The organism is Amycolatopsis sp. A133 (assembly GCF_031082405.1).
In the GTDB taxonomy this organism is placed as follows: domain Bacteria; phylum Actinomycetota; class Actinomycetes; order Mycobacteriales; family Pseudonocardiaceae; genus Amycolatopsis.
The window spans coordinates 56,981-113,512 of the sequence record NZ_JAVHJU010000046.1; the positions used below are offsets into that span (position 1 = coordinate 56,981).

Annotated in this window: 54 protein-coding genes (2 of these 54 only partly in view); 28 read left to right on the forward strand and 26 right to left on the reverse strand. The window is 72.0% G+C overall.

From position 1 onward, the window contains the following. Nucleotides 1-982, forward strand: the 3' portion of a protein-coding gene (locus Q5425_RS28785) for an alpha/beta hydrolase (RefSeq protein ID WP_308675456.1). It extends 134 nt beyond the left edge of the window; only the last 982 of its 1,116 coding nucleotides appear in the window; the start codon falls outside the window, past its left edge; it ends in the stop codon at nt 980-982. A gap of 141 nt (nt 983-1,123) precedes the next feature. Next, nucleotides 1,124-2,575 (forward strand): family 43 glycosylhydrolase, encoded by a 1,452-nt coding sequence (locus Q5425_RS28790; RefSeq protein ID WP_308675457.1) that lies wholly within the window; start codon nt 1,124-1,126, stop codon nt 2,573-2,575. Nucleotides 2,576-2,620: 45 nt separating this feature from the next. Here Q5425_RS28790 and Q5425_RS28795 read toward each other — a convergent pair whose 3' ends face one another. Both Q5425_RS28795 and Q5425_RS28800 read right to left on the reverse strand, forming a co-directional pair. Continuing rightward, nucleotides 2,621-4,843, reverse strand: coding sequence for a beta-L-arabinofuranosidase domain-containing protein (locus Q5425_RS28795; protein ID WP_308675458.1), 2,223 nt, complete (start codon nt 4,841-4,843; stop codon nt 2,621-2,623). A gap of 55 nt (nt 4,844-4,898) precedes the next feature. Then, a complete protein-coding gene (locus Q5425_RS28800; protein ID WP_308675459.1) occupies nt 4,899-5,300 on the reverse strand; it encodes a RidA family protein in 402 nt (133 codons plus the stop codon). Nucleotides 5,301-5,367: 67 nt separating this feature from the next. Between Q5425_RS28800 and Q5425_RS28805 the strand changes: the two genes are divergently transcribed. Both Q5425_RS28805 and Q5425_RS28810 read left to right on the forward strand, forming a co-directional pair. Then, on the forward strand, nt 5,368-7,710 hold the full coding sequence (locus Q5425_RS28805) for a bifunctional salicylyl-CoA 5-hydroxylase/oxidoreductase (RefSeq protein WP_308675460.1): 2,343 nt from the start codon (nt 5,368-5,370) through the stop codon (nt 7,708-7,710). Continuing rightward, nucleotides 7,707-8,867, forward strand: coding sequence for an acyl-CoA dehydrogenase family protein (locus tag Q5425_RS28810; RefSeq protein ID WP_308675461.1), 1,161 nt, complete (start codon nt 7,707-7,709; stop codon nt 8,865-8,867). The genes Q5425_RS28805 and Q5425_RS28810 overlap by 4 nt, the downstream gene beginning before the upstream one ends. Here the strand turns inward: Q5425_RS28810 and Q5425_RS28815 are convergent. From Q5425_RS28815 to Q5425_RS28850, 8 genes are all read right to left on the reverse strand, one after another. Continuing rightward, nucleotides 8,818-9,438 carry a DUF2306 domain-containing protein gene (locus Q5425_RS28815; protein ID WP_308675515.1) on the reverse strand — a complete coding sequence of 207 codons (621 nt, stop codon included), beginning with the start codon at nt 9,436-9,438 and terminating at the stop codon, nt 8,818-8,820. The genes Q5425_RS28810 and Q5425_RS28815 overlap by 50 nt on opposite strands. A gap of 172 nt (nt 9,439-9,610) precedes the next feature. Next, nucleotides 9,611-11,014: a GH1 family beta-glucosidase gene (locus Q5425_RS28820; protein ID WP_308675462.1), complete on the reverse strand. Its 1,404-nt coding sequence runs from the start codon at nt 11,012-11,014 to the stop codon at nt 9,611-9,613. Nucleotides 11,015-11,052: 38 nt separating this feature from the next. Continuing rightward, nucleotides 11,053-12,042, reverse strand: coding sequence for an ABC transporter ATP-binding protein (locus tag Q5425_RS28825; RefSeq protein ID WP_308675463.1), 990 nt, complete (start codon nt 12,040-12,042; stop codon nt 11,053-11,055). Next, on the reverse strand, nt 12,039-13,022 hold the full coding sequence (locus Q5425_RS28830) for an ABC transporter permease (protein ID WP_308675464.1): 984 nt from the start codon (nt 13,020-13,022) through the stop codon (nt 12,039-12,041). The genes Q5425_RS28825 and Q5425_RS28830 overlap by 4 nt, the downstream gene beginning before the upstream one ends. A 1-nt stretch (nt 13,023) precedes the next feature. Then, complete coding sequence (locus Q5425_RS28835; protein WP_308675465.1) at nt 13,024-14,004, reverse strand: ABC transporter permease; 981 nt, start codon at nt 14,002-14,004, stop codon at nt 13,024-13,026. Further along, nucleotides 14,001-15,146 carry an ABC transporter ATP-binding protein gene (locus Q5425_RS28840; protein ID WP_308675466.1) on the reverse strand — a complete coding sequence of 382 codons (1,146 nt, stop codon included), beginning with the start codon at nt 15,144-15,146 and terminating at the stop codon, nt 14,001-14,003. The genes Q5425_RS28835 and Q5425_RS28840 overlap by 4 nt, the downstream gene beginning before the upstream one ends. A 17-nt stretch (nt 15,147-15,163) precedes the next feature. Further along, nucleotides 15,164-16,834, reverse strand: coding sequence for an ABC transporter substrate-binding protein (locus Q5425_RS28845; RefSeq protein WP_308675467.1), 1,671 nt, complete (start codon nt 16,832-16,834; stop codon nt 15,164-15,166). 205 nt (nt 16,835-17,039) lie between these two features. After that, on the reverse strand, nt 17,040-18,227 hold the full coding sequence (locus Q5425_RS28850) for an ROK family transcriptional regulator (protein ID WP_308675468.1): 1,188 nt from the start codon (nt 18,225-18,227) through the stop codon (nt 17,040-17,042). Nucleotides 18,228-18,358: 131 nt separating this feature from the next. Between Q5425_RS28850 and Q5425_RS28855 the strand changes: the two genes are divergently transcribed. From Q5425_RS28855 to Q5425_RS28865, 3 genes are all read left to right on the forward strand, one after another. After that, on the forward strand, nt 18,359-19,594 hold the full coding sequence (locus Q5425_RS28855) for an ROK family transcriptional regulator (RefSeq protein WP_308675469.1): 1,236 nt from the start codon (nt 18,359-18,361) through the stop codon (nt 19,592-19,594). Between the two features lie 321 nt (nt 19,595-19,915). Further along, nucleotides 19,916-21,127, forward strand: a complete 1,212-nt coding sequence (locus tag Q5425_RS28860; RefSeq protein WP_308675470.1) for a family 16 glycosylhydrolase — start codon at nt 19,916-19,918, stop codon at nt 21,125-21,127. A gap of 115 nt (nt 21,128-21,242) precedes the next feature. After that, nucleotides 21,243-22,265 (forward strand): oxidoreductase, encoded by a 1,023-nt coding sequence (locus Q5425_RS28865; RefSeq protein WP_308675471.1) that lies wholly within the window; start codon nt 21,243-21,245, stop codon nt 22,263-22,265. Here Q5425_RS28865 and Q5425_RS28870 read toward each other — a convergent pair. Together Q5425_RS28870 and Q5425_RS28875 are read right to left on the reverse strand one after the other, a co-directional pair. Then, nucleotides 22,262-22,960: an SDR family oxidoreductase gene (locus tag Q5425_RS28870; RefSeq protein WP_308675472.1), complete on the reverse strand. Its 699-nt coding sequence runs from the start codon at nt 22,958-22,960 to the stop codon at nt 22,262-22,264. The genes Q5425_RS28865 and Q5425_RS28870 overlap by 4 nt on opposite strands. Before the next feature lie 29 nt (nt 22,961-22,989). Then, complete coding sequence (locus Q5425_RS28875; RefSeq protein ID WP_308675473.1) at nt 22,990-23,913, reverse strand: NADP-dependent oxidoreductase; 924 nt, start codon at nt 23,911-23,913, stop codon at nt 22,990-22,992. 107 nt (nt 23,914-24,020) lie between these two features. Between Q5425_RS28875 and Q5425_RS28880 the strand changes: the two genes are divergently transcribed. The 7 genes from Q5425_RS28880 (at nt 24,021) to Q5425_RS28910 (ending at nt 28,947) form a co-directional block, all read left to right on the forward strand. Continuing rightward, the gene (locus tag Q5425_RS28880; protein ID WP_308675474.1) at nt 24,021-24,452 is read left to right on the forward strand and encodes a helix-turn-helix domain-containing protein; all 432 of its coding nucleotides are present in this window, start codon (nt 24,021-24,023) and stop codon (nt 24,450-24,452) included. Between the two features lie 10 nt (nt 24,453-24,462). After that, nucleotides 24,463-25,449 (forward strand): WYL domain-containing protein, encoded by a 987-nt coding sequence (locus tag Q5425_RS28885; RefSeq protein ID WP_308675475.1) that lies wholly within the window; start codon nt 24,463-24,465, stop codon nt 25,447-25,449. Continuing rightward, nucleotides 25,446-26,426 carry a WYL domain-containing protein gene (locus Q5425_RS28890; RefSeq protein ID WP_308675476.1) on the forward strand — a complete coding sequence of 327 codons (981 nt, stop codon included), beginning with the start codon at nt 25,446-25,448 and terminating at the stop codon, nt 26,424-26,426. The genes Q5425_RS28885 and Q5425_RS28890 overlap by 4 nt, the downstream gene beginning before the upstream one ends. A gap of 9 nt (nt 26,427-26,435) precedes the next feature. Continuing rightward, nucleotides 26,436-26,648: a bacteriophage holin gene (locus tag Q5425_RS28895; RefSeq protein WP_308675477.1), complete on the forward strand. Its 213-nt coding sequence runs from the start codon at nt 26,436-26,438 to the stop codon at nt 26,646-26,648. A 31-nt stretch (nt 26,649-26,679) separates the two neighbouring features. Beyond that, the gene (gene tatA / locus Q5425_RS28900; protein ID WP_308675478.1) at nt 26,680-27,006 is read left to right on the forward strand and encodes a Sec-independent protein translocase subunit TatA; all 327 of its coding nucleotides are present in this window, start codon (nt 26,680-26,682) and stop codon (nt 27,004-27,006) included. An 88-nt stretch (nt 27,007-27,094) separates the two neighbouring features. Continuing rightward, nucleotides 27,095-28,066, forward strand: coding sequence for a twin-arginine translocase subunit TatC (gene tatC, locus Q5425_RS28905; protein WP_308675479.1), 972 nt, complete (start codon nt 27,095-27,097; stop codon nt 28,064-28,066). Further along, nucleotides 28,066-28,947: a YegS/Rv2252/BmrU family lipid kinase gene (locus Q5425_RS28910; RefSeq protein ID WP_308675480.1), complete on the forward strand. Its 882-nt coding sequence runs from the start codon at nt 28,066-28,068 to the stop codon at nt 28,945-28,947. The genes tatC and Q5425_RS28910 overlap by 1 nt, the downstream gene beginning before the upstream one ends. Here Q5425_RS28910 and Q5425_RS28915 read toward each other — a convergent pair. Continuing rightward, nucleotides 28,944-29,519 (reverse strand): hypothetical protein, encoded by a 576-nt coding sequence (locus tag Q5425_RS28915; protein ID WP_308675481.1) that lies wholly within the window; start codon nt 29,517-29,519, stop codon nt 28,944-28,946. The genes Q5425_RS28910 and Q5425_RS28915 overlap by 4 nt on opposite strands. Before the next feature lie 136 nt (nt 29,520-29,655). Between Q5425_RS28915 and Q5425_RS28920 the strand changes: the two genes are divergently transcribed. The 4 genes from Q5425_RS28920 to Q5425_RS28935 all read left to right on the forward strand — a co-directional run bounded on the left by Q5425_RS28920 (nt 29,656) and on the right by Q5425_RS28935 (nt 35,898). Further along, entirely contained in the window at nt 29,656-32,433 is a 2,778-nt protein-coding gene (locus Q5425_RS28920) for a DEAD/DEAH box helicase (protein ID WP_308675482.1), read from the forward strand. A 159-nt stretch (nt 32,434-32,592) separates the two neighbouring features. Next, nucleotides 32,593-33,354 (forward strand): DUF4333 domain-containing protein, encoded by a 762-nt coding sequence (locus Q5425_RS28925; RefSeq protein WP_308675483.1) that lies wholly within the window; start codon nt 32,593-32,595, stop codon nt 33,352-33,354. Between the two features lie 68 nt (nt 33,355-33,422). Then, complete coding sequence (locus Q5425_RS28930) at nt 33,423-34,625, forward strand: GNAT family N-acetyltransferase (protein ID WP_308675484.1); 1,203 nt, start codon at nt 33,423-33,425, stop codon at nt 34,623-34,625. Nucleotides 34,626-34,680: 55 nt separating this feature from the next. Next, nucleotides 34,681-35,898, forward strand: a complete 1,218-nt coding sequence (locus Q5425_RS28935) for a GNAT family N-acetyltransferase (RefSeq protein ID WP_308675485.1) — start codon at nt 34,681-34,683, stop codon at nt 35,896-35,898. Here the strand turns inward: Q5425_RS28935 and Q5425_RS28940 are convergent. Further along, nucleotides 35,895-36,839, reverse strand: coding sequence for a 5'-3' exonuclease (locus Q5425_RS28940; RefSeq protein ID WP_308675486.1), 945 nt, complete (start codon nt 36,837-36,839; stop codon nt 35,895-35,897). The genes Q5425_RS28935 and Q5425_RS28940 overlap by 4 nt on opposite strands. A 666-nt stretch (nt 36,840-37,505) precedes the next feature. Here Q5425_RS28940 and Q5425_RS28945 point away from each other — a divergent pair. The 4 genes from Q5425_RS28945 to Q5425_RS28960 are packed head-to-tail and all read left to right on the forward strand — an operon-like array spanning nt 37,506 to nt 39,657. Beyond that, complete coding sequence (locus Q5425_RS28945) at nt 37,506-38,648, forward strand: Xaa-Pro peptidase family protein (protein WP_308675487.1); 1,143 nt, start codon at nt 37,506-37,508, stop codon at nt 38,646-38,648. Continuing rightward, the gene (locus Q5425_RS28950) at nt 38,645-39,100 is read left to right on the forward strand and encodes an Lrp/AsnC family transcriptional regulator (protein ID WP_043786019.1); all 456 of its coding nucleotides are present in this window, start codon (nt 38,645-38,647) and stop codon (nt 39,098-39,100) included. The genes Q5425_RS28945 and Q5425_RS28950 overlap by 4 nt, the downstream gene beginning before the upstream one ends. Before the next feature lie 46 nt (nt 39,101-39,146). Next, nucleotides 39,147-39,371, forward strand: a complete 225-nt coding sequence (locus Q5425_RS28955) for a hypothetical protein (RefSeq protein ID WP_308675488.1) — start codon at nt 39,147-39,149, stop codon at nt 39,369-39,371. Continuing rightward, nucleotides 39,358-39,657, forward strand: coding sequence for a hypothetical protein (locus Q5425_RS28960; RefSeq protein WP_003092405.1), 300 nt, complete (start codon nt 39,358-39,360; stop codon nt 39,655-39,657). The genes Q5425_RS28955 and Q5425_RS28960 overlap by 14 nt, the downstream gene beginning before the upstream one ends. Here Q5425_RS28960 and Q5425_RS28965 read toward each other — a convergent pair. Continuing rightward, the gene (locus tag Q5425_RS28965) at nt 39,548-40,783 is read right to left on the reverse strand and encodes an MFS transporter (RefSeq protein WP_308675489.1); all 1,236 of its coding nucleotides are present in this window, start codon (nt 40,781-40,783) and stop codon (nt 39,548-39,550) included. The genes Q5425_RS28960 and Q5425_RS28965 overlap by 110 nt on opposite strands. 47 nt (nt 40,784-40,830) lie before the next feature. On the opposite strand from Q5425_RS28965, the gene Q5425_RS28970 reads away from it, so the two are divergent. Next, nucleotides 40,831-41,298, forward strand: coding sequence for a helix-turn-helix domain-containing protein (locus Q5425_RS28970; protein WP_308675490.1), 468 nt, complete (start codon nt 40,831-40,833; stop codon nt 41,296-41,298). Nucleotides 41,299-41,344: 46 nt separating this feature from the next. Here the strand turns inward: Q5425_RS28970 and Q5425_RS28975 are convergent, their stop codons facing one another. Together Q5425_RS28975 and Q5425_RS28980 are read right to left on the reverse strand one after the other, a co-directional pair. Beyond that, nucleotides 41,345-42,424: a GDSL-type esterase/lipase family protein gene (locus tag Q5425_RS28975; RefSeq protein ID WP_308675491.1), complete on the reverse strand. Its 1,080-nt coding sequence runs from the start codon at nt 42,422-42,424 to the stop codon at nt 41,345-41,347. 52 nt (nt 42,425-42,476) lie between these two features. Then, nucleotides 42,477-43,109, reverse strand: a complete 633-nt coding sequence (locus Q5425_RS28980; RefSeq protein ID WP_308675492.1) for a helix-turn-helix domain-containing protein — start codon at nt 43,107-43,109, stop codon at nt 42,477-42,479. A 61-nt stretch (nt 43,110-43,170) separates the two neighbouring features. Between Q5425_RS28980 and Q5425_RS28985 the strand changes: the two genes are divergently transcribed. Both Q5425_RS28985 and Q5425_RS28990 read left to right on the forward strand, forming a co-directional pair. Continuing rightward, a complete protein-coding gene (locus tag Q5425_RS28985) occupies nt 43,171-43,800 on the forward strand; it encodes an NAD(P)H-dependent oxidoreductase (protein WP_308675493.1) in 630 nt (209 codons plus the stop codon). Between the two features lie 11 nt (nt 43,801-43,811). Next, nucleotides 43,812-44,147 (forward strand): rhodanese-like domain-containing protein, encoded by a 336-nt coding sequence (locus tag Q5425_RS28990; protein WP_308675494.1) that lies wholly within the window; start codon nt 43,812-43,814, stop codon nt 44,145-44,147. Here the strand turns inward: Q5425_RS28990 and Q5425_RS28995 are convergent. Then, entirely contained in the window at nt 44,135-45,037 is a 903-nt protein-coding gene (locus tag Q5425_RS28995) for a LysR family transcriptional regulator (protein ID WP_308675495.1), read from the reverse strand. The genes Q5425_RS28990 and Q5425_RS28995 overlap by 13 nt on opposite strands. Before the next feature lie 98 nt (nt 45,038-45,135). Here Q5425_RS28995 and Q5425_RS29000 point away from each other — a divergent pair, with 98 nt between their 5' ends. Then, the gene (locus Q5425_RS29000; RefSeq protein WP_308675496.1) at nt 45,136-45,975 is read left to right on the forward strand and encodes an oxidoreductase; all 840 of its coding nucleotides are present in this window, start codon (nt 45,136-45,138) and stop codon (nt 45,973-45,975) included. Here the strand turns inward: Q5425_RS29000 and Q5425_RS29005 are convergent. Genes Q5425_RS29005 through Q5425_RS29020 form a run of 4 tightly spaced genes read right to left on the reverse strand, consistent with a single transcriptional unit; the run spans nt 45,972 to nt 50,286 of the window. After that, complete coding sequence (locus Q5425_RS29005) at nt 45,972-46,337, reverse strand: VOC family protein (RefSeq protein ID WP_308675497.1); 366 nt, start codon at nt 46,335-46,337, stop codon at nt 45,972-45,974. The two genes, Q5425_RS29000 and Q5425_RS29005, sit on opposite strands and share 4 nt — an antisense overlap. Nucleotides 46,338-46,353: 16 nt before the next feature. Continuing rightward, nucleotides 46,354-47,022, reverse strand: coding sequence for an ATP-binding cassette domain-containing protein (locus tag Q5425_RS29010; protein WP_308675498.1), 669 nt, complete (start codon nt 47,020-47,022; stop codon nt 46,354-46,356). Further along, nucleotides 47,019-47,711, reverse strand: coding sequence for an ATP-binding cassette domain-containing protein (locus tag Q5425_RS29015; RefSeq protein WP_308675499.1), 693 nt, complete (start codon nt 47,709-47,711; stop codon nt 47,019-47,021). The genes Q5425_RS29010 and Q5425_RS29015 overlap by 4 nt, the downstream gene beginning before the upstream one ends. Further along, nucleotides 47,704-50,286, reverse strand: coding sequence for an FtsX-like permease family protein (locus Q5425_RS29020; RefSeq protein ID WP_308675500.1), 2,583 nt, complete (start codon nt 50,284-50,286; stop codon nt 47,704-47,706). Before Q5425_RS29020 ends, Q5425_RS29015 begins: the two co-directional genes overlap by 8 nt. A 286-nt stretch (nt 50,287-50,572) precedes the next feature. On the opposite strand from Q5425_RS29020, the gene Q5425_RS29025 reads away from it, so the two are divergent. Next, nucleotides 50,573-52,288 carry a glycosyl hydrolase family 18 protein gene (locus Q5425_RS29025; RefSeq protein ID WP_308675501.1) on the forward strand — a complete coding sequence of 572 codons (1,716 nt, stop codon included), beginning with the start codon at nt 50,573-50,575 and terminating at the stop codon, nt 52,286-52,288. A 103-nt stretch (nt 52,289-52,391) separates the two neighbouring features. Then, nucleotides 52,392-52,925: a carboxymuconolactone decarboxylase family protein gene (locus tag Q5425_RS29030; protein ID WP_308675502.1), complete on the forward strand. Its 534-nt coding sequence runs from the start codon at nt 52,392-52,394 to the stop codon at nt 52,923-52,925. Nucleotides 52,926-53,119: 194 nt separating this feature from the next. Here the strand turns inward: Q5425_RS29030 and Q5425_RS29035 are convergent, their stop codons facing one another. The 4 genes in view from Q5425_RS29035 to Q5425_RS29050 are tightly spaced (at most 5 nt apart) and all read right to left on the reverse strand, a layout consistent with a single transcriptional unit that may run on beyond the window. Continuing rightward, nucleotides 53,120-53,836 (reverse strand): hypothetical protein, encoded by a 717-nt coding sequence (locus Q5425_RS29035; RefSeq protein WP_308675503.1) that lies wholly within the window; start codon nt 53,834-53,836, stop codon nt 53,120-53,122. Then, nucleotides 53,823-55,256, reverse strand: a complete 1,434-nt coding sequence (locus Q5425_RS29040) for a VWA domain-containing protein (RefSeq protein WP_308675504.1) — start codon at nt 55,254-55,256, stop codon at nt 53,823-53,825. The genes Q5425_RS29035 and Q5425_RS29040 overlap by 14 nt, the downstream gene beginning before the upstream one ends. Next, nucleotides 55,250-56,071 carry a hypothetical protein gene (locus Q5425_RS29045; RefSeq protein WP_308675505.1) on the reverse strand — a complete coding sequence of 274 codons (822 nt, stop codon included), beginning with the start codon at nt 56,069-56,071 and terminating at the stop codon, nt 55,250-55,252. The genes Q5425_RS29040 and Q5425_RS29045 overlap by 7 nt, the downstream gene beginning before the upstream one ends. Before the next feature lie 5 nt (nt 56,072-56,076). Then, a protein-coding gene (locus tag Q5425_RS29050) for a hypothetical protein (RefSeq protein WP_308675506.1) crosses the window boundary here: on the reverse strand, nt 56,077-56,532 show its 3' portion. 27 nt of this gene lie beyond the right edge of the window; the window shows 456 of its 483 coding nt (coding positions 28-483); the start codon falls outside the window, past its right edge; its stop codon occupies nt 56,077-56,079.

Below are 56,532 nucleotides of genomic sequence, written 5' to 3' on the forward strand. Positions count from 1 at the left end.
CCTCGTCGACCACGCCCGGCCGGACCCCTGGGTCGCCGGGACGACCCGGGAACTCATGGTGACCGTGCGGTATCCCGCGCGTTCCGGCGGTGGCCCGAAGACGCCTTATCTGGCCCCGGGAGCCGCCGAGGTCATCGCCGGGGAAGATGCGCGGCAGCTCGGCATCACCGCCGACCGGCTCGGCTACACCTTCCCCACGCACGCCCGGGCCGGCGCTCCCGCGGCCGGTGGGCGACGGCCGGTCGTGCTCTATTCGCCCAGTGCCAAGTACCCGCGCTCGGTCGGGACCACGCAGCTGGAGCAGCTCGCGAGCGAGGGTTACGTGACGGTGGCGATCGACCACACGCACGAGCCGGCGGCGGTGGAGTTCCCCGGCGGCCGCGTCGAACGGCGGGTGCTGCCCTCGGGACCCGACGCCGGCCGCCGGCTGATCGCCACGCGCGTCGCGGACACCCGGTTCGTCCTCGACGCCCTGGAAACCCTGGCCTGCGGCGGCAATCCGGACGCCGAGCACCGCCCGCTCCCGGCCGGGCTGGTCCCGGACCTGTCCCGGATCGGCATGTTCGGCCACTCCGCGGGCGGGTTCACCACCGGCGAAACGATGGTGGTAGACGCCCGGCTCGCCGCGGGCGCCGACCTCGACGGCAGCATGGCGTACTCCCAGTCGGCCCGCGAGTTCGGCCGCGTCGCCGACGAAGGCCTCGACCAGCCCTTCCTGCTCCTGAGCGCCGGCGACCACAGCGCGGCCGCCGATCCGTCGTGGCAGGAGTTCCTCGCCCACCAGCGCGGCCCGGTCCAGGCGCAGCACCTGCCGGACGGCGAGCACTTCAGCTACACCGACTACCAGGCGCTCCTGCCCCGGCTCGACCTCGACCCGGCGTCGATCGCCCCGTTCGTCGGAACCGTGGACCCGGCCCGGAGCATCACCACGCAACGGGCGGCTCTCAGCGCGTTCTTCGACCGGTACCTGCAGCACCGGTAATCGTTTCCGGCCACCACGAACAGCCGTTTCCCGAAACCGGGAATCGGCTGTTCGTTTTGTTCTTTCACTGTCCGGACGGCCGTTTCCGGCGTAGCGTCGCAAGCTCCGGGTTTCTCTCCTTCTGGTCGATGTGAGGGTTCGATGCGGCGATTACCATGGCTGGCGGCGGCAATTCTGCTGACCGCGCTCTTCGTGGCGGCACCGGCGCGGGCGGCCGCGGCGTTCGGCAGCACGATGGTCAACCAGGGCAGCGGAAACTGCGCCGAGGTGCCCGACGCGTCGAGCGCGGTGCAGCTCGTGCAGCGCGGTTGTTCTTCGGCGGCGAACCAGACGTTCACCTTCACGCCGTTGCCGGGCAGCACCGACGTCTACACCATCGCGACGATGACCGCGGGCAGCTGCGTCGACATCTACGGCGCGTCCACCGCCGACAATGCCACCGTCATCCAGTACGCGTGCCATTCCGGCACGAACCAGCAATTCCGCCTGCAGGCCTTGGGCACGAACACGGTCACCCTGGTTTCGGCCGGGTCCGGGAAGTGCGTCGCCCCGGCGGCGGCCGGGACCGGGCTCGTGCAGCTGCCGTGCACGACGGCGGCGAGCGGGGTCTGGCGGATCGCCGCCGGGACGAGCGCGGCCACCTTCACCAACCCGCTGAGCCAGCACGGTCCCGACCCGTGGCTGCAGTACTACAACGGCTTCTACCACCTCGCCACGACGACGTGGAACTCGACGATCACCATGCGCAAGTCCCGCACGCTCGGCGGCCTGGCCTCGGCGCCGGACACGGTCCTGTTCACCCTCACCCGGCCCAACGGCGCCGGGACGATGTGGGCGCCCGAATTCCACCTGCTCACCGGGCCGAACGGGCCGCGCTGGTACCTGTACTACGTCGCCGGCCGCGAACCCTACGACCTCGGCACGCAACGCATCCACGTGCTCGAGAGCGCCGGGACCGACCCGATGGGGCCGTACGGCTTCAAGGCCGACCTGCTCGATCCCACGCAGGACAACACGTGGGAGCTGGACCCGAGCATCCTGCAGCTCGACGGCAAGCTCTACCTGCTCGGCACGTTCTACAACGGCTCCCAGCCCAACTTCATCCGCCCGCTGTCCAACCCGTGGACGGCGAGCGGCACGCGGCACGTCCTGTCCAGCCCGAGCTACAGCTGGGAGACCGTCGGCGGCGCGGTCAACGAAGGCGCGGAAGTGCTGCAACGCAACGGGAAGACGTTCATCGTGTTCTCGGCCGGCCACTGTTCGACTCCCGACTACAAGCTCGGCATCCTGACCTACAACGGCGGCGATCCGCTGCAGCAGTCGTCGTGGGTCAAGTCCCCGCAGCCGGTCTTCCAGCGTTACGACGCCGGCTCGGTGTTCGGCCCCGGCCACAACGGGTTCTTCAAGTCCCCCGACGGCACCGAGGACTGGATCGTCTACCACGCCAACAGTTCCGCGAACGGCGGTTGCGACATGAACCGGACGACCCGCGCCCAGAAGTTCACCTGGAACGCCGACGGGACGCCGAACTTCGGCACCCCGGTGGCGCTGGGCACCCGGCTCGCCGTCCCCTCCGGCGAACCCGCGCAGTGAGCCGGTGAAGGCCACCTCGGCGAACCCGAGGTGGCCTTCACGGCTTCAGCCGACGACGATCCGGTCGATGTCCGGCCCCCAGCCCGACGGGTTGCCGAGCCGGATGGTGTTCGCGCCCGCCGCCAGGTTCAGCGTCACCTGCACCGAACCGACCGTGTCCCAGCCGCCGGTGCCGGGCGTGCTGACGCTCGTCGAAGCACCGCCGTTCACACTCACCGTCAACGACCGGGACTCACCCGAGGCGTAGAAGATCGTCACCGGATGCGCGCCCGCCGAGGCAGTCACCCCGGAGAACTGCAGGTAGTTCGCCGAACCACCACCCACGTAACCCACCAGCGCGCCACCCGACGCACCGGACGAAGTCCGCACCGCGGCCTGCCCGCCCAGGGTGGCCGCTTCCGCCTCGTACGACGTCCCGGTGGGTGGTGTGCCGTTCAGGCGCCAGTACACCGTGTACCGCTGGTGGTGCGTGGCGTAAAACGGCAGCAGGGTGACCGCACCCGTGCTCGCCGTCCCGGTGAACCGCAGCGGGTTCGCCGGGTCCTGCTTCAGGGTGGCTGTCTGCAACGTCGGGAGCGCGCTCAGGTTCGTCGAGCCGTACTGGCCCGCGAGCACGATTGCGCCGTACTTCACCGCGCCGGCACCCGCGTCGTCGTTGGTGCGCGGGAAGGTCAGGGACGCCGGGAGCGTCACGTCGACCACGTCCCCCGGCGCCCACGTCCGGTCGATCGTGAAGTAGGAACCCGGCGCCGGGCTGCCCTGGGCGACGCCGTTGACCTTCACCACCGCCCCCGACGTCCAGCGGGGGATGCGGATCTTGAGCGCGATGTGCCCGGAGCCGCCGATCGTCAGCTTCGTCCCGGACGAGGCCGGGAACGTCGTGTCCTGGCGGACCGTGATCCCGCGGCCCGGCCAGGTCAGCACCGACGCCAGGAACAGGTTTACGTACAACGTTTCGCCGCTGAAGGCGTACACGCTGTCGGCGAACTTCGTCTGCGACTCCATGCCGGTGCCGTGGTCGCAGGTGAAGTCGTCGTAGTCGTTGGCGTAGGTCTTGATCCCGCCGGCGCGCAGCGGCGTGTAATACGTGACGAACCCGTGGCCGGAGGCCGGGTCCTGCTCGCCGAGGATCTGGTTGAACAGCGCCAGCTCGTAGTAGTCCATGTACTCCGGCACCGGGCTGGTGAAGAACAGCTGCCGGGTCAGCTTGAGCATGTTGTAGGTGTTGCAGACTTCGCACGTGGTGTCCGACAGCCGGCTCGCGATCGCGTCCGGCGTCTGGAAGTACTCGCCGTCGGAGTTGCCGCCGATCACGTACGAGTGGTGGTCCAGGACGATCCGCCAGAAGTTCACCGCGATGTCCCGGTAGCGGGTGGTCCCGGTGGCGTGGTACTCGCGGATCGCGCCGATGATCTTCGGGATCTGCGTGTTGGCGTGGAACCCGGCGAGCCGGTCCTGGCCGGCGGCCAGCGGGTCGAGGATTTGGGCGTGGTCGAACCGCTGCGCCGTGGCGAGGTGGTTCGGGTCGCCCGTCACCTGGTACAGGTTGGCCAGCACCTCCGGCATCCCGCCGAACTCCGTGCGCAGCACCTGCTGCATCTGCGTGGCCGGCAGCGGGTCGGTGCGGGCCTTCGTCCACACCGCCTTGCGCAGCAGGACGTCGAGGGCCTGCTGGTTGCCGGCCAGCAGGTACTGGTCGAGCAACCCCGCCATGATCTTGTGCAGCGTGTAGTACGGCGCCCACACCGACTGGCCGGCCTCCAGGCGGTCGAAGAAGTTCTCCGGGAACGCCGAGAGGTACCCGGCGTGGAAGCCGCGGCCCGGCGATGCGGCCTGGCACGCGGCGAGGGCGGTGACCAGGTAGTCGCCCTTGGTCTTGTACGTCGTGTCACCGGTGTTGGCGTACGCCTGGGCCAGCCCGGACAGCAGGTGACCGGTCGAGTGACCGCGCAGTTCCGTGCTGGGGCTTTCCCAGCCGCCGCACGGCTGGGCCGCACTGGCCAGCCCGGCGTTGGTCCGGAAGGTGTGCAGCAGGCGGTCGGCGTCGACGAACCGGAAGTACGCCAGTTGCCGGTTCATGTTGTCGAGGAACGGGCCGGCCTGCAGCCGCACCGCGCCCAGCGGGAACGGGAACACCGAGACGCCGATGTCCGGCCGGGCCGCCGCCGCGGCGGGCCCGGCCAGTGCGGGGGCCAGGGCCGCGCTCGCGGAGAGCGCGCCCACGGCTTTGAGGAGCAGGCGGCGGTCGAAGGTGGGTTCGCGCATCATCGCGCCTTCCTTGAGTGACGAGGTGCGCGGCCGGTCGTGAGTGGTAAGGCGGGTTCTAACCCGCCTTACCACTCACGACCGCGAAGCCTTGGACCTCGACCAGGGCCTCCTCGTCCCACAGCCGGGACACGCCGATCCCCGCCATCGCCGGGTATTCCGTGCCCGCGAGCCGCCGCCAGACCGCGCCGATCTCGCGCGCGTGAGCGCGGTAGTCCGCCATGTCGACGATGTAGATCGTCACGCTGCAGAGGTCTTCCGGGGACCCGCCGGCCGCCCGCAGCGACGCCAGCAGGTTGCCGAGCGCGCGTTCGAACTGCTCGACGACGCCCTCGCCGACGATCCGGTTCGACGCGTCCAGCGCGGTTTGCCCGGCGAGGAAGACGACCCGGCCTTCCGCCACCACCGCGTGCGAGAACCCGGAGGGCTTGCCCAGCTCCGGCGGGTTGATGCGTTCCATGCGGAACACCGTACGGCACCTTTCGCGTTATTGACGGTCGTAGTGGTGACGACATACCCTGGACGGCGTGCGAATCGCGGTCATCGGTGGCGGCCCGGCGGGTCTGTACTTCGCCGCGCTCGCGAAGCAGCTCGGTCCCGGCCACGAAATCACCGTCTGGGAGCGCAACGCGCCGGACGACACCTTCGGCTTCGGCGTCGTGTTCTCCGACGAGACCCTCGGCGGCATCGAGCACGCCGACGCGGCGGTGCACGAGGCGATGAAGGCCGAATTCGCCCGCTGGGACGACATCGACGTCCACTACCGCGGCACGGTCACCACCTCGGGCGGCCACGGCTTCGCCGCGATGAGCCGCAAGCGCCTGCTCGGCATCCTGCAGAGCCGCTGCGCCGAACTCGGTGTCGGGCTGCGCTTCCGAGAGGAGGCGCCCACCGACCTTTCGGGGTACGACCTGGTCGTCGCGGCCGACGGCGTCAACTCGGCGGTGCGCGCGCGGTACGCCGGCACCTTCCGGCCCAGCGTCGAGACCCGCCGGTGCCGGTACATCTGGCTGGGCACGGACCTGGTGTTCGACGCCTTCAAGTTCTACGTCCTCGAGACGCCGGCCGGGATCATGCAGATCCACGGCTACCCGTACGGGCGCGACGGCAGCACGTTCATCCTCGAGGTCCAGGAAGACGTCTGGCAGCGGACGTTCGGCCCGATCGCCGCAACGTCGTTGAAGCCCGGCGAGAGCGACGAGAAGTCGATCGCGCTGATCCGCGAACTGTGCGCCGACGTCCTCGACGGCCACCAGGTCATGGCGAACAACTCGAAGTGGGTCTCGTTCGGCACGGTCCGCTGCGAGACCTGGGTGCACGACAACGTCGTTCTCCTGGGCGACGCCGCGCACACCGCGCACTTCTCGATCGGCTCCGGCACGAAGCTGGCGATGGAAGACGCGCTCGCGCTGGTGGCCTGCCTGCACGAAAACGACGGCGTCGCGGCGGCGTTGAAGGCCTACGAGCTGGAACGGCGGCCGGTCGTCACCTCGACGCAGCGCGCCGCGCAGGCCAGCCTGGAGTGGTTCGAGAACATCGCGCAGTACGCCCACCAGGAGCCGCCGCAGTTCGCGTTCAACATCCTCACGCGCAGCCGCCGCGTCACCTACGACAACCTCCGCCTGCGCGATCCCGAGTTCACGGCCGAGCTCGACCACTGGTTCGCGCGGTCGCTCGGGACGACGTCGCGGCCGCCGATGTTCCAGCCGTTCCGGCTCGGCGAGCTGGAGCTGCCGAACCGGATCATCGTGTCCCCGATGGACATGTACTCCGCGGCCGACGGCGTGCCGGGCGACTTCCACCTGGTGCACCTGGGCAGCAAGGCGCTGGGCGGGGCCGGGCTGGTGATGACCGAAATGGTCTGCGTCTCCCCCGAAGGCCGGATCACCCCGGGTTGCGGCGGGCTGTACACACCGGAGCAGGAAGCGGCGTGGAAGCGCATCACCGACTTCGTGCACGCGCAGACCCCGGCCCGGATCGGCGTCCAATTGGGACACTCCGGTCGCAAGGGTTCGACGAAGCTGATGTGGGACGGCATCGACGAGCCGCTCCCGGCCGGCAACTGGGAAGTCTGCGCGCCGTCGGCACTGCCGTACTCCGAGCGGAACCAGGTCCCGCGGGAGCTGTCCACATCGGAGCTTTCGGAGATCCGCGAGCAGTTCGTCGCGTGCGCTCACGCGGCGGCCCGCGCCGGCTTCGACGTCCTCGAACTGCACTGCGCGCACGGCTACCTGCTGTCGTCGTTCCTCTCGCCGCTGACCAACCGGCGCACGGATGCCTACGGCGGCTCGCTGGAGAACCGGCTGCGCTTCCCCTTGGAGGTCTTCGACGCGGTCCGCGCCGCGTGGCCCGCTTCCCGGCCGATGACAGTGCGGATTTCGGCAACCGACTGGTGCGACGGCGGCATCGACGCCGACGACGCCGTCGAGATCGCGCGCGCGTTCGCCGCCCACGGTGCCGCGGGCATCGACGTGTCGACCGGCCAGGTCGTCAGCGAGGAACGCCCGCAGTACGGCCGCAGCTACCAGACGCCGTACGCCGACCGGATCCGCAACGAGATCGGCGAGGAGTACGGGATCGCGGTGATCGCGGTCGGCGCGATTTCGTCCTACGACGACGTGAACTCGCTGATCCTCGCCGGCCGGGCGGACCTCTGCGCCCTCGGCCGCACGCACCTCTACGATCCACAGTGGACACTGCACGCGGCTGCCGAACAGGGTTATCCGATGGCGTGGCCGAAGCCGTTCGCTCCGGGCAGCCGCAAGCCGCAGACGGGCCGCTCCGACGGGCCGGAGCCGCGCCTCGAGCTCGTCCGCTCCGGTCCGGCCGGGACCGCCCATGCCCGCTGGCGACCGGGAGCCCCCTCATGACCTTCGCCCTCGACCCCTCGCAGCAGGCCTTCGCGGCGGAGGTCCGGCAGCTGGCCGAAGACCAGCTGCGCCCGCTCGCCGAGTCCGGTGTGGAGGGTGCGGTGAACCGTCCCCTGCTCAAGGCGATGGGCGCGCTCGGCTTGCTCGCGCGGCTCTTCCCCGGCGTCGCGTCCGGCCGTCCGTCCCGCCAGGCGGCCGCGACGGACCTGTGCATCCTGCGCGAGAACCTCGCCGCGGTGAGCACCGAAGCCGAGACGGCGCTGGCGTTGCAGGGCTTGGGAAGTTATCCGATCCTCCAGTCCGGAAAGGACGAACAGGTCGCCAAGTGGCTGCCCGCGGTGGCGGCCGGCGACGCGGTGGCGGCGTTCGCGCTGACCGAGCCGGACGCCGGTTCGGACGCGGCCGCGCTCTCGCTGTCGGCCGAGCCCGACGGCGACGGCTGGCGCCTGACGGGCGAGAAGATGTGGATCTCGAACGCCCCGGAAGCCGACTTCTACACGGTGTTCGCCCGCACGACCCCGGGCGCGGGCTCCCGCGGCGTCAGCGCGTTCGTGGTCCCGGCCGACCGGCCCGGCCTGGGCGGCGAGCACCTCGACCTGGTCAGCCCGCACCCGATCGGCACGGTGACGTTCGACGGCGTCGAGGTCCGGCGCGAGGAGCTGCTCGGCGAGGAGAACCGCGGTTTCGCCGTGGCGATGCGGACGTTGGACCTGTTCCGCCCGAGCGTCGGCGCGTTCGCGGTCGGCATGGCCCAGGCCGCACTGGACGCGACGGTGTCTCACACGGGTTCGCGCGAGGCGTTCGGCGGGCCGTTGATCAAACAGCAGGCGGTGGCGCACACGCTCGCGGAGATGGCAACGCGCACGGAAGCCGCCCGGCTGCTGGTGTACGCGGCCGCGGGCGCGTACGACGCGGGCGAGGAGAACCTCGGCGGCCGGGCGGCGATGGCAAAGCTGTTCGCAACGGAGGCGGCCCAGTTCGTCGTCGACTCGGCGGTCCAGCTGCACGGCGCCCGCGCCCTGCGCCGCGGGCACCTGCTGGAGCACCTGTACCGCGAGGTGAGGGCACCCCGTATTTACGAAGGCGCGTCGGAGATCCAGCGCACGATCATCGCGCGCTGGCTCGCTTCGGCTTCCGGTCGAGCCACCACTGGCTGAGCAGCAGCAGGGCCAGGAGGCTCAGCACGCCGGAAACCGTGGCCGCGCTGAGGATCAGCTCCGTTTTGGCTTCGACCCGGGGCATGACGACCAGGAAACCGAGCGGCGAGAGGGCCCGCGTCATCAGGGTGTGCATGGTCATCGCGAAGCTGCGGATCATCCACTTCCGGTGGTCGGCGTACCGCCGTTGCCGGATGGCCCGCCACCCGGCGACCGTGAAGCCCAGCCACAGCAACGCGGCGACGACGTCGATCGCCGCGACGACCGGGCCGAACGGGCTCACCGCACCGATGGTCGCCGCCATCACGGCGGCGGGCAGCGCACCACCGAAGACGTAGACGCGCCCGATCCGCCGGTGGGCGACCGGGTGCTTCTGGCGCAGCCACGGCCAGATCTGCAGGACGACACCGACGATGGCGATCGTGCCGAAGGTAATGTGCGCGACGAGGAACCAGTAGTGCGCGGTAAACCCGGGCGGCGCGGAAACGCGCGACTGCGCGGGGTCGAGCGTGAGGTAGGGCGGAACGGAGAAGGCGAGGAAGACGGCGACGACCAAGGCGAGCGGAACCACCCACGGCCGTCGCCACCACTTCGGCTTCGTTGCGTCAGGTCCGGGTCTGATCTCGGTGCGGACGGTCATGACTACCCCCCGGGTCGGCTTTCCGTCCGACGCTAGGGATGGACCCGGGGATGAGCCATGGGGTAAGCCACCGGCGGCCGGGTGGGGCTCACCCCACCGCCGTTCAGCTGCCCCGCACCCGCCGGACGGTGTCGCGGTAGAAGTACCCGCTCTGCTTGATCGTCCGTTCCTGCGTCTCGTAGTCCACCCGGATCAGCCCGAACCGCTTCGCGTACCCGTAAGCCCACTCGAAGTTGTCCAACAGGGACCAGGCGAAGTAACCCCGGACATCCGCCCCTGCCTGACGGGCCGCCGCCACCGCCGCGATGTGCGAGGCGAAGTACGCCGTGCGTCCGTCGTCGCGGACGTAGCCCGATGAGTCCGGGTCGTCGTCGAAGGCCGAGCCGTTCTCCGTGATGTACATCGGCAAGCCCGGGTAGTCGCGGCCGAGCCGGGTCAGCAGCTCGGTGAACTTGCCCGGGAGGATCTCCCAGCCCATCGCCGTCGTCGGCTCGCCGAACGGGACCACCCGGGATGCCGGGACGCCGTCGTCGTCGACCGGGGCGCCGTTCTCGTTCACGCCCGAGAACTGCTGGCCGAAGTAGTAGTTGACGCCGAGGAAGTCCAGCGGGGTCGAAATGACCGACAGGTCGCCGTCCTGGATCGGGAGGCGGACTCCGCGGTCGGCCAGGTCGTCCACCACGTCCGCCGGGTAGCGGCCGTGGACCAGCGGGTCCAGGTAGATGCGGACGCCGAGGCCGTCCGCCTGCCTCGCGGCCCGGACGTCCTCCGGGGAGTCCGTCGCCGGGTCGGCCGTGCACATGTTGAGCGTGATGCCGAACTGCGTGTCCGCCGGCGCTGCCTCGCGCATCCGCTGCACCGCGAGTCCGTGGCCGAGCAGCAGGTGGTGCACCGCGTGCAACCCCGCCGCGTAGTCACGACGGCCCGGGGCCATCACGCCGTGCACGTACCCGTGCATCGCCGAGCACCACGGCTCGTTCAGCGTCGTCCAGTGGCGGACCCGGTCTTTCAGAGCGTCGAACACCAGCATCGCGTAGTCCGCGAACCGGTACGCCGTGTCGCGGGACGGCCAGCCGCCCGCGTCCTCCAGCTCCTGCGGGAGGTCCCAGTGGTACAGCGTCAGCCACGGCGTGATGCCCCGGCTCAGCGTCTCGTCGACGAGCCGGTCGTAGAACCCGATGCCCGCCGGGTTGACGCCGCCGCGGCCGCGCGGCTGGACCCGGGGCCACGCCACGGAAAACCGGTACGTGTCCGCGCCCAGCTCCCGGACCAGCTCGATGTCGGACGGCATCCGGTGGTAGTGGTCGCACGCCACGTCACCGGTGTCGTTGTTGTCGATCGCCCACGGCACCTGGCAGAAGGTGTCCCAAATGGACGGTGTGCGCCCGTCTTCGGCGACCGCACCTTCGATCTGGTACGCGGCGGTGGCCACGCCCCAGCGGAAGTCCGGCGGCAGGGTGTCGATCAGCGCCTGCTGTTCGGCGGTCGCGGCGGTGGTCTCGGTCAAGGCAGCACTCCTCCAGGGATACCGGACAGGACGGGCGTTCAGGGCGCGACCGGGTGCAGCCAGCACGCCACCTCGCGCGCCGGGTCGCCGGGCTTTCCCAGCAGCGGCACGCGGTCGGGGCACGGTTCGAAAGCCTTGGGGCACCGCGGGTGGAACGCGCAGCCGGACGGCATCCCGCGCGTGTCCGGTGGCGACCCGGGGATCCCGGACAGCTCGCGCCGCGGCCCCCGCAGCGCGGGGAACGAGTTCAGCAGGCCGTGGCTGTACGGGTGCAGCGCGTCCCGGTAGAGGTCCGCCGCCGGCGCCTGCTCGACGATCCGGCCGCCGTACATGATCGCGATCCGGTCCGAGAACTCCACCAGCAGCGAAAGGTCGTGCGTGATGAACAGGACCGAGAAGCCGAGCCGCTCCCGCAGTTCGACGAGCTGGCCGAGGATCTGCCGCTGCATCACGACGTCGAGCGCGGTCGTCGGCTCGTCCATGATGACGACCCGCGGCTCCAGGGCCAGCGCCATCGCGATCATCACGCGCTGGCGCATCCCGCCGGAGAGCTGGTGCGGGTACGCCTCCAGCCGGTCGGCCGAGATGCCGACCAGCTTGAGCAGGTCGCGGGCCCGCGCCACCCGGCCCGCGCGGGACGTGCCCGGCTCGTGCGCCTTGATGACGTCGACCAGCTGCGTGACGACCTTGTGCACCGGGTTCAGCGAGTTCATCGCCCCCTGGAACACGATCGACGTCTCCGCCCAGCGGAAGTCCCGCAGCTGCTTGTCCGTCAGTTTCAGGACGTCGTACGGCTCGCCGTCCGCGGGGTGGTAGATCACCTCACCACCGCGGATGACGCCCGGGGGCGCGAGCAGCCGCGTCAAGCCGTAGGCCAAAGTGGACTTGCCGCTGCCGCTTTCCCCGGCCAGGCCGAGGACTTCGCCGCGGTGCAGCGTCAGGTGCACGTCCCGGACCGCGCGCACGGCCTCGTCGCCGACGCCGTAGTCGACGTCCAGCCCCTTGATCTCCAGCACCGGGTCCATCATGGCCGTTCCTCCCGCCCGAGCACGGGCGTGAAGCCCACCCGCATGCGATGCATCCGCCCGTCCGCGCCGCGCACGCGGGCCTTGCCGCTGCCGCGCAGCCGCGGGCTGACGAACTCGTCGATGCCGAAGTTGAGCAGGGACAACGCCGTGCCGAGGATGGCGATCGCCAGCCCGGCCGGCACGAACCACCACCAGGCGCCCTGCGCGAGCGCCTGCTGGCTCTGCGCCCAGAACAGGATCGTGCCCCAGTTCCAGTTGGACAGCCCGGAGACGCCGACGAACGCGAGCGTGATCTCCGACATCACCGCGAAGATCACCGTGCCGACGAAGCTGGACGCGATCACCGCGGTCAGGTTCGGCAGGATCTCGAAGAAGATGATCCGCCACGTCGACTCGCCGGTCGCCCGGGCCGCTTCGACGTATTCCCGGCCGCGCAGCGAAAGCGTCTGCGCTCTGAGGACTCGCGCCCCCCAGGCCCACGAGGTGAACCCGATGATCACCGCCACCAGGATGTCGCCGCCGGTGGGCACCGCGCTGCCGATGATGATGATCAGCGGCAGCGCCGGGATCACCAGGAAGACATTGGACAGTGCGGAGAGGCCTTCACCGGTGTTGCCGCCGAGGTACCCGGACGCCACGCCGACGATGACGGCGAGGATCGTTGCCACCACACCGGCGGCCAGCCCGACGAGCATCACGCTGCGCGTGCCGACCACCACCTGGCTGAAGATGTCCTGGCCGAGGTGGGTGGTGCCGAACCAGTGGCGCGCCGACGGTCCTTCCAGCAGGTCGCTGCTGCGCGCCGACGGGTCGTACGGCGCGATCCAATCGCCGATGACCGCGATGACCAGGAAGAAGACGATGACGACCAGGCCGGTGACGGTCTTGCCGCCGGTGAGGAACCGGAAACGGCGCCGGCGCGCGACCGCTTCGAGCGGAAGGGCCTGGGCGGCCTTGACGTCCGCCGCGGGTACGGCCATGTCAGCCCTCCTTCCGGGTGCGCGGGTCGAGCGCGAGGTAAGCGACGTCGGCGAACAGGTTGGCCACCAGCACCGACAGCGTGATGATCAGGAAGATGCCCTGCATCAGCGGGTAGTCCTGCGAGCCGACGGCCTGGAACAGCTGGTAGCCGACGCCGGGGTAGGAGAAGACGATTTCCACCAGCAGCGTGCCGCCGACGATGAACCCCAGCGCCAGCGCGAAGCCGGACACGCTCGGCAGCAGCGCGTTGCGGGCGGCGTACCCGACCATCACCCGGCGTTCCGGCAGGCCCTTGGCGTGCGCGACGGTCACGTAGTCCTCCGACGCGACGGTGACCATCATGTTGCGCATGCCCAGGATCCAGCTGCCCATCGAGCTGATCAGGATGGTGAGCGCGGGCAGCAGGCTGTGCTGGATCGCGCTGCCGATGAAACCGGGGTCCCAGCCCGGGATGGTGCCCGGGTCGTAGCCGCCGGACGACGGGAAGAAGCTGCCCGGGCCGGCCAGCAGCGTCAGCGCGATCAGGCCGAGCCAGAAGTACGGGATCGACGAGAGGAACGTCGTCACCGGCAGCAGGCTGTCGACCCACGAGCCGCGCTTCCAGCCGGCGACCACGCCGAGCCCGGTGCCGATCGCGAAGCCGACGATCGTGGTGATGCCGACCAGGATGATCGTCCACGGCAGGCTGTCGGTGAGCAGGTCGGACACCGGCGTCGGGAAGAACGTGAACGAGATCCCGAGGTCGCCGCGGAAGAGCTGGCCCCAGTAGTCGAAGTACTGGGAGAGCAGGCTTTCGTTCTTGTCGAGTCCGAACAGGACGTACAGCGATTGCATCGCTTCCGCGCTGATCATGCCCTGGTTCTTGGCGATCAGCGACTGCACCGGGTCGCCCGGGATCAAGCGCGGGATGAAGAAGTTGATGGTGACGGCGGCCCACGCCGTGAAGACGTAGAAGACCAGCCGTTGCAGCAGGTACCTCATCGGGCGGCCCCGTCGTAGAGCCAGCACGCGGCCCAGTGCCCCGGTGCGTCGCCGACGTCGAGCCGCGGGGGCAGCTCCGTTTCGCAGCGCGCCATCGCCACCGGGCAGCGCGGGTGGAACCGGCAGCCCGACGGCGGGTCGATCAGGCTCGGCGGCTCCCCAACGTCAGCTTTCACGTGAAAGCTGGAGTTGTCCACACCCGGGCCCGGAGCTTTCACGTGAAAGCTGGGGTTGTCCACACCCGGGTCGGGTGCGAGGAGCCGGTCCGGGTCCGGTGCGGATTCGATCAGCAGCCGGGTGTACGGGTGCGCCGGCCGCTGCGTGATCGTTTCGCTGTCGCCGCCCTCGACCATCCGGCCCGCGTACATCACCATCGTCTCGTCGGCGAAGTAGCGCGCGGACGCGATGTCGTGCGTGATGTACAGGATGGCCAGGTGCAGGCGTTCCTTGAGGTCGCGCAGCAGGTTCAGCACGCCGAGCCGGATGGAGACGTCCAGCATGGACACCGGTTCGTCGGCCAGCAGCGCCTCGGGGTCGGCACCGAGCGCCCGCGCGATCGCCACGCGCTGGCGCTGGCCGCCGGACAGCTCGTGCGGGAACTTGTCGATGTAGCGCCCGGGCGGGGTCAGCTGAACGCGGGCCAGCAGCTCGTGCAGCGACTTCTCGAGGTCCTCGCCCACGCGGCCGTGGATCTTCAGCGCCCGCGTCAGGTGGTAGCGCACGGTGTGCACCGGGTTCAGCGACGCGAACGGGTCCTGGAAGATCATCTGCACCCGGCGGGCGTAGGCGCGGAACGCCCGGCCGTGCTTGACGTCCACCGTCTCGCCGTGCAGCCGGATGTCGCCGCCGGTGCGCGGGTAGAGGCCCGCGAGCAGCCGCGCGACCGTCGACTTGCCCGAGCCGGACTCGCCGACCAGCGCGGTGACGCGGCCCCGCCGGAGCGTCAGGCTCACGTCGTCGACGGCCTGGATGCTGCGGCGCGGGCCGGTCAGCGCGGCCCGGCCCTTGCGGCGGAGGGGGAAGTGTTTCGTGAGCCCCGCGGCCTCGAGGACCACGGGGAGGTCCCCCTCCGACCCGACGGCGACGGGGTCGGAGGGGGCCGGGGAGGCCGCGTCGCCGCGGCCGTCCCCGTGTTCGGTCATCAGTGAGTCGGCCATCGTCAGGCCGCGGGCTTCAGGTGCAGGACGATGTCGAGCGCGTTGCGCAGCGTCGGCTGGGCCGGCGCGTACGGGTTGGCGTCGTCCGGCCAGCCCACCCAGTTCTTCGTGCTGTACTCGCCGCCGGAGTTCGCCGCCGACGTCGGGATCATCGGCTGCTGCTCGATCATGATCTTCTGCAGCGTCGCCATCGCGGCGGTGCGGGCGGCGTCGTCCTCGGCGTTCGCGTAGGTCTCGAGCGCCTTGGTCGCCTCGTCGTTCTTGTAGCGGCCGTAGTTGCCGTTGATGCCGCCCTGGCCGGTCGGCTTGTAGCGGTTGCCGTCCATGACGTCGCGGTACATGTCGTACGGCGTCTGCCCGTCGTTGGTCCAGTGCATCAGGCCTTCGAAGTCACCGGTGTCGACCGACTTCATCCACGCGTCCTGGTTCATCTTCTCGACCGTGGCGGTGATGCCGATCTGCGCCAGGTTGTCCTTGATGATCTCCAGGTCGGTGATGTAGTCCGACCAGCCGGAGGGGACGGTGAGCTTGATCGTGACCGGCTTGCCGCTCGGGTCGGCCAGCTTGTCGCCGTTGAACTTGTAACCCGCGCCGGTCAGCAGCGACTTGGCGCCCGGGACGTCGACCTGGACCGTCTGGCCCTTGTACTGCGGGGCGATGAACGGGTCGCCCGCCGGGGTCGGGATGCCGGTGACCTGGTCGTTCTTCGGGTAGAAGTAGCCGGCCTCACCCTGGTTGAAGACGTCGTCCCGGTTGATCACCTTGTTGATGGCCTGGCGCAGCTTCGGGTCGTTCCACGGTGCCTTCTCGGTGTTGAACCACAGGCCGTGGACGGCCAGCTGCGCGGGGAACCACAGCTTGTAGTGCTGCGGGTCCTTGTTGGTGTAGACGGCCTTGTAGTTCGGGATGAACACGAAGCTCCACTCCGACGCCCCGTTCACCAGCGCGCTGACCTGCGCGTTGTTGTCGGTGTAGGAGGTGTAGCGGATCTCCTTGACCTTCGGCGCTTCCTGCCAGTAGCCGCTGTCACGCCGCGTGACGATCATCGTCTGCGGGGTGGCCGACTTCAGCGTGTACGGGCCGGTGCCGATCGGGTTCTTCACCAGGTCGAGCGCCGGGTCCTTGACACCCTGCCAGACGTGCTTCGGCACAACGAGGGTCTGCAGGATCTTGACCTGGTTGACGAACTGCGAGTTGTCGAAACCCAGGGTGACCTGGTTGCCGGCCGCGGTGATGTCCTTGTACGGGACGGCGTCGACGTTCAGCGCCTTGTTGTCGCGCAGCAGCTGGAAGGTGTAGGCGACGTCCTCGCCGGTCATCGGCTGGCCGTCGGAGAACTTGACGCCGTCACGGACGGTCAGGACCAGCTTCTTGTAGTTGTCCGACCAGTCCCACTTCGTGGCCAGCCACGGCTTGCCCGGCTCCTGCGGCTTGACGCGGTTGAGCATGACCAGGGGCTCGTAGATCATCCACCGGTAGCCCATGTTCGACAGGGCGGACGTTTCCAGGAACGGGTTGTTGTTCTCCGCCTGCGGGCCGTCCGGCTTGCCGACGCTCAGCACGGCGTCCGGATTGCTCTGGGCGGCGTTCGAGCTGCCGCCGCTGCACGCGGTCAGGCCACCGAGGGCCATCACCGCTACTAGCGCTGCGACGATGGAGCGCTTGACTCGCATCGGATCCTCCTGGTCATCGACGACTACTTGCTGTCGACTGGTAGCGAGCCCCGACCGCCGGCGACCGAACGACGTCCCGAAGTCAACCCGGGTGACTCGGGTCACGTCAATAACACGGCGGTAACGTTTTGTACCTAAGTTTAAGTACTGAAAGAACTGGCGGTCTGGACCTGTTGATCGAACTACTCCTTGCGACGCAAGGGTTTCAGCCGGTACGCCCACCGCTCGCCAGCAGCTGAGCGATCGGCAGGGTGGCCGCGCCGAGCGCGACCGCCTCCGGCCCGAGCCTGCCGAGGACGACCTCGGTGCGCTCGGCCAGGTAGTCGAGCGCGTGCCGGCCCACCGCGTCGCGCACCGCGGGCAGGATCGCCGGTCCCATGATCGCCCCGGCCGAGCCGGAAAGCACCACCCGATCGGGGCTGAGCAGGTTGATCAGGTTCGCGATGCCGATGCCGAGGTACTCGCCGGTTTCGGCCAGCACCTCCGCGGCCGGCCCGCCGTCGGCGGCTTCGGCGACGATCCGGGCCAGCTCGGCGTCGCTTTCGTCACCGATGACCGGTTCCCGGCCGACGCGGCCGGCGTAGTGGCGGACGACCGCCTCGGTGCCGACGTAGGCCTCCAGGCAGCCGTGGGACCCGCACCGGCAGGCCGCCCCGGCCGCCTTGACGACGGTGTGGCCCCACTCGCTGGTCGTGATGCCGGGGTGCGACCTCCCGGCCGTCGCGACGGCGGCCCCGACCCCGACGCCGAGCAGCGCGACGATGGCGCGTTCGGCACCCCGGCCGGCGCCCCGCCACGTTTCGGCCTGCCCGAGGGTCCGGGCGCGGTTGTCCAGGTGGAGGGGCGCCTCGATGTGGGGGTGGATCAGCTCGGCGAAGTTCACGCCGCGCCAGCCGAGGGTGGGGGCGTGCACGATCCCGCCGTCGCGGACCGCACCGGGCACGCCGATGCCGACGCCGAACACCGCGCCCGGATCGCCGTCTTCCAGCACTTCGGCGATGCCGGTGCGCACCAGCCCGGCCACTTCGTCCGGGTCGAGCCGGGTGCCGACAAGCGGGTGGCGGACGGTCCCGAGGGTGCCGAGCGCGCAGTCGAAGAGGCCGACCTCGACGTGCGTCTCGCTGACGTCGACGCCCACGACGTGCCCGAACCCGGGCCGCACGGCCAGCAGCGTCCGGGGGCGGCCGCCGTCCGATTCGACCGATCCGGCCTCGGCGACGACGCCGTCCGCGATGAGCTCGGAAACGACGTTGGTAACGGTGGCGGCCGATAGTCCCGATTCAGCTACCAGTTCCAGTCTGCTGACGGGACCGCGGAGGTAGAGCGAGGAGAGCAGTGCCGCGCGGTTGTGCCGCCTGAGGTCACGGGTCGTCTGGCGCACCACCTGGGTCACCGGGAGGATTCTGCCAGACCGCGGCCCCGCCACCATGGGTTCGGGACTTAGTTCACCACTTAATACATAGCCACAACTTACGGTGATCGGGCATCCTGTCAGTGAGCCGGTATGAGTTAGATGGGTTGCCCATGGCGAGCAAGCGCACCACCGTCCGTGATCTGCGGCGGCACAACCGATCCCTGCTGCTGTCGAAACTGTACTTCGACGGCCCGCTGTCGAGGCACGAACTCAGCCAGCTCACCGGATTGAGTGCCGCCACGGTGAGCAACGTGACCGCCGAACTGGGCGAAGAACGCCTGATCACCGAAGCCGGCCAGGTCGAGTCCGACGGCGGCCGCCCGCGCGTGCTGCTGCGCGTCGACCCGGCGTACGGGCACGTCGTGGGCGTCGACATCGGCGAAACCGGCGTCAAGGTCGAGCTGTTCGACCTGGCGATGACCCGGCTGGCGACGGTCGAGCACCCGCTGCCGAAGGCGCCCGACCCGGCGACCGCGGTCGAGCAGGTGACCTCCGGGCTGCGGGAGGTGTTCGCGAGCGCCGGCATCGACGAATCGGGGGTGCTCGGCGTCGGCATCGGCGTGCCGGGCACGGTCGAGCAGGGGGTCGAAGTGCTGGTGCACGCCCCGACGGTCGGCTGGGACGCGGTGCCGCTCGTGGCGCTGCTGCAGGACGCGGGGGTCGGCCTGCCGCTGTTCGTGGACAACGGCGCGAAGACGCAGGGCCAGGCGGAGATGTGGTTCGGCGCGGGCCGCGGGGCGCGCCACGCGGTGATAGCGCTGCTCGGCTCGGGCGTGGGCGCGGCGGTGGTGACGGACGGAACGACGTACCGCGGTTCGACGAGCAGTGCGGGCGAGTGGGGCCACACGACGATCGCGTACGGCGGCCAGGAGTGCCGCTGCGGTTCCCGCGGGTGCCTGGAGGCGTACGTCGGCGCGGGAGCGGTCCTCGCCCGGTACCGCCGGGCGCGCGGCAAGGACATCACGGGCGAGGACGAGCAGGCCCAGTTCCAGGCCCTACTGGCGGCGGCCCCGAAGTCCAAGACGGCGGCCCGGGTCCTCGAGGAAACGGCGGGCTACCTGGGCGCGGGCATCGCGAACCTGATCAACTTGTTCAACCCGGAGCGGATCGTGATCGGGGGCTGGGCGGGGCTGGCGCTGGGCGAGCAGCTGCTGCCGCGCATCCGCTCGGTGGCCGGTGAGCACGCCCTGCGGCACCCGTTCAGCCAGACCTCGATCCGGCTGGGGTCGCTGGGCTTGGACGCGGTGGCCACCGGCGCGGCGACGCTCCCGGTGGCGGACCTGCTGGAGCAGGGCGCGACGTCGCGGATCGCGAAGCCGGGAGCGCCGGACTCCGACGCGGCGTGAGCACCGCTTGACCGAGGGCCGCGGCAGGTAGCTCCGGAGCACCCTCCCCCGCGCGGGTCAGTGACCCTTCACCCCTTAATTCGGGTTGAAAAAAAATGACCGTCCGACGGTTGCCCCACTTGTCTGGACCATGCATACTTTGTTGCCAAGCACAACAAAGGCACCTGGAGCACGCTGCCGTCCGCGTACCGCCACGCGGGCCTCGGCGAGCACCCGCACGGCCACGCCTGCCGCCGCCCCGGCATGCACGGCCGAACCTCCCCTCCCGCGTTCCGTGCTGCGCGCGGAACGCCGGTCCCCACGGTGAGAGAGGCGACAACGATGTCCACCTCCAAGAAGAACCGCTGGGCGGCACTCTTCGCCGCCTGCGCACTGCTCGTCCTCGGGCAGCAGGCCCTCGCTCCGTCCCCGGCGGAAGCAGCGGCCACGTTCACCGACGACTTCAACGGCGCCGCGGGCGCCGGGGTCGACGGGTCGAAGTGGCAGCTCGAAACCGGCGACAACGTCAACAACCACGAGCGGCAGTACTACACCTCCGGCACCAACAACGCCCAGCTCGACGGTCAGGGCCACCTCGTCATCACCGCCAAGAAGGAAAACCCCGGCAACTACAACTGCTGGTACGGCCGCTGCGAGTACACCTCCGCCCGGCTCAACACCGCCGGCAAGTTCAGCCAGGCCTACGGTCACTTCGAGACGCGCATGAAACTCCCGCGCGGACAGGGGATGTGGCCCGCCTTCTGGATGCTCGGCGGCGGGAACTGGCCCACCGACGGCGAAATCGACATCATGGAGAACGTCGGGTTCGAGCCGAACACCGTGCACGGCACCATCCACGGCCCCGGCTACTCCGGCGCCGGCGGCATCGGCGCGGCCTACAACGGCCCGAACTTCTCCGACGACTTCCACACCTACGCCATCGACTGGGCCCCCAACCAGATCAAGTGGTACGTCGACGGAAACCTGTACCAGACGCGCACTCCGTCGGACCTCAACGGCAACCGCTGGGTGTACGACCACAGCTTCTTCCTCATCCTCAACCTCGCCGTCGGCGGGTACTGGCCCGGCGATCCCAACAGCAGCACGCAGTTCCCGCAGCAGCTGGTCGTCGACTACGTGCACGTCACGAACACCGCGAGCAGCGGCGGCGGCCGGACCGGCACGATCACCGGCATCGGCGGCAAGTGCGTCGACGTCGCCGGCGCCAACAGCGCCAACGGCACGCCCATCCAGATCACCGACTGCAACGGCAACGCCGCGCAGAGCTGGACCGTCGGTACCGACGGCACCCTCCGCGCCCTCGGCAAGTGCATGGACGTCTCCGGCGCGGGCACCGCGGACGGGACAGCGGTGCAGCTCTACGACTGCAACGGAACCGGCGCCCAGCAATGGGTTGTGACCGGAGCGAAGGACATCGTCAACCCGAACGCGAACAAGTGCCTCGACGCCACCGGCAACTCGAGCGCGAACGGCACCCGCCTGCAAATCTGGACCTGCGGCGGCGGCGCGAACCAGAAGTGGACCACTCCCTGACCCACCCCCCGTCGTGAGTGGTAAGGCGGGTTAGAACCCGCCTTACCACTCACGACCGGGGCCGGCGGGGGCGTTCCCGACGAAAGTCGCGCGGCGGGTGCGGCAGGATCGCGGCATGCGTGTCGTGCTGCTCGTGCTCGCCCTGCTCGGCTCCGTCGCCGTCCCCGCGTCGGCGGGGGAGCGCCTGCCGCGGTGGGAGCCGAAACCCACCGGTGTCACGGCCCAGTTCCGCGGCCTGTCCGCGGTCAGCGGGCGGGTCGCCTGGGTGAGCGGCACCCAGGGCACCGTCCTGCGCACCACCGACGGCGGTGCCACCTGGAAGCCCGTCGGACCGCCGGGGACCGAGACGCTGCAGTTCCGCGACATCGAGGCCTTCGACGCCGACCACGCCGTGGTCCTCTCCATCGGCCCCGGCACCGACTCCCGCGTCTACCGGACCGACGACGGCGGCGCGCACTGGCGCCAGACGTTCCAGAACACCGACGCCGCGGCGTTCTACGACTGCCTCGCTTTCTTCGACCCCTGGCGCGGCCTGGCGATGAGCGACCCCGTCGACGGCCGGTTCCGGGTGCAGGCCACCTTCGACGGCGGCCGCAGCTGGCGGCCGGTGCCCGACAGCGGCTTCCCACCGGCGCTGCCCGGCGAGGCCGGGTTCGCCGCCAGCGGCCAGTGCGTCACGACGGCCGGGCCGTTCGACGCCTGGCTGGCCACCGGCGGCGGCACCACCGCCCGCGTCCTGCACTCCGGCGACGGCGGCCGCCACTGGACGGCGTCGGCCACGCCACTGGCCAGCAGCCCCTCGGCGGGGGTCTTCGCCCTGGCCTTCCGCTCGCCGTCCCAGGGCATCGCGATCGGCGGCGACTTCGCCAACCCGGACGCACCCGGCCCGGCCGTCGCGCTGACCCGGGACCGCGGGCGCACCTGGACCATGCCGGGCCAGTACCCCGCCGGGTACCGCTCGGGGCTGGCCTGGCGTGGCGGGACGGTGCTCGCCGTCGGCCCCGGCGGCAGCGACGTCAGCCCCGACGGCGGACGGCACTGGCGGTCGTTCGACACCGGCAGCTTCGACAGCGTGGATTGCGCCGGGGCGGCCTGCTGGGCCAGTGGCGCCGGGGGCCGGGTCGCGCGCCTTCGCTAGAGGACCTGGCCGGTGGGCCGGACCATGATCTCGTTGACGTCGACCGTGGGCGGCTGCTGGACGGCATAGAGCACGGCGCGGGCGATGTCGTCCGGAGCCAGCTTCGGCTTCTTGCGCTGCTCGTCGTCAAGGATGTCGGTGTCGGTGATGCCGGGGTTGATCAGCGTGACCCGCACGCCGGTGCCGACGGCCTCCTCGCGGATCGCGCCGGCCATGCCGGTGACGGCCCACTTCGTCGCGGAGTAGAGGCTCGCGTTGCGGATGTACCGGCCGGCGACCGAGCCGGTGATCAGCAGGTGCCCGGCGGTTTCCCGGAGCGCCGGAAGGGCGGCGCGGGCGGTGTAGGCCGCGCCGAGGACGTTGGTGCGGACCATCTCTTCCCAGGCCCGCGGATCGGGATCGTCGGTGCCGAAGAAGGAGGTGCCGACGCCGATGCCGGCGTTGGCGAAGGCGGCGTCGAGCCGTCCGAACCGTTCGACGGTCCCGGCGACGGCTCCGGAGATGCTCGGCCAATCGGCGACGTCGGCGGCGAGCGCGACGGCGTTGTCGTCGCCGAGCTCGGCCGCGAGGCCCGCAACGGACTCGGCTTTGCGGGCGACGAGGGCGACTTTGAACCCGGAGGCGGCGGCCAGGCGCGCGGTCGCGGCGCCGAGGCCGCGGGAGGCACCGGTGATGAGGAGAACGCGATCATCCATGCCTCCAGGCTAGGCGGATTCCCCGGTCCTCAGGGCACCAGCACGAGGCGGCCGCGCAGGCCGCCCGCGGCGAGCCGTTCGTGCGCGGCCGCCGCCTCCTTCAGCGGCAGAATCCCGGCGACGCGCAGGGGGAGCGTGCCGTCCTCCGCCGCCCGGGCCAGCTCGGCCAGGCGCTCGCCGTCGGCGCGGATCCACACCGCGCGCACCCGGATCCCGCGCAACGGGAGCGGGGCGGCACCGGCGGCGAAGGCCACGAACTCGCCGCCGCCGCGGACCGCGTCGAGGGCGTCCAAGCCCAGCAACGCGGTGTCGAGGGCGGCGTCCACTCCGCCCGGGACCAGCGCGCGCACCCGGTCGCCCAGCGCCGGTCCGCGCGGTACGAACTCGTCCGCGCCGAACGCCCGGACCTCCGCTTCGTCCGCCTCGGACGCCACCGCGACCACGCGCAGCTTCCGGGCGTGCGCCAGCGCGACGGCATACCCGCCGACCGCGCCCGCCGCCCCGGTGATCAGAACCGTCCCGGTGGTTTCGACGAGGTCCAGGGCCTGCGCGGCCGTCAGGGCGTTGAGCGGGAGAGCCGCCGCTTCGACCGGGGAGACACCCGCCGGTGCGGGTGCGACCGCGGAGGCGTCCAGGACGATGTGGCCGGCGTAGGCGCCCAGTGGCGTGGCGATCCGATCGCGCAGGCCGATCACCGCGTCGCCCGCGCGGAAGCCGGTGTCCCCGGCGTCGTCGATCTCGCCGGCGACGTCCCAGCCCACCCCGAGCACCTCCCGCGGCGGGATCACCCCGGCCGCGGTGAGCGCCCCGGACCGGGTCGCGAGGTCCACGGGGTTCACCGCGGCCGCCAGCACGCGGATCCGGACCTGCCCCGGGCCGGGTCCGGGCACCGGCACCTCGACGTGCTCCAGGACCTCCGGGCCCCCGAACCGCCGCACCACCACCGCACGCATCGTCGTCTCCTCCGCGGGTCGAACCTTCCCCGCGAACGTATGGGGAGCTACTCTCCGATGGGAAGTACGCACCCGCAGGTGCCCACCGAACGAGGAGGTTCGCCCCGGTGCCCACGCGCACGGCGGAACAGCGGCGGCAAGCCGAAAAAGCCGCCTACGACGCCTATCTGGCGGCCTGCCCGACCCGGAAGCTGCTGGACGAGATCGCCGGCAAGTGGGTCAGCCTCGTTCTCGTCGCCCTCGGTGACGGCCCGCAGCGCTACAGCGACCTTTCGCGGCGCATCGCCGGGGTCAGCCAGAAGATGCTCACCCAGACCCTGCGCGTCCTCGAACGCGACGGGCTGGTGCGCCGCGAGGTCACCCCGGCGGTGCCCGTCCGCGTCGACTATTCCCTTACGCCACTGGGGGAATCGCTGCGCGCGCTGATGGCCGGGTTCAAGGACTGGGCCGAGGCCAACTTCGACGCCGTCGACGCCGCCCGCACCGATTACGACGCGCGTACCCCGGACCTCACGATCGGGCCGGGCGGCTCCGGCTAGGCTCTACCGGGTGTCCACCGCACGCGCCGAACGGCTGGTCAATCTGGTGCTGGCCCTGTTGTCCACCCGGCAGTACCTCACTGCCGAGCGGATCCGCGGCATCGTGCCCGGATACGGCGACGCGGCCAGCGACGAGGCCTACTTCCGGATGTTCGAACGGGACAAGACCGAGCTGCGCGAACTCGGCATCCCGCTGGAAACCGGCCGCAACTCCGCCTTCGACGCCATCGAGGGTTACCGCATCGCCCGCCGCGACTACGAACTCGGCGAAATCGACCTCGCCCCCGACGAGGCCGCCGCCGTCGCGCTGGCGTCCCGGCTGTGGGACTCGCCGGAGCTGACCGGGCAGGCCCAGGGCGCGCTCGTGAAGCTGCGCGCCGCCGGACTGGAGGTCGACGACCAGGCCCCCACCGTGGTCGAGCCGCGGGTGCGCGCCGAACCGGCGTTCGGGCCGCTGCTGGCCGCGGTCCAGAACGGGCAGGCCGTCCGCTTCGAATACCGCCGCAGCGGTTCCCCGGAGCGGATCATGCGGACCCTCGAACCGTGGGGCGTGGTGTCGTGGCGCGCCCGCTGGTACGTCGTCGGGCACGACCGCGACCGCGGCGCCACCCGCTGCTTCCGGCTCTCCCGCGTCACCGGGCAGGTCCGCGCCGTCGGCAAACCGGGCGAGGTCCGCCGCCCCGAAGGCGTCAACCTGCTCAAGCTCGTCACGGCCACCGGCGACAGCGAACCCGCCCCGGTCACCAAAGCCCGGGTCTGGGTCGCCGACGGCCGCGCGGCCGGGGTCCGCCGCCGCGGCACGGTGGTCGGCCGATCCGTGATCGACGGCGAAGAGGGCGACCTCGTGGAAATCGGCCTGCTCTACCCGGAATCGGCCGCCGACTGGATCGCCGCCCAGGGGCCCGACGTCGTGGTGCTCGAACCCGACGTGCTGGCCAAGAGCGTCCAGGACCGGCTGGAAGCCGTCGTCGCGCGGCAGGGGAGTGTTGTGCTGTGAGCGGGTCCACCGACCGGATGCCGCGGCTGCTGGCGCTCGTGCCCTACCTGCTCGCCCGCCCGGGCATCCGCGTCGACGAAGCCGCGCAGGACTTCGACGTCACGCCGAAGCAGCTGCGCAAGGACCTCGAGCTGCTGTGGATGTGCGGGCTGCCCGGCTACGGCCCCGGCGACCTGATCGACCTGTCCTTCGAGGGCGACACGATCGTCGTCACCCACGACGCCGGGATGAGCCGCCCGCTGCGGCTCACCGGGGGTGAGGCGACCGCGCTGCTGGTGGCGCTGCGGGCGCTCGCCGAGACGCCGGGCGTGGTCGACGGCGACGCCGTCCGCCGCTCCATCGCCAAGATCGAATCCGCCGCCGGGCAGGCCCAGCCGGCGGGCGTGGTCGTCGGCGGGGGCGTGCGCGAGGGCAAGAAGACCGCGCGGACCCGCGAGGAGGTCGCCCGCGCCCTGCAGGGCGGGCGCGCGCTGCGGATCCGCTACTACACCGCCTCGAAGGACCAGATCACCGAGCGCACGGTCGACCCGATGCGGCTGCTGATCGTCCAGGCGGTCGGCTACCTCGAAGCCTGGTGCCGCCGCGCCGAGGGCGTCCGGCTGTTCCGGCTCGACCGGATCGACGAGCTGGCGGTCCTCGACGAGCCGTCGCGCCCGCCCGCGCACGCCCACCCCACCGACATCTCCGAGGGAGTCTTCCGCGAGCGTCCCGATCAGCGGGAGGCGGTCCTGGTCCTCGACCCGGACGCACGCTGGGTAGCCGAGTACTACCCGTGCGAGGAGCTCGACGAGCTCGACGGCGGCCGCCTGCGGATCCGGATGCGCTACGCCGACCAGTCCTGGATGGTGCGCCTCGTCCTCGGTCTCGGCGGGGAAGCGCTGGTGGAGAGCCCGGCCGACCTCGCGTCCGACGTCGGTCGCCGCGCCGCCGGCGCCGTGGCCCGAGCCCGTCACCTTCCGTCAACCTGCGACCACTAGGCTGGCGGCGTGCCGTACCTGCCCACCGCTGTGCTCATCGTGCTCGGCGTTGCCGTCCTCGTGGTCCTGCTGGTGCGGACCGTCAAGGTCTTGCGTGCCTTCCGGCAGACCGCAAGCATGGTGGCTACGAACACCCAGGACCGGGCGGGACTCGTGCGCGCCCGGTCGGCGGCGTTGCGCGTCGCGTTCGCGCAGCGCCACCGCAAGCCGGAAAACCAGTAACATTCCTACCAGACGCAGATAGGAGGCCACCATGCTGAACGGATTGCAGCCGTGGCATTTGATCATCTTGGTGCTCGTCGTCGTGCTGCTGTTCGGGGCCAAGAGGCTTCCCGACGCGGCCCGGTCCATCGGCAAGTCCATGAAGATCTTCAAGGCCGAGACCAAGGACCTCACCGGCGACAAGACCGCGGCGCACGAAGACGCCGAGCCCGTCGAGACGAAGCAGATCCCGGCCACGCCCGTCGTCACGCCCGTCGCCACGTCGGCGACCGACCAGCAGGTCGCCGACCTGCAGCGCCAGCTCGACGAGCTGAAGAAGCAGCAGGCCGCCGACCAGCCGCAGAAGAACGTCAGCTGAGCGGCTCGAGCCACACCCGGTCCCCTGTCTCCGGAGCGCGCCGGCCCCCGGTGCGCTCCGGCTGACTCCGACGAGAACGGAACAACCCGTGGCGGAACCCGCCTCCGGAAACGGCGACAGCCGCCGGTCGAAGCGGCGCAAGCGCAGCCGTCGCACCAACCCCGACGGCACGATGACGCTCATCGAGCACATCTACGAGTTCCGCCGCCGGCTCGGCTTCGCGATGCTCGCGATCGTGGTCGGCGGGATCCTCGGGTTCATCTGGTTCGGCACCAAGATCGGCCCGATCCCGTCGCTGGGCGACCTCGTCAAGGACCCGTACTGCGCGATCCCGCCGGACCGGCGGCTCGACAGCGCCGAGGGCTGCCGGTTGCTGCAGACCGTGCCGTTCGAGGCCTTCATGACCCAGCTGAAGGTCGGCATCGCGGCCGGTGCCGTGCTCCTCTCGCCGGCCTGGCTGTACCAGCTGTGGGCGTTCATCGCGCCCGGCCTGTACAGCAAGGAGCGCAAGTACGCGCTGACGTTCGTCGGGTTCGCGTCGGTGCTGTTCGCCGCGGGCGCCGTGCTCGCCTACATCCTCTTCCCGCACGCCCTGCAGCTGCTCATGGGCTTCGGGCAGGACGCGTTCGTCACCGCGCTGACCGCGGACAAGTACATCTCGTTCCTGCTGTCGCTGCTGATCATCTTCGGGATCAGCTTCGAGCTCCCGCTGCTCGTGGTGATGCTCAACCGCGTCGGCATCGTGAAGTACGTGCAGCTGAAGAAGTGGCGCCGCGGCATCGTGTTCGCGCTGTTCGTCTTCGCCGCCTTCGCCACGCCGGGCTCGGACCCGTTCTCGATGCTCGGCCTCGCCGGCGCGCTCACCGTGCTCTTCGAGATCGCCGTGCAGATGGCCCGCTTCCACGACCGCAAGCTGGAGAAGGCCCGCGGGGACGAGGGCTGGGACCAGCTCGCCGACGACGAAGCCGCACCGTTCGACTACACGCCGAGCACCGTCGACGACGAGCCGTCGACCCCGACCGCGTCCGGTGGCCGGTCGAGCACCGACGACGTCACCTAGTGGGGATCCACGCCGCGCTCGCCGTGCACCCGGCTTCGGGACACGGCGCCGCCGCCCGGATCGCCGACACCGTCGCCGAGCGGCTGCGCACCGCCGTGGACCGGCTCGACGTGCTGGTCGCGCACTCCGTCGAGGAGTCCCGCGCCCTGATGCGGTCGTCCCACTCCGCCGGGCTGGACGTCCTGATCGTCCTCGGCGGCGACGGGGCCGCTCACCAGGGCGTCCAGTTCTGCGCGAACCACGACGTCGCGCTCGGCCTCGTCCCGGCGGGCACCGGCAACGACTTCGCCCGCGCCCTGGGCGTCCCCGGCGAACCGCTCCCCGCCGTCGACGCACTGGTCGCGGCCCTGAAATCCGGCGCCCGGCGGCGGATCGACCTCGGCCGCGTGGGCGACACCTGGTTCGCGACGGTGCTGTGCGCGGGCTTCGACGCGAGCGTCAACGAACGCGCCAACCGGATGCGCTGGCCGTCCGGGCCCCGCCGCTACGACGCCGCGATCCTCGCCGAGCTGGCCGCGTTCCGCTCCCGCCCGGTGGTCGTCGACACCGCCGCCGGGCGCCTCGAGCTCGACGCGACCCTCGTGGCGATCGGCAACACCCGCTTCTACGGCGGCGGCGTCCCGATCTGCCCGACGGCCGACCCCGAAGACGGCGTCTTCGACATCACGGTCATCGGCCACGCCACCCGCCGCGGCCTGATCCGCATGCTCCCGGGCCTGCGCACCGGCAAACACCTCACCCACCCCGCCGTCCGCACCCTGCGCGCCCGCTCGGTCACCCTGACCGGCAACACCTGGCCCGCCTACGCCGACGGCGAGCCGCAGGGCACGGTGCCCGTGACCGTCCACTGCGTCCCGGGCGCGCTCACCGTGCTGGCCTAACGGTCGTAGCCACCCGCCCGCGCCACCAGCTGCCGGAAGTGCGCCGGGGTCAGCAGCCGTCCCGTGCCGGCGAAGTAGACACCGCCGCAGCGGTGGCAGAACCAGCCCAGCTCCCACACCTGCTGCGCCGCCGGCACCCCGCGCCGCTGCCGCCGGTGCTCCCGCAGCCGCCGCGCGGACAACCACACCAGCACACCCGCCGCGCCGTACACGCACACCGCCGGCAGCGAAATCAGCGCAACACCCAGCACCTCCGACGCCACCCCGCCGGGCGGCGGATCGTCAGGCGCCGAAAACGGCAACAGCAGGAAACAACTCCCCACCAAGGCCAGCAGGATCGCCGCCGCCGGCAGGCCGCCACCGCGGCGCGGGGGAGGGAAGGGGTCCAGCGCACGGGCCACCGCCGTCACCGAAACGCCGCTGACCTGGCCGTTCGTCACGATCACGCCGTCACCGGCCGGCACCACGGCCGCCGGGCCCCGGCCGCGGTAGAACGAATGGCCACCGTGGTAGGCCGCAGGCACGTGCTGCACCCGGTCCAGCAAGCCGCAGCTCGGGCACGGTTCGGTCATGCCCGCTCCGACGTCGCCGCACCGCACCCGGTTCCAGCGCCCAGGTTCCAGCGCCCACTGAAGTGTATAACGACCTATACTTCGGGTCAGTGCACGCAACGTGCGAACTGCCGGAGGGGTGTGAAACCCTGACGAGGTGGCCAGTAGCCCTTCTCCGTCCCCGGCCGAGGCCTATGCGGCCTCCACGCGTCGCGGGAAATACCCCCAGCTGACGCGCTTCGCCGCGGAGGCGTCCTTCGAGTTCGACGAGTTCCAGATCCGCGGGTGCGAGGCCCTCGAGGGCGGCCACGGTGTGCTGGTCTGCGCACCGACCGGGGCGGGCAAGACGGTGGTCGGCGAGTTCGCCGTGCACCTGGCGCTGGCCGAGGGACGCAAGTGCTTCTACACGACGCCCATCAAGGCGTTGTCGAACCAGAAGTACGCCGACCTCGTCGCCCGCTACGGGGCCGGCGCCGTCGGCCTGCTGACCGGGGACACCTCGATCAACGGCAACGCCCAGGTGGTCGTGATGACCACCGAGGTGCTGCGCAACATGCTCTACGCGGGCTCGTCGACGATCACCGACCTCGGTTACGTCGTGATGGACGAGGTGCACTACCTGGCCGACCGGTTCCGCGGCGCGGTCTGGGAAGAGGTCATCCTGCACCTGCCGGAGCACGTCCGCGTGGTCGGGCTGTCGGCGACGGTCAGCAACGCCGAGGAGTTCGGCGAGTGGCTGGTGGAGGTCCGGGGCGACACGACGGTGGTCGTCGACGAGCACCGGCCCGTGCCGCTGTGGCAGCACATGCTGGTCGGGAACCGGCTGCTCGACCTGTTCGCCGGGGAGGACGTGCACGCCCCGGGGGCCGAGCTGCGGATCAACCCGACCCTGCTGCGGCGGACCGAGGAGATCGGCCGTCAGTACGCGCCCGCCGGGTTCCGGGGGCCGCGGGGCCGCCGGGGTGCGCCGCCGCGGATGCCGCGGTTCCGGCCGCCGTCGCGGGTCGACGTCGTGGAGCAGCTGGACCGGGCGGGGTTGCTGCCGGCGATCGTGTTCATCTTCTCCCGCGCCGGGTGCGACGCCGCCGTGGCGCAGTGCGTGCGGTCCGGGTTGCGGCTGAACGGGCCGGGTGAGGTCGAGCAGATCCGGCGGGTCATCGAGGAGCGCACGGCGGACCTGCCCGAGGGTGATCTCGGCGTGCTCGGTTACTGGGAGTGGCGGGAGGCGCTGGAGCGGGGGATCGCGGGGCACCACGCGGGGTTGCTGCCGGCGTTCAAGGAGACCGTCGAGGAGCTGTTCGTCCGGGGGCTGGTGAAGGTCGTGTTCGCCACGGAGACCCTGGCGCTGGGGATCAACATGCCGGCGCGGACGGTCGTGCTCGAACGGCTGGTGAAGTACAACGGCGAAGCGCACGTCGAGCTGACGCCGGGGGAGTACACGCAGCTCACGGGCCGCGCCGGGCGGCGCGGGATCGACGTCGAGGGCCACGCGGTCGTCGCGTGGCAGCCCGGGGTGGATCCGAAGCAGGTGGCGGGGCTGGCTTCGACGCGGACCTATCCGCTGCGGTCGTCATTCCGGCCGGGCTACAACATGGCGGTCAACCTGGTGGCGCAGGTCGGGGCCGCGGAGGCGCGTGAGCTGCTGGAGCAGTCGTTCGCGCAGTTCCAGGCCGACCGGTCGGTGGTGGGGACCGCGCGCCGGATCGAGCGGAACAAGGAAGCCCTGAAGGGCTACACGGCCGCGGTGACCGGCGATTTCGACGAGATGCTGGAGTACGTCGAGCTGCGTTCGAAGATTTCGGCGCGGGAGAAGGCGTTGTCGCGGCAGAACACCGCCGTGCGCCGGGCCGGGACGGCGGAGTCGCTGGAGAAGCTGCGCAAGGGTGACGTCATCGCGGTGCCGGCGGGACGGCGGGCGGGGCTGGCCGTGGTCGTCGATCCGGGGCTGGACCCGATCCGGGAGCCGCGGCCGGTGGTGGTGACCGAGGACCGGTGGTCGGGGCCGTTGTCGGTGGCGGACTTCCCGGCGCCGGTCGAGGCGCTGGGGCGGATCAAGCTGCCCAAGCACGTCGAGCTGCGGTCGCCGCGGGCGCGCCGGGACATCGCCGCGACGTTGCGGAACGCCGGGATTTCGCTGCCGGGCCGGCAGAAGCGGCGTTCGGGGGCGAACGAGGACGGTGAGCTGGCCGTGTTGCAGCGGGCGCTCCGGGCGCACCCGTGCCACGGGCTGGCCGAGCGCGAGGCGAATCTGCGCTGGGTCGAGCGTTATCAGCGGCTGGCGGCGGAGACGCAGCAGCTGGAGCGGAAGGTCGCGGCGACCACGCACTCGCTGGCGCGGGCGTTCGACCGGATCTTGGCTTTGTTGGGGGAGCGCGGCTATCTGGGGCCGGAGTCGGCGGGAGACGGCGAGGATCGCGTCACCGAGCACGGGCGGCGGCTGACGCGGCTCTACAGCGAGTCGGATCTGCTGGCGGCCGAGTGCATCCGGCACGGGGTGTGGCGCAAGCTCAACCCGGCCGAGCTGGCCGCGGTCGTGTCGACGCTGGTGTTCGAGGCCCGGCGGGACACCGCCGGTGAGCCCCGGTTGCCGGGTGGTGCGGTGCCCGAGGCGTGGCAGGAGACGGCGCGGCTGTGGGTGGAGCTGACCGAGGACGAGCGGCGGCACCGGCTCGACCGGACCCGGGAGCCGGATGCCGGGTTCGCGTGGCCGGTTTATCGCTGGGCTCGTGGTGAATCCTTGGAGAAGGTGCTGACCGCGGCCGAGGCCAACGGCCAGGAGCTGTCGGCGGGTGATTTTGTGCGCTGGTCGCGTCAGGTGATCGACCTGCTCGACCAGATCCGGGACGTGCTGGGCAAGGCCGACCCGGTCGGTGCGGCGGCGGCCGATGCGGTGAAGGCGCTGCGCCGCGGGGTCGTGGCCGCGGGGGCGGCGTGAACTCGGTGTTAGCCCAGCTCCCGGGTGGCGGGGGCGGTGAGCGTGGACACGTGTGCTCGGCTCCGACCTGTGGTTGGATCGCCTGCGACACCGTGCGTGCGCGGCTTGCCGGTGTTTCGGGGTGGACAGCGTGATGAGCGAAGCAGGCGGAGGCAGACGATGAGCACGCCGTATGGCGGCAACGACCCACAGCAGCCCCAGTACGGGCAGCAGCCGGGCGGCGCGTACCCGCCGAGCGGCCCGCAGGAGCAGCCGCAGTGGGGGCAGCAGCCTTCTTACGACCCGAACCAGCAGCAGTGGGGCCAGCCGCAGCAGCCCCAGTACGGGCAGCAGCCGGGCGGGTACCCCCCGCCGCAGCAGCCCCAGCAACCGCAGCAGTGGGGGCAGCAGCCGCCGCCCTACGGGCAGCAGCCCGGCGGGGGGTATCCGCAGAGCGGGCCGCAGGCGCAGCCCCAGTACGGGCAGCAGCCGGGTGGGGCGTACCCGCAGAGCGGGCCGCAGGCGCAGCCCCAGTACGGGCAGCAGCAGCCGCCGGGCCAGTACGACTACGGCCAGCAGTTCCCGGGCGCGGGTGCCCCGGAGGGCGAGACGCCGGCGAAGTCGAAGAAGGGCCTGCTGATCGGCGTGATCGCGGCGATCGCGGCGGTCGCGGTGTTCCTGATCCTCGGGTTCGTGGCGCCGGGGTTCCTGAAGACGCAGGTCTTCAACAACACGCAGATGCAGACCGACGTGCAGAAGCTGCTGACCGAGACCTACAAGATCGAGGGCGTCACCGGCGTCACCTGTCCTGCCGAGCAGAAGGTGGAGGACGGGGCGAAGTTCGAGTGCACCGCCACGATCGCCGGCAAGCCGCAGCAGGTGCCGATCACGGTGAAGGGCGACGGCGGCAACTACGAGGTTTCCCCGCCCGCCTCGAAGTGACGTGATCGAAGCCCGGCCGCCGGTGGTTCCGGTGGCCGGGCTTCGTCGTTTCCGGCGATGATCCGGGCATGAGCGACTTCGAGATCCGGACGCTGGGCACCGAGGAACACCGGGCGGCGAGCAACCTGTTCCGGGAGAGCGTGCACTTCCCGCCGCCCGACGACGCCGAATGGGTGTACGCGGCGCGGTACTACCAGCCCGGGGGCGCGCTCGGGGCCTTCGATCCGGAGCTCATCGGGACCGCGCGGTCCTTCGACGCCGAGCTGGCCGTGCCCGGTGGCGCCCGGCTGCCGATGGTGGGTGTCACCTCCGTGGGGGTCCGGGCCGACCGCACCCGTCGTGGTGTGCTGCGGGCGTTGATGACGGCGCAGCTGGAGGATTTCGCCGCGCGCGGGGTGGTGTTCGCGAACCTGCTGGCGTCCGAAGCCGGGATCTACGGCCGGTTCGGCTACGGCCTGGCCACCCGTTGCCGCGCTTACAGTGTCGACCGGTCCCGGGCGCGGTTGCGGCCGGACGCCCCGGTGGGCGGCGAGCTGGAGCTGCTGGACCTGGACCGGGCGCTCGAAGTGTGCCCGGGCGTGTACGCCGGTCTCGAGCACCGGCCGGGGATGATGACCCGGCCCGAGGTGCTGTGGCGGCTCTACGAGATGCAGCTGCGGCGGCACGCCTCGCCGGTGAAGGCGGTGGTGCACCACGGTCCCGGCGGGCCGGACGGGTTCGCCACCTACTCCGTCGACGGGGTGCCGGCCCATCCGTGGACCAAGACCCTGGAGGTGGCGGACCTGTTCGCGGGTTCCGCGACCGCGTACGCCGGGTTGTGGCGGTTCCTGCTCGGCATCGACCTGGTGGACCGGATCGTCGCGGAATCGCGTCCGCTCGACGATCCGATCGACCTGCTGCTGGCCGACCACCGCCGCGGCACCGTCGACCGGATCGGGGACGAGCACTGGATCCGGCTCGTCGACGTCCCGCGGGCGCTGGCCGCCCGGGCGTACGGGCACGCCGCGTCGGTGGTGCTGGAGGTGGCCGATCCGCTGCTGCCGGGCAACAGCGGTACCTACCGCGTGACCCCGGACGGCGCGGAGCGCACGGACCGGCCGGCCGGGCTTCGCCTGGACGTCACCACGTTGGCCATGGTCTACCTCGGCACGTGGCGGCCCTCGGCGCTGGCCGGAGCGGGCCGGATCGAGGTCCGCGACCCGGCGGCTCCCGCGGCGGCCGACCTGCTCTTCGGCACCGGCGTGGCGGCCTGGAGCGGCAGCCACTTCTGAGGGCGGCCGGGAAATCGGCGTGCCGGGCCCGGCGGTGGGCGGCAAGATCGGGAGGATGACCGCCTTCGACGTCCGCCCGATCACCGAAGAAGAGCGGCGCAGCACGTTCGACCTGCTGCGCCGCGCCTTGCACAGCCGGCGCGTCACCGACGACGTCTGGGCCCGGATCGGGGAGTCGTGGCCCGCCGTGCACAAGTTCGGCGCGTTCGACGGGGAGACGCCGGTCGGGATCGTCAGCTCCTACGACACCGAGATCGCCGTCCCGGGCGGGCGGGCCGTGCCGGTCGCCGCGGTGGAGGGCGTCGGCGTCCGCGCGGACCGGACCCGCCGCGGGGTGCTCAGCGCGATGATGGCCGTGCAGCTGGCCGACTTCGCGGCGCGGGGGTTGCCGCTGGCGGTCCTGCACGCGAGCGAACCGACCATCTACGGCCGGTTCGGCTACGGCTCGGCCGCGCTCGGCAAGACCCTGCGGGTGGCGCGGCCGGCGGCCCGGCTCCACGAGCGCGTCCCGGCCGGCGGTGACGTCCGGCTGCTCACGCCCGCGGAGGCGGTGAAGGACCTGCCGGCGCTGTACCGGCGGATCGGGCTGCACCGGCCGGGCATGATCGGGCGTCCGGACTCGTGGTGGCCGATCTCGCACGACCGGCACGTGGGCCCGGACGGCGACCACCTCGTGGCCGTCCACAGTGGACCGGACGGGGACGACGGGTTCGTCGTGTACGCCACGATCACCCGGCGGTCCCTCGGCTCACCCGACGAGGGTGCGGTGCTGGAGGTCCACGACCTGCACGCCGCCGGCCCGGTCGCGCGGGCCGCGCTCTGGCGGTACCTGCTGTCGGTCGACCTGGTCTCCGGGGTGCACGCCCGGCACCGTCCGGTCGACGAGCCCCTCGCGCTGCTGCTGACCGACCACCGGCACGCGGCCACCCTCGCCGTCGAGGACGACCTGTGGCTGCGGCCGGTCGACGTCGCGGCCGCGCTCGCCGCGCGCAGCTACCGCGCGGCCGGGCCGGTGGTGCTCGCGGTGACCGACCGGCTGCTGCCGGCCAACACCGGGCACTACGAGGTCGGCCCGGACGGCGCCCGGCGCACCGACGCGCCCGCCGACCTGGCGCTCGACGTCGGCACCCTCGGCATGCTCTACCTCGGCCAGTGGGCCGCGACGACGCTGGCCGCCGCGGGCCGGATCGAGGTCCGCGACCCGGCCGCGGCGGTCCGGGCCGACGAGCTGTTCACCACGGTCACCGCGCCGTGGTGCGGCACGCACTTCTAGGCGCCGGGCAGGGCCTTGAGCAGCCGCTCGACCGAGTTGCCGAGGTTCCACCGCTCGGCCAGCTCGGCGACCCGCGCCGGATCGGCCGGTGCCGCCGGGACGGTGTCGGGCCGGGACTGTTCGACCGGCGCGTCGACCGCGACCCGGACCACGGTCGGGGCGACGGCGAGGTAGTCCGCTGCGTCCTTGAGCCGCAGCCGCGTCTTGAGGGGCACGCGGCTGTCGCCGGCGGCGGAGGCCTCCAGGAGCGCGTCGAGCGAGCCGAACTGCGTGATCAGCTTCGCGGCGGTCTTCTCGCCGATCCCGGCGACACCGGGAAGCCCGTCGGAGGGGTCGCCGCGCATCACCGACATGTCCGCGTACGCGGGCCCGGCGGTCTCGCGGGGCAGGCTGTAGCGCTCGGCGATCTCGGCCGGGCCGAGCACCTCGGCCTTGGCCCAGCCCTTCCCGACGTAGATGACGGCGGTGGGGGTCGGCTCGGTGCGGACCAGCTGGAACAGGTCCCGGTCCCCGGTGATCACCTCGACCGGATCGGTCTTTTCGCGCGTGGCGAGCGCGCCGATGACGTCGTCGGCCTCGTAGCCGCCGGCTTCGGCGGTGGCGAACCCGAAGGCTTCGAGCAGCTCGAGGATGATCGGGACCTGCGGGGTGAGCGTGTCGGGCACGACTTCGACGTCGGGGCCGCTGCCGGTCTCTTCGGCCACGCGGTGCGCCTTGTAGCTGGGGAGCAGGTCGGTCCGGAACTTCGGCCGCCAGTCGGCGTCGAGGCAGCACACCAGCCGCGTGGGGCGCCGGTCGGTGAGGATCCGCGCGATCGTGTCGGCGAACCCCCGCACGGCGTTCACCTGCGTCCCGTCCGCGGCGCGCATCGAGTCGGGCAGGGCGAAGAAGGAGCGGAAGTACAGGCTCGCGGAGTCGAGCAGGGCAAGGGATCCGGTCACCCGCACAGCCTGCCACGGCCGGGGAGGGTGGGGGGAGCGCCACGCGTCTTGCGGTGCGGAAGAGGGGAGTGGGTGAGCGCTCTCGCTTTGGGCGGGGCTGCGGGCTGCGGGCTGTGGGCGCCGAGGCGGAACCGGGCGGGGCGGCAGCGGCACCTGCCGCCGCCGCGGCCGCCGCGGGAGCAAGCCCGCCGCTCCGGCTGCCACCGGTTTCGGCGGCACCGGATGAGCGCCCGGGAGCGGCAGGTCGGCCCGGACGGCGGCCATCGCCGGGCAAGCCCGCCGCTCCGGCCGCCACCGGTTTCGGCGAAGCCGGGCGAGTGCCCGGCGGCGGCACGCGCCACCAGCCCGCCGCTCTGACCGCCACCGGTGCCGGCGAACCGGGCGGGGTCCGGCCGCGGCAGCCGCAGCCGCACCCGCCGCGGCAGCCGCAGCCGCACCCGCCGCGGCAGCCGCAGCCGCTGCACGCGTCGCCACCGCGGAAGCAAGCCCGCCGCTCCGACCGCCACCGGCGTCAGCGAAACCCGGGCGAGTGCCCGGCGCGCGCCGCCGCCAGTCCCGCTGCTCCTCACCTCACCGGGCGTCACCGGGGGAGGCGCGTCACCCGGCCCGGCATGTCGCGGACCCACACGGTCCGGGCGGCTCGCCCGTCCCACTAGGCTCGGCCTCATGTCGCGCCGATCCCTCCACACGCCCGCCCCCGATTCCGCTGCCCTCCGGGCGCGGCTGGACCGTGCCCGCGCTGCCGCGGCGGCCGCGAGCACCGATGCCCTGCTGATCGCGCCCGGCTCCGATCTGCGGTACCTGCTCGGCCAGGCCGGGGGCTCGTTCGAGCGGCTCACCACCCTCGTCGTCCCGGCCGACGGCACTCCCGCGCTGGTCGTGCCGAAGCTGGAGGCGCCCGGCTACGCCGACGTCCCGGCCGACGAACTCGGTGTCGAACTGCTCACCTGGGTCGACGGCGACGACCCCTACAAGCTGGTCGCGGACCGGCTCGGCAAGCCCGGGCGGGTCGCGGTCAGCGACTTCACCCCGGCGCTGCACGTCCTGGCGCTGCGGGCCGCGCTCGGGGAGGCCGAGCAGACCTTGGCCGGGCCGGTCGTGCGGGAACTGCGGATGCGCAAGGACGCCGCGGAAATCGCGTCGCTGCGCGAGGCCGGTGCGGCGATCGACCGGGTGCACGCCCGCGTCCACGAGTGGCTGCGGCCGGGCCGCACCGAGGCCGAGGTCGGCGCCGACATCGCCGCGGCCATCGTCGAGGAGGGCCACGTCCGGGCCGACTTCGTGATCGTCGGCTCCGGCCCGAACGGAGCCAGCCCGCACCACGACGTCTCCGAGCGCGTCATCAACAAGGGTGACGTCGTGGTCGTCGACATCGGCGGCCCGCTGCCGGCCGGCTACAACTCCGACTCCACCCGCACCTACGCCGTCGGCGAGCCGCGGGACGCCGATGTGGCCGAGACCTACGCGGTGCTGCAGCGCGCGCAGGCCGCCGCGGTGGCCGCGGTGAAGCCGGGCGTCACCGCCGAGGCCGTCGACGCCGCCGCGCGGGACGTCATCGCCGAGGCGGGCTTCGGGGAGTACTTCATCCACCGCACCGGGCACGGCATCGGCCTGGACGTGCACGAGGAGCCGTACATCATCGCCGGCAACGGGCTGCCGCTGGAGCCGGGCATGGCCTTCAGCGTCGAGCCGGGCATCTACCAGCCGGGCCGGTGGGGCGCCCGCATCGAGGACATCGTGATCGTGACCGAGGACGGCGTCGAGTCCGTCAACAACCAGCCGCACGAGCTCGTCGTGCTGGACGCATGACGACCGGCGGCCTGGAGCCGCTGGACCAGTCGATCGTCCAGGAGCTCGCGGCGGACGGGCGGCGCAGCTTCACCGACCTCGCCGAGCGCGTCGGGCTGTCGGTGTCGGCGGTGCACCAGCGGGTGCGCCGCCTCGAGCAGCGCGGGGTCATCCTCGGCTACACCGCCCGGCTCGACGGCGAGCAGATCGGCCTGCCGCTGACGGCGCTGATCTCGCTGACGCCCAACGACCCGGCGGCCCCGGACGACTACCCGCAGCGGATCCAGCACATCAAGGAGATCGAGTCGTGCTACTCGGTGGCCGGCGACGAGTCCTACATCCTGCTGGTGCGCGTCCAGTCGCCGCTGGCCCTGGAGGACCTGCTGCGCCGGATCCGGGAGGCGGCGAAGGTGTCGACCCGGACGACGGTGGTGCTCTCTACGCCGTTCGAGGGACGTTCGCCGACGTTCTGATGCCGGCGCTCCGTCCGGCGACCGGGGCACTGGTACGGTAAAAGGTATGGCAACACGTAAGGTGACTCTTTCGCTGGACAGCGGCGCCCTGGAATTCGCCGAACGAGCCGCGAAAGCCCACGGAATCTCGGTCTCGTCCTGGTTGTCCAAGGCGGCCAGGCGCGAGGCGGTGCGCACGGGTTACACCCCGCAGAGGCCGGAACCGGTCGTCGCGGAAGCGGACGAGGCCGAGCGCACCGCGGCGGAAAAGGATCTGCGTGCGCAGGGGTGAAGTCTGGACGTACCACCCCCCGACCGAACCGGCCCGGCAGCGCACGGTGGTGCTGCTGTCCTCGGACGGGGTGAACGAGTCCGAGCGGCCCTGGCTGCTCGGCACCGAGCTGCTCGACCGCGACCCGATGGACATCCTCGGCGTGGCGATCGACGCCCGCTACTGGGTGTCGACGCTCAACCTGACCCGGCTCTACCGCCCGTGGTTCGACGAGCGGATCGCCGAGATCGACCAGGACGTCCAGGAACGCATCGACATCGCCCTGCGCGCCGCTCTCGACCTCTGAAGCCGGCCCAGACCGCGAACCCGCCCACGGCGAACGCTGCGCCGAGGACGCTGGAACCCGTCCACCCGGCGGCGGCGAACGCGGTCGTCGTCGCGGTGGCGCCGAGGGCCGAGCCGAGCGAGTAGAAGAGCATGTAGCCGCCGATGGCACTGCTGGTGTGGTCCGGGTGCGCGGTGGTCAGCAGGTGCTGGTTGCTCACGTGCACGGCCTGCACGGCGAAGTCGAGCACGACCACGCCGGCGACGACGAGCCCCAATGACCACGAAGCCTGCCCGATCGCCGCCCACGACACGGCGAGCAGGACGAGGGCGCCGCTGGTGACGGCACGCGCGTGCCCCGCGTCGGCCCAGCGGCCCGCCCGGGCGGCGCCCAGTGCGCCGACCAGGCCGGCCAGCCCGAAGAGGCCGATCTGGGCCGCGCTCAGCCGCCACGGCGCGGCCGCGAGCGGCAACGCCAGGCCGCTCCACAGCGCGCCGAATGAGGCGAACAGGAAGAACGCGATCAGCCCGCGCGAGACGAACAGCCGTTCGCGGAACAGCCCGCCCAGCAGGGCGAGCGCTTCCCGGTACGAGGAACGACCGGTGCGCGGGTCGGGCGGCAGCGTCTTCAGCACCAGCCCTGCCAGCGCCAGCAGAAGCGCGGCAAGCACGACGTACACGCTGCGCCAGCCCCACGCCGTGGCCAGGCCTCCGGCCGCGACGCGGGCACCGAGGATGCCCAGGACGACCCCGGAGGTCACCGCGCCGAGGGTGCGGCCGCGTTCCCCGGGCTTCGCCAGGGCCGCGGCGTAGGAGACCGTCGTCTGGACGACGACCGCGAACAGCCCGGTGAGGGCCAGCCCGGCCAGGAGCACCCAGAGCCGGGTCGCGGCCGCGGCGACCAGCGCGCCCGCCGCCGTCAGTGCCAGGTGGCCCGCGATGAGCCGGCGCCGGTCCCGCAGGTCGCCCAGCGGAACGAGCAGCGCCAGGCCCGCCAGGTAGCCGAGCTGGCCGGCCGCGACGATCCACCCCAGCCCCGCCGCCGGCACGGCCAGGTCCACGCCGATCCCGGCGAGCGCGGGCTGAGCGGCGTAGATGCTCGCGACCGCCACCGCGCACACCACCGCCAGCAACGTGTTCCGGCCCATCCCACCCCATCGGTAGCAGATTGCAACTGATTCGACCTTACGGCAGAATGGTTTCGAACAGCAACTCTTCCGGAGGTGTGGTGGCCGAGAGCTGGACCGACCCGAACTGCCCGGTGGCCCGCACGCTCGACCTCGTCGGCGACCGCTGGAGCCTGCTCGTGGTGCGCGACGCCATGGACGGCGCCCGGTCGTTCACCGACTTCCAGCAGCGCACCGGGATCGCCCGCAACATCCTCACCGACCGGCTCCGCCGCCTGGTCGACCGCGGCGTCCTCGATCGGCGGACCGCGCCGTCGGGCCGGCGGCAGGTTTACGTCCTGACCCCGGCCGGGCGCGACCTGTTCACCGTGATCGTCGCCCTCCGGCAGTGGGGCGAACGGCACGCCTTCGCCCCCGGCGAAACCCATTCGCTCCTCGTCGACGGCCACGGCGTCCCGCTGCCGCCACTGCAGGCAACCGGATCGGACGGCACCCTCGCCGACGTGGAGACGACTTCGGTGCGCAAAGTGCGGTGACGTCTCGCGTATCCGGAGGGTTGGTTCGCGAGCCGACCCTCCGGGGTCAGCGGGCCACGACCTCCGGAGCCGGGTGGAGCGTGCCGTCCGCGCCGGCGAGGCAGGAGGCGTTGCCCTCCTTGGTCGCGATGAACTCCGTGAGGCAGTTGGCGATCGCCGCGTGGCCGGCGGCGTTGGGGTGGAACGATTCCTGCAGCGCGTGCCCCGCTCGCTCGGCCTGGGCGAGGTCGGCCAGCTGCAGCGTCAGCCGGGTGAACCACTCCGTCGCGGGATTCGCGCCGCCGCTGCACGCCTCGTGCTTGACCCCCGCCTTCGCCAGGTCCAGGAACCGCGCCCCGGTTTGCTGGGCGGCCGCCTTGAGGCCCGAGGACAGGACGCCGATGCCGGTCTGGGCGATCCAGCGCAGGTCCTCGGTGCGGAACGGGCAGCCGTTGAGGCTGCGCAGGTCTTCCGGCAGGTCCGGGCCGATCGGCGCCGCGTAGGACTGCAGGATCAGCTGGTAGTCCGCGGGCACGTACCCGGCGGCGGCCAGCACCCGCTTGACGTCCGAGACCGCGGCCGCCACCTTCGGCACCATCGCGTCCACTTTGGACTGCCAGGTCCGCTTCAGTGCCGTGCTGCACGGCGGGCCGCCCGGGTCGAACCACGCTTTGAAGCATTCGTTGACCTGGTTGGAGAACTTCGGCTCGTCGTTCGCGCCGACCGCGATCACCACCGCGGCCACCCGGTGGTCCTTCACCAGCGCGGCGAGCTGCTGCGCCTGCGAGCCCTCGGTCCACTGCTTGACGTCCCCGAGCGCGACCTGCTCGGCCGGGGCGCCGGAGCAGCCGAGGTTGACGTGCGCGGTGACGCCCGGGACGGCGACCTTCGCCACGAACGCGTGGGGGGAGCGGTGGCACCAGTTGCCGCCCTGGCCGTTGGTGGCGGCGGTGTACTGCCCGGCGCCCTCCCCGGACACGGTGCTGTCACCCATCGCGACGACGGTGAGCGGCCCGGTGCCCGGCGGTCCCTGCCGTGGCTGCGGCTGCCCCGGCTTGCTTTCGGAGCCGAAGAAGGCGAAGAACCCGACCAGCAGGGCCACGCACGCGAGGACGAGGGCTCCCCAATACCACCGAAGACGTCGCATCGCCGCCGATTCTACGGACCGGGTGAGCCGCCCCCGCTCCGGACACCGTGCGTCACGGCAGCCAGCTCCGCACCAGCCGGACGAGTGACTCCGCCAGCGTCGCCGAACCGATCTCCCGGTCCCGCCGCCAGTGCCGGACCTGCTCGGCCGCCAGCGCCGCGAGCAGGACGTCCGCGGCGATCTCGGCGCCGGCCGCGCCGCCGGCTTCGAGCAGGTGCCGGCAGTGCTGCCGCCACAGGGTGTGGGCGCCGGTCCGGAACCGCGCGCCGGTCGTGGCGGTCTCCGAGAGCAGGACGAGGTCCAGCTGCCGGTCGAGGAACTCCAGGTAGGCCTCGACGAACGCGCCGAGCCGGTCCGCGGGCCCGGCACCGGGGCCCAGGGGTGGCGGGCCGGTGAGGATCCGCTCCTGCAGTTCGCGTTCCCGCTGGTCGAGCAGGGCCATGGCGAGGCCGCCCTTGTCGCCGAACCGGCGGTAGAGCGTGCCCTTGCCGACGCCGGCGGCACCCGCGACGTCGTCCATGGTCACCGCGTCGACCCCGCGCTCGGCGAAGAGCTTCTCGGCGGCTTCGAGGACCCGGATCCGGTTGCGGGCCGCGTCCGCCCGTTCGCGGACGGGGGCGCCGAGCACCGGCAGCTCGGCGGGCGTTGACGAAGCGGACTGCGGTCCGCTACGGTTCGAGGACATAAGCGGACTCTAGTCCGATTCTTGGCCCGGCGGAAGCCGACCCCCTTCGAGGAGCACCAAAATGCCCGACCTGCTGCACATTTCCGCATCTCCCCGCGGCGAAGAGTCCCAGTCGCTGCGTCTGGCAGCTGCTTTCCTGGACACCTACCGCACCCTGCACCCGGCCGCCGAGATCGACGAATGGGACCTCTGGGACGGCTCGCTGCCCGCGTTCGGGCCCGCCGCGGCCCGCGCCAAGATGACCGTCTTCGGCGGCGGCACACCCCAGGGCGAGGAAGCCGAAGCCTGGGCGGCGGCGAAGGCGGCGTTCGCCCGCTTCGACGCCGCCGACCGGATCCTGTTCAGCGTGCCGATGTGGAACTCCGGCGTGCCGTACGTGCTCAAGCAGTTCGTCGACGTCGTCTCCCAGCCCGGCTGGATCTTCGGCGTCGACCCCGTCACGGGTTACCGGCACCTCCTCGAAGGCCGCGGCAAGCGCGCCGCGGTCATCTACACCAGCGCGGTGTGGGCACCCGGCCTCGGTCGCGAGTTCGGCGCGGACTTCCAGTCGCCGTTCTTCACCGGCTGGCTGAACTGGACCGGCATCAACGACGTCACCGAGATCCGCTTCCACCCCACCCTCACCGGCGACGCCGTCGAACTCGGCCGCATCGCCCACGAAGCCGCGCGCGACACCGCCAAGACGTTCTGAAGGAGAAGACCGTGACCGACACCATCGACCGCGAAACGCTCGAGGCCGGGCTCGCCGCCGGAAACCTCGTCCTCGTCGACGCGCTGCCCGAATCCTACTACGCGACCCGCCACCTGCCCGGAGCGATCAACCTCGTCGCCGGCGACGTCGCGGCCAAGGCGCCGACGCTGCTGCCCGACAAGGCCGCCGCGATCGTCACCTACTGCTCCAACCCCGCTTGCGCCAACAGCGGCCAGGTCGCCGCGCAGCTGGAACGGCTGGGCTACACCGACGTCCGCAAGTACGCCGCGGGCATCGAGGACTGGGTGTCCGCCGGGCTGCCGACCGAAAGCGGTCAGCCCGCCTGAGTCAGGTCCGTGGATGCCGCCAGCTCGACAGCGACCTCGGCGATCGCCCGCACCGCCGGGTTGTTGTTGCCCGGCACCCACACCAGCTCCGTGCGGGCGACATCGCCCGCCAGCGGCACGAACACCACGCCGCTGCGGCGCAGGCTGTGCGACGAACGGGCCAGCCGGGTGACGCCGACGCCGGCCGCGACCAGCCCGAGCAGGCCCTGCACCGTCGCGGCCCGCTGCACCACCCGCGGGGTGAACCCGGCGGCGGCGAAGTCGTCGTCGTAGCTGCGGTGCCACGGTTCCCAGCTGCCGCGCGGGGTCAGCACCCACGGTTCGCCCGCCAGGTCGGCCAGCTCCAGCGAAGCCCGCCCGGCCAGCGGGTGCTCCGCCGGCAGCACCGCGCACACCTCTTCGGTCAGCAGCGTCCGGGAGGCCAGGTCCCCGGCCAGCGGTGGCCGGGTGAAGGCGAGGTCGAACCGGCCCTCGCGCAGGCCGTCGACGAGCTCGGCGATCGACGCCTCGGCCGTGGTCACCGCCAGCTCGGGGAACCGCTCGCGCACCGCGCGGACCACCGGCGGCAGCAGGTAGTTCGCCGTCGTGGCGAGGAAGACGAGCCGGACGTCGCCGATCTCCCCGCGCACCGCCCGCCCGAGCGTCGCGACGGCTTCTCCGGCGCGGGCCAGCACCGCGCGGGCCTCGGGCAGGAACAGCCGGCCCACGGCGGTGAGCCGCGCCCCGCGCGCGTCGCGGTCGAACAGCCGCACGCCGAGGCCACGTTCCAGCACGGTGATCTGCTGGGACAGCGACTGCTGCGCGATGTGCAGGCCGGCGGCGGCGCGGGTGAGGCTGGTCGCGTCGGCGACGGCGACGAAGTAGCGCAGCTGCCGCAGCTCGGGGGTCACAGGCTCAGACTGTAGCCGCGGCAGGACATCGGTGTTGGCGCCCCGGCCTTGATCGTCTCCAGGATGGAAGGAGGAAAAGCACTGGGAGGAAACGGAAGATGACGAACACCGACGGCCGCGTCTGGCTGATCACCGGCTGCTCCGCCGGCTTCGGCCGGGAGATCGCGCTGGCCGCGCTGGCCGCGGGCGACCGCGTGCTGGCCACCGCCCGCCGGCCGGAAACCCTGACGGACCTGCGGGACCGCGGCGGCGACCGGATCCGGACCGCGGCACTGGACGTCACCGACGCCGGGCAGATCGACGCGGCGGTGAAAACCGCGCTCGACGAGTTCGGGCGGATCGACGTCGTGGTCAACAACGCCGGCAACGGCTCGGTCGGCGCGGTCGAAGAACTCACCATGGCCGAACTGCGCGCCCTGATGGACGTCATGTTCTTCGGCGCGGTCGCGGTCACCAAGGCCGTGCTGCCGCACCTGCGCGCGCAGGGCAGCGGCACGATCGTGCAGCTCAGCTCGATGGGCGGGCAGCTGTCGATGCCCGGCTTCGGCGCGTACTGCGCGGCGAAGTTCGCCCTGGAAGGCATCTCGGAGGCACTGGCCGCCGAGGTGGCGCCGTTCGGGGTGCGGGTGCTGATCGTCGAGCCCGGCGCGTTCCGCACCGAGTTCGGCGGCGGCCGCATGCACCGCTCCCGCACGATCGACGCCTACGCGGTGTCGACGGCGGGAACGCGCGACGCGGTCGAGAACATGGACGGCACCCAGCCCGGCGACCCGGCCAAGGCCGCGGCGGCGATCGTCCGAGCGGCCGGCCGCGACGACGCTCCGCTGCGGCTCGCACTGGGCGCGGACGCCGTCGAAGCGATCCGCGCCCACCACGAAGCCCTCGCGGCCGACCTGGCCGCCTGGGAAGAGGTCAGCCGGGCGACTGCGCTGGATTAGGCCTGCGGGTCCTGCAACAGGCCGAGGACGTTGCTGTCGGCGTCGGTGAAGGTCGCCACCAGGCGCCCGTTGCCGACGTCCTTCGGCTCGTCCTTCACCGTCGCGCCCGCCGCGGTCACTTCGGCGAGCTTCGCCTGGAGGTCCCCGACGTGCCAGTAGGTCACCGGCCCGGTCATGCCCTGCTGCGCGCCGTTGGGCACCAGGCCGATGTGCTGGCCCCCGGTGTCGTAGCCGACGTAGTAGGGCGCGTCGGCCTGCGGCTCGAGGCCCAGCAGCGCGGTGTAGACGGCCTTGGCGGCGGCCAGGTCGGTGACGGTATTCCCGGCCCGCGCTTCTCGATTCCTGATCGGTCGGCCGAGCACCGTCGGCCGAGCAGCGTCAGCCGAGCAGCGCCGTGAGCACCCCGTCGAGCAGGCGGACGCGGCGGTCGGCGATGCGGTGGACCTCCTCGTCGTGGGTCGCGACGAGCACGGCCGCTCCCTCGTCGGCGCACCGGCGCAGCAGCCGCAGCACCCGGGGCGTGCTGCCCGCGTCCAGGTGCGCCGTCGGCTCGTCGGTGAGCAGGACGCGGGGACGGCCGGCCACCGCGCGGGCCAGCGCCACCCGCTGCTGCTGCCCGAACGACACCTCCAGGGGGTAGCGGTCGCCGAGGTCGCCGATGCCCAGCTCGTCCAGGAGCTCGGCGACCCGGGCGGCGATCGACGGCGCCGAGGGGCGCGGGACGTCCGAACGCAGCCGCAGCGGCAAGGCGACGTTCTCCGCGATCGTCAGCTCGTTGGCCAGCCCGAGCGCCTGCGGCAGCACCGCGCAGGTGTGCCACGACGGTGCGCCGCTGATCGGGACGCCGTCGAGCAGCACGGAGCCGGCGTCGGGGGAGTCGAACCCGCACAGCAGCGCCAGCAGCGCGCTCTTGCCGGACCCGGACCGGCCCGACACCGTCACGAGCTCGCCGGCGCCGACGCTCAGCTCCAGCCCGCGCAGCACCTCGATGTCCCCGCTGGGGTGGGCGAAACTGCGGCGCAGGCCGACGGCCTCCACGAGTGTCATGCCAGTGGCTCCCGTTCTTCGACACCTTCGAGCGACCCCTTGTGCAGCCGCGCCACCCGCCGGCCGAGGCCGATGAGGCGTTCGTCGTGCGAGGCGACCAGTACCGCGAAGTCCTGGTCCACCAGGTACCGCAGGGTGTCCAGGACCAGGTCGGCCGACGCCTCGTCCAGCTGCGACGTCGGCTCGTCGGCGAGGATCACCGTCGACCGCGCGGCCAGCACGCACCCGAACGCCAGCCGCTGCTGCTGCCCGCCCGAGAGCGCCGAGATCTTCCAGCCGCCGGTGCCGTGCAGGCCCAGCTGCCCGAGGATGTCCTCCGGAGTGCACTCCGTGCCGGCGGCCTCGGCCGCGGCACGGAGGTTCTCGGCCACGCTCAGGTAGCCCAGCAGGTTGTCGGCCGGGTTCTGGAACACCAGCCCCAGGTGGTGGCGCCGCAGCGCCCGCCGCTCCCGGTGCTTGAGCTTGCGGACGTCGGCGCCCTGGAAGGTCAGCGTGCCGCGCGCGGGCTGCTCGAACAGCCCCAGCACCCGCAGCAGCGTCGACTTCCCCGAGCCCGACGGCCCGGCGAGCACGGTCATGCCGCGCGCCGGCACGTCGATGCTGACGTCGTCGACTCCGGTGACGACCCCGGCCGGCGTCTGGTAGTCGACGCCGATGCCGCGCAGGGAGAAGATCGGTTTCTCAGGCACGGATCAGCTCCGCGGTCCGGGCGGTGCGCACCGAGCGCACCGCGATCCAGCCGGCCAGCGCGACGACGGCCACGCCGATCAGGACGACGGTCAGCACGAACGGCAGTGGATCCGGCAGCTCCGAGCGCGGCGCGAGGAACGTCGCCGGGTCGAACCGGGGCACCGACAGGCCCGCCACCGCGACCCCGCACACGACCCCGACGACGATCGCCAGCCCGCTCAGCGCGCCCAGCTCCATCAGGTGACTCGCCAGCAGCGTTCGCGGCCGCATGCCCATCCGCAGCACCAGCGCCCCGGCCAGCGCGTTCTGCCGCCGCCGGACCTCCACCGCCACGAGCAGCGCCAGGATCGCCACCACCCCGAGCACCGCGCCCAGCAGCGCCACGAACGAGAACGTCCACGACACCACGAAGAACGGCAGACCGTCCAAAGCGGACTCCCGGCTGACGCGGTTCGGGATGAACACCCCCGCGGCGCGCAGCGCGGTGGTCGCCTCGGCCATCGGCGACGTGGTCAGCACGCTCCACTTCGGAATGCCGTTCAGCTGCGCGTGGCCGAGCACCGTGCGCGAGACGACGTAGCCGGGGGAGGTGCCGATCATCGGGAACACCGGCAGGTCGCCGGCGACGACGGCGTCGGGCAGCCCGTCCGGCAGCCGGGCCTCCTGCTTGGCCGTGTGCCCGACGCGGATCACCGGCGTGCCGCGCGGGTCGGGCCGGGAAATCTTGCGCAGCAACCCGTCCAGGTCGCCGGTGGGGATCCGGTCCACCGCGGCGCCGCGGGCGAACGTCGCCGGGTCGACCACCAGCACCACGCTGCCGGTCCCGGTCAGCTCGCCGACCACCGTGCTGGTCCCGGCCAGCGACGGGGGCATCGCGACGGCACCCATGCCGATCGGGCTGTCGGTGTCGAGGCGGGCGTTGCTGCCGACGAAGATCGCCGACTTGGTTTCCAGGGCCTCCTCCTGGCCGTTGGCGATGCCGAGGCCGGTGGCCAGCGTGCCGATGGCGAGGGTGCCGATGACCAGCACCCCGGTCACCGGGGCGCGGGCGCCGGCCAGCCGCCGGATCGCCAGCTGCAGCGCCGGGCGCGACCAGAACCGGGCCCGGTGCGAGGCGTGCAGCGCCAGCCACGCCAGCCGCGCGGTCAGCAGGCCCACCGTCAGCACCACGAACACCGGGTAGGTCAGGGCCAGCGGGTCGACCTGCGGCAGCGGATTGCCCAGCCGGGACGTCGTGCCGTAGCGGACCAGCCGGGTCCAGCCCAGCCACGCCATGCCAGCCGTCGCCAGCTCCCACGGGAAGTACGCCAGCCACCGCACCCGGTGGCCGCCGCGGCGCACCCGGCCCAGCTCGAACTCCCGGTGCACCCGCACGGCGACGACCAGGGCCAGCAGCACCAGCGACACCGCCAGCGTCACGGCCGCGACCCCGGCGGCGCGCAGCTCGGCCGCCGGATCCGGCACGCCGGGCGGGCCGTACACGCCCAGCAGCACCCGCGCCGCGACCGCGCCGGCGGCGCCGCCGAGCAGGACCGGCAGGCCCAGTTCGGCGACGGCGAGCCCGCCGAGCGCCGCGGGGCCGCTGCCGCGCGCGGAGAGCAGCCGCAGCTGCGCGTGCCGCCGCTGGTACCACTGCAGGGCGACCGTGCCGAGGCCGGCGCAGCCGACCAGGACGCTGATCAGCGCGAGCGGCAGGATCGACACGAACACGTTGTCCTGCGCCTGGCGGGCGATCTGCACCGAGCGCTGGAACGTCGGGACGTCGGCGGCGATCAGCGAGCCGAGGCCCTGCGCGGTCAGATCGGCGCGGACGTCGGCGATCAGGTCCTGCGAGCGCTGCAGCAGGTCCTCCGCCGCGCTCAGCGTCTTCGGCGCCGGCTCGTAGAAGGAGACGTGGAAGTACTGCATCGTCGGCAGGCCGATCGCCTTGACCGCGTCGTCGAAGGTCTTGCGGTCGGTGGCGAAGACGATGGAATCGATCGGGTCGTCGACCAGCCGGTCGATGACCGCCCCGGACTGCTGCGAGCACCACCACCGCGGCGGCGGATCGAGCAGGTCGCGGTAGATGCCGGTGACCGGCGGCAGCGCGACGCCCTGCAGGCTCGGCCTCGTGCCGAGGCCGATGTGCTCGGCGTCGGCCACCACGTTGCCCAGCCACAGCCCCGGCGCGCGCGAGCCCTGCTGCAGCGTCAGGTTGTCCAGGCCGGCCTGGTCGCGGTAGCCGAGGCGGACCTTGTAGTGGGGGTCGCCGTTGAACTCGGTGCCGGGGAGCACGTTGGTGAACTGGCCGACGACGGGCGCGCCGAACCCGTGGGCGGCGGCGTGCCGCTGGATCGCCCCGGTCACCGCGGGGATGTCCTGCACCGGCATGTTGCCCTTGCCGAACATCGGGCCGTAGCTGTCCGGGCAGGTGATGCCCGTCTGGTACTCGACGGCGGCGCCGCCGGCCGCGGAAGCCTGCAGCACCGCGGCCGTGCCGAGGAAACACGCCAGCAGCGAGGTCACGGCCGCGACGAGCAGCGTCAGCGGGCTGGAGAGAGCGGCCTTCGGGGCCGCCCGCCACGGTTTGGTCACTCTGCGTCGTCCATTCTTCCCCCGCATCACCCGCATGGACGCGCACGCTACCGGCCACCCCGCCGTGTCGGCACGTTTTTGGCGTGATCGTTGCTCACCCCGTGTGTTTGCGCCGGAACCGGCCGCCGCGACCAACCGGGACCGCCATCCGGCCGGTTTAGTGGTCTAGACCTTGACGTTGCGATTGGTCTGATCCAATCCTGGGAACGTCCCGCCGTGCCGCGCCGCCGCATGGCTTCCCGCCCGCACTGGAGCGCAGATGCGTCGACGCAGGCTTTTCTCCCGATTGTCCGTTTCCCTGGCCCTGGCGGCCTTCTCGGCCGGCTCCCTGGTCGCCGTGGCCGGTCCCGCCCAAGCCGCGACGCCGCTGCCCACGCACGTCTTCGCGCCGTACTTCGAAGCCTGGACCGGGGAGAGCCCCGCCGCGCTGGCGCAGCAGTCCGGCGCCAAGCACCTGACCATGGCGTTCCTGCAGGCCGCCACCAAGGGCTCCTGCACCGTGTACTGGAACGGCGACACCGGCATGCCGGTCTCCGGCGGCACCTTCGGCGCCGACATCACCACCATCCGCTCCCGCGGCGGTGACGTCATCCCGTCCTTCGGCGGCTACACGGCCGACAACACCGGCACCGAGATCGCCGACAGCTGCGCGAGCGTCGACTCCATCGCCGCGGCCTACGAGTCGGTGATCACCACCTACGACGTCCCGCGGCTCGACATGGACATCGAGGACAACTCGCTGACCAACTCCGCCGGGATCGACCGCCGCAACAAGGCCATCAAGAAGGTCCAGGACCGGGCCGCGGCCTCGGGGCGGTCCCTGCAGATCTCCTACACCCTGCCCACCACCACCCGCGGCCTCGCCGACAGCGGCCTGGCCGTGCTGCGCAACGCCGTCGCCAACGGCACCCGCGTCGACGTCGTCAACCTGATGACCTTCGACTACTACGACAACGCCGCGCACCAGATGGCCACCGACACCCAGACCGCGGCGACCGGCCTGGTCTCGCAGCTGGGCGCCCTCTACCCGGGCAAGACCCAGGCGCAGCTGTGGGCGATGGTCGGGATCACCGAGATGATCGGCGTCGACGACTTCGGCCCGGCCGAAACGTTCACCACCGCGGACGCCGCCACCGTCTACAACTGGGCCGTCGCCAAGGGCATCAACACGCTGTCCTTCTGGGCGCTGCAGCGCGACAACGGCAGCTGCCCCGGCGGCGCGGCGGCGGACAACTGCTCCGGCATCGCCCAGGACACGTGGTTCTTCAGCCACGCCTTCGAGCCCTTCACCGGCGGCACCTCCGTGCCCGGCAACGACTTCTCCCTGGCCGCGAACCCCGCCTCGGCCACGGTGGACCCGGGCGGCTCGGCCTCGGCGACCGTGACGACCGCCGTGACCTCCGGCGCCGCCCAGCAGGTCACGCTGTCGGTCACCGGCGCACCCGCCGGCGTCACCGCGTCCGTCAGCCCCGGCTCGGTGACCGCGGGCGGCAGCGCGACGCTGTCGGTGAGCACCACCGCGGCCGCCGTCCCCGGTGTCTACCCGCTGACCGTGACCGGCGCCGCGGCCTCCGGCAGCCACAGCACCTCCTTCACCCTCACCGTCAAGGGCCCGCCGCCCGCGGGCGGCGTCGTCAACGGCGGCTTCGAGACCGGCGCACTGAGCCCGTGGAGCGCCCCCGGCGACACGATCGTCGCCTCGCCGGCGCATTCGGGCACCCACGCGCTGCAGGTGGTGCCCACGGCGTCGGCCACCGGCGAAGCGGCACAGAACGTCACCCTCGCCCCGAACCACGCCTACACGCTCACGGCGTGGGTGCAGGGCAGTTACGCCTACGTCGGCGTCCGGGGCGGCGCGACGGCGAGCGCGTGGACCTCCGGCGGCGGCTGGACGCGGCTGTCGGTGCCGTTCACGACCGGCGCGTCGGGTGCGGTGACGGTGTACGTCCACGGCTGGTACGGCCAAAGTGCCGTCTACGCCGACGACTTCGCGATCGGCTGAGCCCTTCGGCGGCGGCCCGGTTGGGCAACACGGAGGTTGGCCGGGCCGCCGCCGGCCGAGAGACTTCGCGGGGAAGATCTTCCGCCCCCGCGAGGAGGAACCGATGCCGCACATCCCGCTCGACCCGGAACTGCCGGGGATCACCGCGCTCTTCGCCTACCGGCCGGAGACCGCGGCCCCGCTCGGGCAGCTGGCCGAAGTGCTGCTGCGCGGCCCCAGCACCCTCACGGTGGGGGAGCGCGAGCTGATCGCCGCCGTCGTGTCCAACGGCAACGAGTGCCGCTTCTGCACCGGCAGCCACGCCGCCGCGGCGGCGGAAACCCTCGACGGCGGCCGCGCGGTGGTGGACGCCGCCTGCGGCGGGATCGACGACGCCCCCGTCTCGGCGAAGGTGAAAGCCCTCCTGCGGATCGCCCTCGCGGTCCGCGAGACCGGCCGCGCGGTCACCGCCGAGCTGATCGCCGCGGCCCGCACCGAGGGCGCCACCGACGTCGAACTCCACGACACCGTGCTGATCGCGGCGTCGTTCTGCCTGTTCAACCGCTACGTCGACGGCCTGGCCACGGTGGCCCCGGACGACCAGGCGGTCTACGACCAGATCGGCAAGCGGCTGGCCACGGGCGGCTACGCCCGCTAGCGCCTGTCAGAGTCTTCACGGCGGGCCGGTGCGGCAGGGCCCGGCTCCAAGTCCTGCCGCAGTTGTCGTGAGTGTTTAGGAGGGTTAGAACCCTCCCAAACACTCACGACAACCCGGCCGCCCACTCAGCCCGGGGTCTTCCGCACCTGGCGGCTGCCCCTCGCGACTCCGATACAGGCGCCAGGGCCGCGTGCTTACTGGAGGACCGCGATCGGGAGGATGACCAGCTCGCCGCTGTCCGGCCGCCACGCCTGGCTCTTGCCGAGGCACCGCGCGTTGAACTGCCCCTGCGGCACTTCCTTGCGGCGCAGGTGGTCGTCGTGGCAGGCGACCCGGACCCGCGCGTCGCAGTCACCGATGCGCGCGTGCAGCACGACCTCTTCGGCGGTCTCCTCGGCGACGGTGAACCGGCCCTGCACCACCACGTAGCCGTCGTGGACCTCGGACAGCAGCGGCGAACGCGTCCGGCGCCACGCCCGGTCGCCCTGCACCACCCTGGTCGTCAGGTTCGCGTGCACGACGCCGTGCTGGGCTTCCAGGGACTTCAGCGCCATCCCCAGCAGGGAGTTCGCCGTGACGTGGACGTTGTAGCTCGTCTCCGTCTCGTGCCCGCGGTTGCCGCCGCGGCCGAACTTGAACCACTGGCTGGTGAACCCGAACGAGCCGTCGGTGCTGCGCCGGACGAACTCCCGGATGGCCCGCTGCGCGATGTCGCCGTAGCCGCCCTGCTGGCAGAGCTCGATCACGCGGGTCTCGTCCAGGTAGAACGGCAGGCCGGGCAGGAGCACCGGGCGGCTGCGCCGCACTACCCCGAGCACCAGCACGACCAACGTCACCACCGCGGCCAGCGCGGTCACGACCCAGACCCACCAATCCAGCACCGACCACAGCAGCCCTCTATCGACAGCCACGAAGCTCCCTCACCGCCTCTGTCAACGATTCCGCGTTGCCGTCGACAACGCGCCCGCCGGTCGCGGCGGTGACCCGCCCCAGCTCGGCCGGGTCGGCTTCGCCGAACCGGATGGCGTACGTCGGCCCGGCGTCGTGCCGGCCGGCGAGGAACGCGTCCAGGCCCAGGCCCGCGTTGTTTTCGCCGTCGGTCATCAGCACGATCGACGCCCCCGGCTTCGCGATCCGGTAAGCGCGTTCGAGGGCGGACCAGATCGCCGTGTACGGCCGCAGGTCCGCCGACGCCACGACGGCCCGCAGCGCGTCGGCGTCCGGCCGGCCCGCCACCGTGATCGCGCGCTCCTCCAGCACCTCACCGGCGAACCGGATGATCGTCACCTGCTCGCCGGCGTAGAACCGGTCGAACCCGCTCAGCGCGGCGAACGCCCGGCGCAGCGCCGCCACCCGCGGCCCGGCCATGGACAGCGAGTAGTCCAGCACGAAGACCACCTGACGGCCGGTGCCCGCCCGGTCGTAGGCCTGCAGCAGCCGGTCGAGGACCTCCTGCCGGTCCGGGAAGTACAGCGGGTCCCCGATCGGCGTCGCGAGTTTCCCGGTGCGCGGCACCGCCGGATCGGCCGGGCGCCGGAACGTCCGGTCCATGATGGCCCGCTGGGCCGCCGGGGTGCGCAGCCACTGGACGACCTTGTCGTAGGCGGCCCGCTTGCCCGGGTTCAGCAGCATCAGCGGGTAGTCCGCGAGCACGATCCCGTCGCGCGGGTAGACGACTTCGAGCGGCTCGCGCAGCCGTCCCGACGCGTTGAGCGCCAGGATCGCCGACTCCGGCGCGACGATCCCGCCGACCTCGTCCTGGCGGCGCACGTACTCCCCGGTGACGTCGGGCGCGCCGAACGCCCGGCCCGAGAGGAAGCCCTGGATCCGGTCGCAGCGGACGTCCTCCGGGCGCAGCGCCGCACCGGTGCCGGCCGCCGCGGTGGCCACGCCGATCAGGGCGGCCATCCCGGTGCCGGAGACGTGCGGATCGGCCATGCCGTACTTCAGCTCGCCGCCGGCGGCGCGATCGGCGATGTCCGCCCACGTCGGCTGCGCGCCCAGCTTCGCCGCCTGGCTCGCTTTCACGCCGAAGACCAGCGGCGACAACATGATCGACGTCGACAGACCCGGTTCGGCGTCCCGCAGCCGCAGGAACCGCCCGGTGGACAGCCAGGCGAGGTCGAACCCGCAGTCCAGCTCCGCGGCCGCCTCCATCGTGCCGCGGTAGGCCATGGCCAGTTCGACCCCGGTGTCGCGGCGCAGATCCGCCAGCACCGGGCCGAGATCGGCGAGCTCGCTGGTGGCCAGCACGGTGAGCTTCGTGTCGGCCGGCCCGCGGGGACTGCAGGCGGTCAGCAGGAGGACCAGGACGAGGACGACCCTCACCACCGGCAGTCCCCGATCTCGTCGACCATCTTCCGGAACTGCGCGTTCCCGGGCAGCCAGGTCTCGGTGTCGGCGATCGAGGTCGACGGCTCCGGGATGCCGCGCTCCCGCAGGTACCCCGCGAAGTCGAACTGCGCGCTGGGTGCCGAGTACACGTGGAACCCGAGTTCGACGGCCCGCCGGCGCAGTGCGGCATCGGACATCAGCAGGGCGCCGATCGCGTCGCCCTCGGGGCTGAACGAGATCAGGTCGGGCGCGGTCTCGTGCTGGGCACTGGGGTACAGCAGCACCCGTTCGGTGTCGAGCCCGAGGCCGTTGTCGAGCCGCCGGTTCTGGTAGGCGAGGTACTGGTGCTCGTAAATGACCGCGACGGTCGCGAAGCTGCGTGCTTCCGGCACGAAGTAACTCGGCGCCATGTCGTCGCTGTGCTGGCCTTCGGCGTCCAGCATCGGCTTGATCGCGCGGGCCTGCTCCACGGCTTCGGCTTCCGTCGCCGCCGGATGCGAGTAACGCGCGAAGGCGACCAGCCCGACGTACGCGGCGCCCGAGTAGCTCCGGCACGGGTCGGGCGACTGGGCGAGCATCCGGTTCGCGCTGAGGCCGGGGTCGTAGTCGTTCCAACGGGCCTCGCCGGCGACGAGCGCCATCAGCTTGGCCATCGCGACGCTGTAGTACAGCGGCGGATTGCCCTCGGACTCCTGCGGCTCGGCCACCTCGGCCGTCGTCAGCGCCCGCGCGTAGTTGCGGAAGGTGGCCAGCACGAGCGGGGTGAAGAACGGCCGGGGGACGGCCCGGTGCCCCCCGTCACCGGGCCGCACCGCGGTCAGGGCACGACGTCGGTGACCGTGTCCTTGACGACCTGCCACCGGCCGTGCTCGCGCACCAGCGTCAGGCTGATCGTGTAGTGGCGGTCGATGCCGTGCGACGGCTCGAGGTAGTGCGCGTCCAGGATGGCGAAGCCCATCTTGCAGCCCTCGACGACGGTGTGCGTCACCGTCCACGGCATCGAGTACTCGTAGGGCACCTTGAACTGCTGCTCCAGCACCGGGGTCACGTTCGCGTCGTAGCCGATGTAGAGGTTGCCCTTGCGGCCCACGGTGACCATGTCGCGGTGGATGATCGCGCTGTAGCGGGCGGCGTCGCGCTTGTTGTAGCTGTCCATGTCCTCCCACACGGCGTGGTCGAACGCCCGCCGGCACTCCTGCGGCCGGCCGCCGTCCCGGTCGCCGGCCGCGGTGGCGGCCGGTGCGCCCAGCACCGCCGCCGCCAGCGTGGTCCC

Bases quoted from the DNA above. Each gene is read 5' to 3' on its own strand.
- Q5425_RS28925 (WP_308675483.1), top strand. From the start codon at position 32,593: ATGAGCACGCCGTATGGCGGCAACGACCCACAGCAGCCCCAGTACGGG.
- tatA (WP_308675478.1), top strand. From the start codon at position 26,680: ATGCTGAACGGATTGCAGCCGTGGCATTTGATCATCTTGGTGCTCGTC.
- Q5425_RS28950 (WP_043786019.1), top strand. From the start codon at position 38,645: ATGACGACCGGCGGCCTGGAGCCGCTGGACCAGTCGATCGTCCAGGAG.
- Q5425_RS28875 (WP_308675473.1), bottom strand. From the start codon at position 23,913: ATGCGTGCGGTGGTGGTGCGGCGGTTCGGGGGCCCGGAGGTCCTGGAG.
- Q5425_RS28870 (WP_308675472.1), bottom strand. From the start codon at position 22,960: ATGGATGATCGCGTTCTCCTCATCACCGGTGCCTCCCGCGGCCTCGGC.
- Q5425_RS28985 (WP_308675493.1), top strand. From the start codon at position 43,171: ATGCCCGACCTGCTGCACATTTCCGCATCTCCCCGCGGCGAAGAGTCC.
- Q5425_RS28935 (WP_308675485.1), top strand. From the start codon at position 34,681: ATGACCGCCTTCGACGTCCGCCCGATCACCGAAGAAGAGCGGCGCAGC.
- Q5425_RS28835 (WP_308675465.1), bottom strand. From the start codon at position 14,004: ATGAGGTACCTGCTGCAACGGCTGGTCTTCTACGTCTTCACGGCGTGG.
- Q5425_RS28840 (WP_308675466.1), bottom strand. From the start codon at position 15,146: ATGACCGAACACGGGGACGGCCGCGGCGACGCGGCCTCCCCGGCCCCC.
- Q5425_RS28810 (WP_308675461.1), top strand. From the start codon at position 7,707: ATGACCTTCGCCCTCGACCCCTCGCAGCAGGCCTTCGCGGCGGAGGTC.
- Q5425_RS28790 (WP_308675457.1), top strand. From the start codon at position 1,124: ATGCGGCGATTACCATGGCTGGCGGCGGCAATTCTGCTGACCGCGCTC.
- Q5425_RS28825 (WP_308675463.1), bottom strand. From the start codon at position 12,042: ATGATGGACCCGGTGCTGGAGATCAAGGGGCTGGACGTCGACTACGGC.
- Q5425_RS28980 (WP_308675492.1), bottom strand. From the start codon at position 43,109: ATGTCCTCGAACCGTAGCGGACCGCAGTCCGCTTCGTCAACGCCCGCC.
- Q5425_RS28865 (WP_308675471.1), top strand. From the start codon at position 21,243: ATGCGTGTCGTGCTGCTCGTGCTCGCCCTGCTCGGCTCCGTCGCCGTC.
- Q5425_RS28845 (WP_308675467.1), bottom strand. From the start codon at position 16,834: ATGCGAGTCAAGCGCTCCATCGTCGCAGCGCTAGTAGCGGTGATGGCC.
- Q5425_RS28965 (WP_308675489.1), bottom strand. From the start codon at position 40,783: ATGGGCCGGAACACGTTGCTGGCGGTGGTGTGCGCGGTGGCGGTCGCG.
- Q5425_RS29030 (WP_308675502.1), top strand. From the start codon at position 52,392: ATGCCGCACATCCCGCTCGACCCGGAACTGCCGGGGATCACCGCGCTC.
- Q5425_RS29010 (WP_308675498.1), bottom strand. From the start codon at position 47,022: ATGACACTCGTGGAGGCCGTCGGCCTGCGCCGCAGTTTCGCCCACCCC.
- Q5425_RS28795 (WP_308675458.1), bottom strand. From the start codon at position 4,843: ATGATGCGCGAACCCACCTTCGACCGCCGCCTGCTCCTCAAAGCCGTG.
- Q5425_RS28930 (WP_308675484.1), top strand. From the start codon at position 33,423: ATGAGCGACTTCGAGATCCGGACGCTGGGCACCGAGGAACACCGGGCG.
- Q5425_RS28855 (WP_308675469.1), top strand. From the start codon at position 18,359: ATGGCGAGCAAGCGCACCACCGTCCGTGATCTGCGGCGGCACAACCGA.
- Q5425_RS28830 (WP_308675464.1), bottom strand. From the start codon at position 13,022: ATGGCCGTACCCGCGGCGGACGTCAAGGCCGCCCAGGCCCTTCCGCTC.
- Q5425_RS28800 (WP_308675459.1), bottom strand. From the start codon at position 5,300: ATGGAACGCATCAACCCGCCGGAGCTGGGCAAGCCCTCCGGGTTCTCG.
- Q5425_RS28975 (WP_308675491.1), bottom strand. From the start codon at position 42,424: ATGCGACGTCTTCGGTGGTATTGGGGAGCCCTCGTCCTCGCGTGCGTG.
- Q5425_RS29000 (WP_308675496.1), top strand. From the start codon at position 45,136: ATGACGAACACCGACGGCCGCGTCTGGCTGATCACCGGCTGCTCCGCC.
- Q5425_RS28955 (WP_308675488.1), top strand. From the start codon at position 39,147: ATGGCAACACGTAAGGTGACTCTTTCGCTGGACAGCGGCGCCCTGGAA.
- Q5425_RS28945 (WP_308675487.1), top strand. From the start codon at position 37,506: ATGTCGCGCCGATCCCTCCACACGCCCGCCCCCGATTCCGCTGCCCTC.
- Q5425_RS28860 (WP_308675470.1), top strand. From the start codon at position 19,916: ATGTCCACCTCCAAGAAGAACCGCTGGGCGGCACTCTTCGCCGCCTGC.
- Q5425_RS28970 (WP_308675490.1), top strand. From the start codon at position 40,831: ATGGTTTCGAACAGCAACTCTTCCGGAGGTGTGGTGGCCGAGAGCTGG.
- Q5425_RS28915 (WP_308675481.1), bottom strand. From the start codon at position 29,519: ATGACCGAACCGTGCCCGAGCTGCGGCTTGCTGGACCGGGTGCAGCAC.